Origin of the sequence: Haematobacter genomosp. 1 (genome assembly GCF_002196855.1) — a bacterium.
In the GTDB taxonomy this organism is placed as follows: domain Bacteria; phylum Pseudomonadota; class Alphaproteobacteria; order Rhodobacterales; family Rhodobacteraceae; genus Haematobacter.
Genome location: NZ_NIPW01000008.1, coordinates 1 through 56735, shown reverse-complemented (window position 1 = coordinate 56735; position 56735 = coordinate 1). Strand labels below are relative to the sequence as shown.

General features: G+C 64.3%; 49 protein-coding genes, 2 tRNA genes and 2 pseudogenes. 28 read left to right on the top strand and 25 right to left on the bottom strand.

The window, feature by feature from the left end:
• Positions 1–209 precede the first annotated feature (209 nt).
• A complete protein-coding gene (locus tag CDV49_RS20420) occupies positions 210–1034 on the top strand; it encodes a phage tail tape measure C-terminal domain-containing protein (protein ID WP_179209129.1) in 825 nt (274 codons plus the stop codon).
• Positions 1035–1266: 232 nt separating this feature from the next.
• Here CDV49_RS20420 and CDV49_RS05580 read toward each other — a convergent pair.
• Positions 1267–1342: transfer RNA gene (locus CDV49_RS05580), tRNA-Val, on the bottom strand.
• A 133-nt stretch (positions 1343–1475) separates the two neighbouring features.
• Positions 1476–2222, bottom strand: a complete 747-nt coding sequence (locus tag CDV49_RS05575) for a glucose 1-dehydrogenase (protein ID WP_088214582.1) — start codon at positions 2220–2222, stop codon at positions 1476–1478.
• Positions 2223–2379: 157 nt separating this feature from the next.
• Between CDV49_RS05575 and CDV49_RS05570 the strand changes: the two genes are divergently transcribed.
• Positions 2380–3867, top strand: coding sequence for an aldehyde dehydrogenase family protein (locus CDV49_RS05570; RefSeq protein ID WP_088214715.1), 1488 nt, complete (start codon positions 2380–2382; stop codon positions 3865–3867).
• Between the two features lie 295 nt (positions 3868–4162).
• Here the strand turns inward: CDV49_RS05570 and CDV49_RS20810 are convergent.
• Positions 4163–4624 (bottom strand): annotated as a pseudogene (locus CDV49_RS20810) (integrase core domain-containing protein); the annotation flags it as partial.
• Between the two features lie 487 nt (positions 4625–5111).
• On the opposite strand from CDV49_RS20810, the gene CDV49_RS05565 reads away from it, so the two are divergent.
• The 6 genes from CDV49_RS05565 to CDV49_RS05540 all read left to right on the top strand — a co-directional run bounded on the left by CDV49_RS05565 (position 5112) and on the right by CDV49_RS05540 (position 9952).
• Positions 5112–5543: a hypothetical protein gene (locus CDV49_RS05565; RefSeq protein WP_088214581.1), complete on the top strand. Its 432-nt coding sequence runs from the start codon at positions 5112–5114 to the stop codon at positions 5541–5543.
• 27 nt (positions 5544–5570) lie between these two features.
• The gene (locus tag CDV49_RS05560) at positions 5571–6404 is read left to right on the top strand and encodes an ABC transporter substrate-binding protein (protein ID WP_088214580.1); all 834 of its coding nucleotides are present in this window, start codon (positions 5571–5573) and stop codon (positions 6402–6404) included.
• Positions 6405–6461: 57 nt separating this feature from the next.
• Positions 6462–7160, top strand: coding sequence for an amino acid ABC transporter permease (locus CDV49_RS05555; protein ID WP_088214579.1), 699 nt, complete (start codon positions 6462–6464; stop codon positions 7158–7160).
• A gap of 9 nt (positions 7161–7169) precedes the next feature.
• Positions 7170–7898: an amino acid ABC transporter permease gene (locus CDV49_RS05550; protein WP_088214578.1), complete on the top strand. Its 729-nt coding sequence runs from the start codon at positions 7170–7172 to the stop codon at positions 7896–7898.
• A complete protein-coding gene (locus CDV49_RS05545) occupies positions 7895–8623 on the top strand; it encodes an amino acid ABC transporter ATP-binding protein (RefSeq protein WP_088214577.1) in 729 nt (242 codons plus the stop codon). Before CDV49_RS05550 ends, CDV49_RS05545 begins: the two co-directional genes overlap by 4 nt.
• A gap of 78 nt (positions 8624–8701) precedes the next feature.
• The gene (locus tag CDV49_RS05540) at positions 8702–9952 is read left to right on the top strand and encodes a Glu/Leu/Phe/Val family dehydrogenase (RefSeq protein ID WP_088214576.1); all 1251 of its coding nucleotides are present in this window, start codon (positions 8702–8704) and stop codon (positions 9950–9952) included.
• A gap of 692 nt (positions 9953–10644) precedes the next feature.
• Here CDV49_RS05540 and CDV49_RS05535 read toward each other — a convergent pair.
• The 5 genes from CDV49_RS05535 to CDV49_RS05515 are packed head-to-tail and all read right to left on the bottom strand — an operon-like array spanning position 10645 to position 16682.
• Positions 10645–11535, bottom strand: coding sequence for an alpha/beta hydrolase (locus tag CDV49_RS05535; protein WP_179209127.1), 891 nt, complete (start codon positions 11533–11535; stop codon positions 10645–10647).
• 28 nt (positions 11536–11563) lie between these two features.
• A complete protein-coding gene (locus tag CDV49_RS05530; RefSeq protein WP_088214574.1) occupies positions 11564–13102 on the bottom strand; it encodes an ABC transporter substrate-binding protein in 1539 nt (512 codons plus the stop codon).
• A 30-nt stretch (positions 13103–13132) separates the two neighbouring features.
• The gene (locus tag CDV49_RS05525) at positions 13133–13957 is read right to left on the bottom strand and encodes an ATP-binding cassette domain-containing protein (RefSeq protein WP_179209126.1); all 825 of its coding nucleotides are present in this window, start codon (positions 13955–13957) and stop codon (positions 13133–13135) included.
• Positions 13954–15744 (bottom strand): dipeptide/oligopeptide/nickel ABC transporter permease/ATP-binding protein, encoded by a 1791-nt coding sequence (locus CDV49_RS05520; protein WP_088214572.1) that lies wholly within the window; start codon positions 15742–15744, stop codon positions 13954–13956. The genes CDV49_RS05525 and CDV49_RS05520 overlap by 4 nt, the downstream gene beginning before the upstream one ends.
• Positions 15741–16682, bottom strand: coding sequence for an ABC transporter permease (locus CDV49_RS05515; protein ID WP_088214571.1), 942 nt, complete (start codon positions 16680–16682; stop codon positions 15741–15743). Before CDV49_RS05515 ends, CDV49_RS05520 begins: the two co-directional genes overlap by 4 nt.
• Positions 16683–16811: 129 nt before the next feature.
• Between CDV49_RS05515 and CDV49_RS05510 the strand changes: the two genes are divergently transcribed.
• The 7 genes from CDV49_RS05510 to CDV49_RS05475 all read left to right on the top strand — a co-directional run bounded on the left by CDV49_RS05510 (position 16812) and on the right by CDV49_RS05475 (position 26683).
• Positions 16812–17531: a TetR/AcrR family transcriptional regulator gene (locus CDV49_RS05510; RefSeq protein ID WP_143413124.1), complete on the top strand. Its 720-nt coding sequence runs from the start codon at positions 16812–16814 to the stop codon at positions 17529–17531.
• 890 nt (positions 17532–18421) lie between these two features.
• Positions 18422–18497 (top strand) — tRNA-Thr (locus CDV49_RS05505).
• A gap of 998 nt (positions 18498–19495) precedes the next feature.
• Positions 19496–21661, top strand: a complete 2166-nt coding sequence (locus CDV49_RS05500; protein WP_088214569.1) for an esterase-like activity of phytase family protein — start codon at positions 19496–19498, stop codon at positions 21659–21661.
• Between the two features lie 400 nt (positions 21662–22061).
• Entirely contained in the window at positions 22062–22457 is a 396-nt protein-coding gene (locus tag CDV49_RS05490; protein ID WP_088214567.1) for a (R)-mandelonitrile lyase, read from the top strand.
• A gap of 15 nt (positions 22458–22472) precedes the next feature.
• Positions 22473–23495, top strand: coding sequence for a zinc-dependent alcohol dehydrogenase family protein (locus CDV49_RS05485; RefSeq protein ID WP_088214566.1), 1023 nt, complete (start codon positions 22473–22475; stop codon positions 23493–23495).
• Between the two features lie 776 nt (positions 23496–24271).
• Positions 24272–25321, top strand: a complete 1050-nt coding sequence (locus CDV49_RS05480) for a lipoate--protein ligase family protein (protein WP_088214565.1) — start codon at positions 24272–24274, stop codon at positions 25319–25321.
• Between the two features lie 330 nt (positions 25322–25651).
• Positions 25652–26683 carry an HWE histidine kinase domain-containing protein gene (locus CDV49_RS05475; protein WP_256947254.1) on the top strand — a complete coding sequence of 344 codons (1032 nt, stop codon included), beginning with the start codon at positions 25652–25654 and terminating at the stop codon, positions 26681–26683.
• A 388-nt stretch (positions 26684–27071) separates the two neighbouring features.
• Here the strand turns inward: CDV49_RS05475 and CDV49_RS05465 are convergent, their stop codons facing one another.
• From CDV49_RS05465 to CDV49_RS05440, 6 genes are all read right to left on the bottom strand, one after another.
• Entirely contained in the window at positions 27072–27833 is a 762-nt protein-coding gene (locus CDV49_RS05465; RefSeq protein WP_088214562.1) for a DUF4394 domain-containing protein, read from the bottom strand.
• Between the two features lie 110 nt (positions 27834–27943).
• On the bottom strand, positions 27944–28501 hold the full coding sequence (locus CDV49_RS05460; RefSeq protein WP_088214561.1) for a fasciclin domain-containing protein: 558 nt from the start codon (positions 28499–28501) through the stop codon (positions 27944–27946).
• 120 nt (positions 28502–28621) lie between these two features.
• Positions 28622–29326 carry an anti-sigma factor gene (locus CDV49_RS05455; RefSeq protein WP_179209125.1) on the bottom strand — a complete coding sequence of 235 codons (705 nt, stop codon included), beginning with the start codon at positions 29324–29326 and terminating at the stop codon, positions 28622–28624.
• A complete protein-coding gene (locus CDV49_RS05450) occupies positions 29323–29877 on the bottom strand; it encodes a sigma-70 family RNA polymerase sigma factor (RefSeq protein WP_088214713.1) in 555 nt (184 codons plus the stop codon). The genes CDV49_RS05455 and CDV49_RS05450 overlap by 4 nt, the downstream gene beginning before the upstream one ends.
• A 507-nt stretch (positions 29878–30384) precedes the next feature.
• On the bottom strand, positions 30385–30852 hold the full coding sequence (locus CDV49_RS05445; RefSeq protein WP_088214560.1) for an SRPBCC family protein: 468 nt from the start codon (positions 30850–30852) through the stop codon (positions 30385–30387).
• A 1-nt stretch (position 30853) separates the two neighbouring features.
• Positions 30854–31168, bottom strand: coding sequence for an ArsR/SmtB family transcription factor (locus CDV49_RS05440; protein ID WP_088214559.1), 315 nt, complete (start codon positions 31166–31168; stop codon positions 30854–30856).
• A 780-nt stretch (positions 31169–31948) separates the two neighbouring features.
• On the opposite strand from CDV49_RS05440, the gene CDV49_RS05435 reads away from it, so the two are divergent.
• Positions 31949–32170, top strand: a complete 222-nt coding sequence (locus tag CDV49_RS05435; RefSeq protein ID WP_088214558.1) for a hypothetical protein — start codon at positions 31949–31951, stop codon at positions 32168–32170.
• 379 nt (positions 32171–32549) lie between these two features.
• Here CDV49_RS05435 and CDV49_RS05430 read toward each other — a convergent pair whose 3' ends face one another.
• The 4 genes from CDV49_RS05430 to CDV49_RS05415 form a co-directional block, all read right to left on the bottom strand.
• Complete coding sequence (locus tag CDV49_RS05430) at positions 32550–33191, bottom strand: methyltransferase family protein (RefSeq protein WP_256947253.1); 642 nt, start codon at positions 33189–33191, stop codon at positions 32550–32552.
• Complete coding sequence (locus tag CDV49_RS05425; RefSeq protein WP_218821903.1) at positions 33181–33738, bottom strand: phosphatase domain-containing protein; 558 nt, start codon at positions 33736–33738, stop codon at positions 33181–33183. Before CDV49_RS05425 ends, CDV49_RS05430 begins: the two co-directional genes overlap by 11 nt.
• A gap of 413 nt (positions 33739–34151) precedes the next feature.
• Positions 34152–35429 (bottom strand): ATP-binding protein, encoded by a 1278-nt coding sequence (locus CDV49_RS05420; protein ID WP_088214556.1) that lies wholly within the window; start codon positions 35427–35429, stop codon positions 34152–34154.
• Entirely contained in the window at positions 35426–36085 is a 660-nt protein-coding gene (locus CDV49_RS05415; RefSeq protein WP_088214711.1) for a response regulator, read from the bottom strand. Before CDV49_RS05415 ends, CDV49_RS05420 begins: the two co-directional genes overlap by 4 nt.
• A 474-nt stretch (positions 36086–36559) precedes the next feature.
• Here CDV49_RS05415 and CDV49_RS20805 point away from each other — a divergent pair, with 474 nt between their 5' ends.
• On the top strand, positions 36560–36691 hold the full coding sequence (locus tag CDV49_RS20805) for a hypothetical protein (protein ID WP_256947252.1): 132 nt from the start codon (positions 36560–36562) through the stop codon (positions 36689–36691).
• Between the two features lie 222 nt (positions 36692–36913).
• Here CDV49_RS20805 and CDV49_RS05410 read toward each other — a convergent pair whose 3' ends face one another.
• From CDV49_RS05410 to CDV49_RS05390, 5 genes are read right to left on the bottom strand one after another with little or no spacing between them, the layout of a single operon-like run.
• On the bottom strand, positions 36914–37687 hold the full coding sequence (locus tag CDV49_RS05410) for an ABC transporter permease (protein WP_218821902.1): 774 nt from the start codon (positions 37685–37687) through the stop codon (positions 36914–36916).
• Positions 37684–38445, bottom strand: coding sequence for an ABC transporter permease (locus CDV49_RS05405; RefSeq protein WP_088214555.1), 762 nt, complete (start codon positions 38443–38445; stop codon positions 37684–37686). The genes CDV49_RS05410 and CDV49_RS05405 overlap by 4 nt, the downstream gene beginning before the upstream one ends.
• Positions 38442–39209: an ABC transporter ATP-binding protein gene (locus CDV49_RS05400; protein ID WP_218821901.1), complete on the bottom strand. Its 768-nt coding sequence runs from the start codon at positions 39207–39209 to the stop codon at positions 38442–38444. The genes CDV49_RS05405 and CDV49_RS05400 overlap by 4 nt, the downstream gene beginning before the upstream one ends.
• A gap of 16 nt (positions 39210–39225) precedes the next feature.
• Positions 39226–39903 carry a GntR family transcriptional regulator gene (locus CDV49_RS05395; protein ID WP_088214553.1) on the bottom strand — a complete coding sequence of 226 codons (678 nt, stop codon included), beginning with the start codon at positions 39901–39903 and terminating at the stop codon, positions 39226–39228.
• A 9-nt stretch (positions 39904–39912) separates the two neighbouring features.
• The gene (locus CDV49_RS05390) at positions 39913–40842 is read right to left on the bottom strand and encodes an ABC transporter substrate-binding protein (protein WP_088214552.1); all 930 of its coding nucleotides are present in this window, start codon (positions 40840–40842) and stop codon (positions 39913–39915) included.
• Positions 40843–40957: 115 nt separating this feature from the next.
• Between CDV49_RS05390 and CDV49_RS05385 the strand changes: the two genes are divergently transcribed.
• The 8 genes from CDV49_RS05385 to CDV49_RS05350 all read left to right on the top strand — a co-directional run bounded on the left by CDV49_RS05385 (position 40958) and on the right by CDV49_RS05350 (position 51655).
• The gene (locus tag CDV49_RS05385; protein WP_088214551.1) at positions 40958–41959 is read left to right on the top strand and encodes a fumarylacetoacetate hydrolase family protein; all 1002 of its coding nucleotides are present in this window, start codon (positions 40958–40960) and stop codon (positions 41957–41959) included.
• Positions 41956–42729, top strand: coding sequence for a cyclase family protein (locus CDV49_RS05380; protein WP_088214550.1), 774 nt, complete (start codon positions 41956–41958; stop codon positions 42727–42729). The genes CDV49_RS05385 and CDV49_RS05380 overlap by 4 nt, the downstream gene beginning before the upstream one ends.
• Positions 42730–44363: 1634 nt before the next feature.
• Positions 44364–45476: a CobW family GTP-binding protein gene (locus CDV49_RS05375; protein ID WP_088214549.1), complete on the top strand. Its 1113-nt coding sequence runs from the start codon at positions 44364–44366 to the stop codon at positions 45474–45476.
• Entirely contained in the window at positions 45466–46938 is a 1473-nt protein-coding gene (locus CDV49_RS05370; protein WP_218821900.1) for an amidohydrolase, read from the top strand. Before CDV49_RS05375 ends, CDV49_RS05370 begins: the two co-directional genes overlap by 11 nt.
• A 997-nt stretch (positions 46939–47935) precedes the next feature.
• On the top strand, positions 47936–48841 hold the full coding sequence (osmF, locus tag CDV49_RS05365) for a glycine betaine ABC transporter substrate-binding protein OsmF (protein ID WP_256947251.1): 906 nt from the start codon (positions 47936–47938) through the stop codon (positions 48839–48841).
• 8 nt (positions 48842–48849) lie between these two features.
• Positions 48850–49986 (top strand): ABC transporter permease, encoded by a 1137-nt coding sequence (locus tag CDV49_RS05360; protein WP_256947250.1) that lies wholly within the window; start codon positions 48850–48852, stop codon positions 49984–49986.
• Positions 49983–50930, top strand: a complete 948-nt coding sequence (locus CDV49_RS05355) for an ABC transporter ATP-binding protein (protein ID WP_088214546.1) — start codon at positions 49983–49985, stop codon at positions 50928–50930. The genes CDV49_RS05360 and CDV49_RS05355 overlap by 4 nt, the downstream gene beginning before the upstream one ends.
• Entirely contained in the window at positions 50927–51655 is a 729-nt protein-coding gene (locus CDV49_RS05350) for an ABC transporter permease (protein ID WP_088214545.1), read from the top strand. Before CDV49_RS05355 ends, CDV49_RS05350 begins: the two co-directional genes overlap by 4 nt.
• Before the next feature lie 151 nt (positions 51656–51806).
• Here the strand turns inward: CDV49_RS05350 and CDV49_RS05345 are convergent, their stop codons facing one another.
• Entirely contained in the window at positions 51807–52943 is a 1137-nt protein-coding gene (locus CDV49_RS05345) for an acyl-CoA dehydrogenase family protein (protein ID WP_088214544.1), read from the bottom strand.
• A gap of 92 nt (positions 52944–53035) precedes the next feature.
• Here CDV49_RS05345 and CDV49_RS05340 point away from each other — a divergent pair, with 92 nt between their 5' ends.
• Complete coding sequence (locus CDV49_RS05340) at positions 53036–53956, top strand: LysR family transcriptional regulator (RefSeq protein WP_088214543.1); 921 nt, start codon at positions 53036–53038, stop codon at positions 53954–53956.
• Between the two features lie 163 nt (positions 53957–54119).
• Positions 54120–55313 (top strand): CaiB/BaiF CoA transferase family protein, encoded by a 1194-nt coding sequence (locus tag CDV49_RS05335; protein ID WP_088214708.1) that lies wholly within the window; start codon positions 54120–54122, stop codon positions 55311–55313.
• Positions 55314–55809: 496 nt separating this feature from the next.
• Here CDV49_RS05335 and CDV49_RS05330 read toward each other — a convergent pair.
• A pseudogene (locus CDV49_RS05330) lies at positions 55810–56236 on the bottom strand (transposase); the annotation flags it as partial.
• A 249-nt stretch (positions 56237–56485) separates the two neighbouring features.
• On the opposite strand from CDV49_RS05330, the gene CDV49_RS20665 reads away from it, so the two are divergent.
• Positions 56486–56735: hypothetical protein (locus CDV49_RS20665; RefSeq protein ID WP_218821899.1), on the top strand; the 250-nt coding region annotated here is incomplete at its 3' end.

Genomic DNA, 56735 nt, shown 5'->3' with positions numbered 1-56735 from the left:
TATCGAGACGGCGAAGTCTCGCGCCGAGACCCACAAGTTCCGGTTCGGCGATGTGCTTCTCCACAAATACCCGCCTCTTGCGCCGATCAAATCGGCCTCTCAGCCACACTTGTTCATTGGATATCTCGACGACCCGGTTCGCGGCACGGAAGCTGCTAGCCAGCGGACAGTACGCGACGATGGAGGGGGCGCAACTCGCGGCGGACATGATGAGCGCCTATGGCGGGCGTCTGGACTCGGCCAGCGCATCCGCCTTGCGGCTATTCGAGACCCAGCAGCAACTATACGAAGTCCTCCAACGCCTGACTGAAGATCCTGTAAAGGACTATTTCAAGGGAATTCCCACAGAGGGGGAATCGTTCAAGAACCTACAAGCCGAAGCGCTGACCTCCGTCCGCGACGGGCTAAAAGACGTCTTCATGACCGGCGATATCGACGTATCGAACATAGTTGAGACCATCCGGTCATCGCTGGCCACGATGATGGCCGATCAGGTCATGACCATGCTGGGGGACGCGCTGGGATACCAAACCGGCGCGACCATCCTTGCGCAAGGCATCGTCGCAGGCGCTGCACAGGGCGGGGCTATCATCGCCAGTGCGATGACCACCGGAAGCGTGGCGGGCGCAGGAGCAGGGGCCGCGAGCGCTGGAGCTACCGCTGCAGCAAGCGGAGGGTTCTGGAACTCGGTCGGATCCATGATCGGGCTATTCAAAGAAGGCGGATACTCGGATCAGAAGGCGGTGAGCTACGCCCCGGCTCCCGCCGCGCTGTTCAAGAACGCTCCTCAGTTCAAGAATGGTACTGCTAACACTTTCGGGATCCCTGCGATCCTCCACGACGATGAAGCAGTGGTACCGCTGACGCGGGGGAGGAAGATCCCGGTCGACGCGTCTAGGTTGGAGACCGGCGGGGGTGGCTCGTCTGTGTCGAACAGCTTTGGCGGGATTGTGGTGAACCTTCAGACCTCTAACAGCATCGAAGACCCGATTCAGGCGCAACGGGCCGCGAACCAGCTAGCCGAACTGATTTAACTCAAGGTCGATGAGCGTATGGCGCAGGCTACGCTGTACGGCGGGGTGCTGAACCCGCGTGGCAGGTGAGATAATGAGACGGATGGGGGCGGCGTTAGCCGTCCCTTTTTGATTCAGCCCGAATGTACCCCAAAAAATTTTAGGGTACATTTAGGGTACATTTTTGCGGCGTTTAGGGTACATTGCCGTTCTGGAGCGTGTTCTAAGTGATTGATTTTATTGAAAATAAGAATGGTGGGTCGTGACGGGTTCGAACCGCCGACATTCTCGGTGTAAGCGAGACGCTCTACCAACTGAGCTAACGACCCTAGCACCGACCGTTTAGCGATGACGGAACAGCCGCGCAAGCCTTCGTTACGGGTTCTCGAAATCATGCCACGGCCCCTCCGACCAGTGCTCCCAAGGATCGGCTCATTCCTCTCTTCCGGCCCCGACACCCGCTCAGATGCAGCGTCCGCCATCGACCTCCATCGCAATACCGGTGATCATCGAGGCTTCCTCCGAGCACAGGAAGGCCGCCGCATTGCCCATGTCCTGTGGTGTGGAAAATCTGCCAAGCGGAATGGTGGAGAGGAATTTCGCACGCATCTCCGGGGTGTCTGCACCCATGAATGTGGCGAGCAGCGGTGTGTCGCCAGCCACGGGATTGATCGCGTTCACACGGATGCCGAAGGGTGCGAGTTCGACCGCCATCGCGCGCGTGGCAGTGATGACCCAGCCCTTGGAGGCGTTGTACCAGGTAAGGTTCGGACGGGGCGAGACGCCTCCGGTGGAAGCGACGTTCAGGATCGCGCCGGACCTCTGGGCTTTGAAATGCGGCACCATCGCGCGGGCGCCGTTATAGACGGAGCGCATGTTCACGTCCGCAATGCGCTCGAAGGTTGCTTCGTCAACGTCCTCCAGCGCAGTCGGCACATGCCCCACACCCGCGTTGTTCACAAGGATGTCCAGCCGCCCGAAGGCCGAAATTGCTGCTTCTCGGGCGCCCTCCATACCCGCGGGCAGCGATACGTCGCCCACAAAGGCACGGCACGCATCTCCGGCACTTTCCGCCACGCGCACTGCGCCCGCTTCATCGCGATCCATCACGATCACCTGCGCTCCTTCTGCGGCGAATTTCCGCACAATACCCTCGCCAAAGCCCGATCCACCGCCGGTGACGATCGCCACCTTTCCGTCAAGTCGCATCAGAAATCTCCTCCAGGCGCCCTCCCCGGCCGCCATGCCGCACAGGATGACCAAACAATGCGACAAGAGCCAGCCGCTTTGTTGTCCCGCGCAGGCTTTCCCGACTTGAGCCTTCTTCGCACCCTGACGCATGATCCCCCAGGTGGAGGAGATGATGATGACAGATTGGCAAAGCCGCGCCGCCGCACTTTATGACGGCGGCTTCCGTCCGATGCACATCGGGGGGCGGTGGCTGTCCGCACATTCCGGCGCGGTGATGGAGGCGCGAAACCCGGCAACCGGCGCGCTGCTCGCAACGGTCCCCCGCGGGGACGCCGCCGACATCGACGATGCCGTTACCGCCGCGCGGCGTGCTTTCGAGGGCCCATGGGCGCGGTTCACCCCTTTCGAGCGTCAGGCGCTGCTGCTCAGGATCGCGGAACGCTTCGAGGCAGAATGGGAAACGCTGTGCCTGTCCGACACGCTCGACATGGGAATGCCTATCGCCCGGACGCTGGCAAACCGACGCCGGGTGATTGGCATGCTGCGCTTCTATGCCGGGCAGGCGGTGGCCTTTCATGGTGCCACCATCCCCAACTCCTTTCCCGGCGAGATCCTGTCCCAGACGGTGAAAGAGCCGGTCGGCGTCGTTGGGGCGATCATTCCATGGAACGCGCCGATTGCCGGGTCTGTCTGGAAGATCGCGCCTGCTCTCGCCACGGGGTGCACGGTCGTCCTGAAGCCTTCGGAAGAGGCGTCCCTGACGGTGCTGATGATCGCCCGCCTCATGCAGGACGCGGGCTTGCCGGATGGAGTTCTGAATGTCGTCACCGGAACGGGGCCGGAGGCGGGCGCGGCACTCGCTGCCCATCCGGGCGTGGACAAGATCGTCTTTACCGGCTCCACCGCGACGGGACAGGCAATCGCCCGTGCCGCGACCGGCAATCTGAAGCGCGTGTCGCTGGAGCTCGGGGGCAAGTCGCCTGTGATCGTGTGCAGGGATGCCGATATCGACAAGGCGGTGCCCGTCGCCGCGATGGCGGTCTTTGCGAACTCGGGTCAGATCTGCATCGCCGGTTCGCGGCTGTTCGTTGCCCGCGAGATACACGCGGAATTCGTCAGACGGGTTGCCGATTTCGCAAAGGCGCTGCACGTTGGAAACGGGATCAGCGAAACCGCCGAGATCGGTCCGATCATCTCCGCCCGGCAGGTCAGCCGGATCGAGGGCTATCTGGCCGCGGGCAGGGCGGAGGGTGCCAGCCTGCTGACCGGTGGTGAACGGCTGACGGGCGGAGATTTCGCCCGGGGGAACTACATTGCCCCCACCGTCTTCGGCGATGTGACGGATGCAATGACCATCGCGCGCGAGGAGATCTTTGGCCCGGTCGTCTCCGCCCTTCCCTTTGATACGCTGGAGGAAGTGGTGGAACGGGCCAATGCGACGCCCTACGGTCTCGCGGCGGGAATATTCACGACCCATCTCGGCACCGCGCACAAGCTTGCCAGACGTATCCGGGCCGGGTCGGTCTGGGTGAACATGTATCACGCGATCGACCCCGCCGTTCCCTTTGGCGGGGTGAAGATGTCAGGCTACGGGCGCGAGGGCGGGATAGAGCATCTGGAGGAATATCTCGACACGAAAGCCGTGTGGATCAATACCGACTGAAGTCCCACGACGCATCTACTCTGGACGGAGGCATCCCAGCGACCACGCTCGAAAGACATCAACAACCGGGAAAGTCCGTCACTGCTGCCGAGCCGGAGAGATTGAGCAGCGTGTCTTGCGAAGCCACAGCCCCCGCCGCCATGGGTGCAGCTGCCCCTGCGATGGCCCAACCCATTGGCGCGAGACCGACCTTGAAGGGCGGACCCAGGGAAATACGAAGATCCGGCGTTGCCTGTAGCTTCGGGGCGTGGGTATCGCACTGCAAATCCACCCCTGCCTTGGCATTGGGTTTTACTCCAGCGCCGACAGGACTCTGGTTGGTGTTTTATGCCGATCGACGACGGGGGAGCGATCGCCGACGCGCAAAGCTTTCGTCTTGTGCAGCGGTGTCCGGGTCCGCGCGGGATCGGCCGGGGTCTGGTAGGTCACGGCAGAATGCGGGCGTTCAGTGTCTATTCGGCGGTCCACGCGGCGGTCACGACCAGGGCATGAGCCAAGGTGCGGAACGTGGTTTCGTTGAGCAGTTCAACGCGCATGCGTCCGTTGAGGCTTTCCGCACAGTCTCGCTCGGCTTGCCCGGCTCGATGTAATGCCATTCGATCTTTTTCTCCGAGAACCACGGCAGAATAACATCCGAGGTCAGTTCCGTGCCCCTATCCGAGATAATCATTACCGGCTTTCCTCGACGCTCGATCAGCACTGCCAGCTCCCGTGCGACGCCCCGACCCGATATCGAGATGCCCGGGATCGCTGATATGCTCCCCGACCTTGGACCACCGGAAGCTGGATTTTTCCGGCCATCTCACGATGACGGGCCGGTGGCGCCGTCGGGATAATGTATGGCGATCAGGACGTTATTTCCGATATCGACTGTTCGAGGAATAGAAGAACAAAAGGTTCGTTACCCCATTGGCCGTGGTGGGTCGACCGTTTGAGCACCCTCGCGGGAACATCGACAAGGCCGGCTTGGCTGTCTTCTGCCGAACCGGACCAGCCCTTCAGATTGTCGGAGGAAATTTCCGGTACGCTCGGTCCAACCTTCAACCATTGCTGGCGGCGTAGCTCCGTCCCGATACGCTCTCGGCGTCTCTCAACGACATGGCACGCCGATCTGCAACGACGCGAGGTCCCTTGCGTCCAAAATCATCTAAAAAAGAGATTGGATTTCATAAAATAATATCGCTGTTTTTTATGTGCCTTCCTCCATTACCTTATCTTAATTCGACACATCGCAGGACCGCACCATGACCACGACCTCTGCCGCCGTGCTGCAAGCGGACCTGCTTGAAAGCTTCCGCATCGTCGCCACATGCCTGCCCGGAGGCGTCGGGATATCCAGTGCCGCCAGAATTCACCACGCGGCGGATTTCGTCATCGACCCTGCAATCAACGACAATGGCGCAATCGGTCGGCGCGAGTTGCCGATATCCGCACATGCCGTCATCCATCGCGCGTCCTGCGAGAATGATCCCGGAGCCATCGAGGTGCCGGCTTCTATCCGCAGCCCTGTCGTAAACCGCAGCGATATCAAGGCGGCGGACGATATGAGCGCCTCTGCGCGGGCCGACGGGCCGGCGCTTCTTTATCCCGTCCGCACGAAGGAGGCCCCGGAAGCCGAGATCAAGCGGCAGATCGCCGAAGACCGCTACATCGGCGCCTATGGCAAACCCGCCTGAGCGCACAAAAACCAACAGGAGACCAAGATGACCATTCTGAAATCCCTCGCCATTCTGGCGGGCCTGTCGCTTGCTGCCGCTCCGGCGCTGGCCGACCAGCTTTCCGACATCAAGGCGAAGGGTGGGCTGATCTGCGGCACCATGGGCAACTACGAACCCTTCAGCTTTCCCGATCCCGCGACACGGGAGATCATCGGCTATGAGGTCGATCTGTGCCGAGCCGTGGCCGACGATCTGGGCGTCAAGCTGGAGCTGAAGCTCATCGCGGTCGAGGCGCGGATCCCCGAGCTGACCGAGGGCCGGGTGGATCTGGTCGCCGCCGCACTGGGCTATACTGCCGAACGCGCGCAGCAGATCGACTATTCCAACGCCTCCTTCGTCAGCCTGCAACGGCTGCTGGTCAAGGAAGGCTCCGACATCAAGGCGATGGAGGACCTCTCCGGCAAGAAGGTCAGCGCGCCGAAAGGCTCCAGCTCCGAACGCTTCCTGCGGGAGATCGTGCCGCAGGCCACCATCCTGACCTTCCAGGATCCGCCCGCCGCCTTCCTGGCGCTGCAACAGTCCAAGGTGAAGGCGCTGGCGCTCTCCGAGGTCGCCTCGGTGAAGTTCGTCAATACCGCAGGCGGCGGTTTCGCCTTCCTGCCCGGTGCGATGGCCAAGGAATACTGGGGGCTCGGCCTGCGCAGGAACGAACCCGCATTCAAGGAGGCCGTCAATGCCACGCTGACCCGGCTGGAAGAGACGGGCGAGGCGCAGAAGATCTTCGACAAATGGTTCGGCCCCGAAACCCAGTTCAAACTCACCCGCGCCTTCCGCATGAACGAGCCTGTCTCCGACCCGGTGCTGAAACCCGCGCTCTGATCCTGGCAACCCGCCGCCTGGCGTGATGCCGGGCGGCCCGAACGGAAGGGGAAGACCATGGGCGGATCGCTCGATTTCTCTGCCGTCCTGACCGGCGAATACCTGCGCTGGCTTGCGGACGGGTTGTGGGTGACGTTGCAACTGACGCTGGGGGCCTGGTGCCTCGCCTTCGGGCTGGCGGTGGTTCTGGCCGTGCTGCGCGCCACCGAATTTCCGCCCGCGGTCTGGTTCGTTTCCGCCTGGGTGGAGGTTCACCAGAACATCCCCCTGCTGGTGCAGGTGCTGTTTTGGTATTTTGCCGTGCCCGAACTGCTGCCCGAGGCCGCCCGCGAATGGCTTTACGAGCGTAACAGCGAATTCATCCTCGCGCTGCTTGCCATCGGCTTCTGCTTTTCCGCCTATATGTCGGAGGCGCTGCGCTCGGGCCTGCGCGCCGTGCCGCGCACCCAGTATGAGGCGGGGCGTACCTTCGGCTTCGGCTATCTCCAGACCATGCGCTACGTGATCGTGCCACAGGCGCTGCGGCTTTCCATACCGCCGCTGGTCAACTATTCGCTGCTGCTGTTCAAGAACACCTCGATCGCCATGGCCATCGGCGTGCATGAACTGACCTACCAGTCACGGCAGATCGAGGCCGACACGTTCCGCACCTTCGAGATCTTCTTCGTGGTGACGGCCATCTACCTGTTCTTTTCGTTCCTCATCATGGCGGTTGGCGGGCTTTACGAACGCCGCAACGCCAGCGCCGCGCGATAGGGGGCAGCCATGATCGACATCATCCACGACTACTGGCTGCTCTTTCTCGTGGGGCAGTATCCCAACGGCCCGCTGGGCGGTCTGGCGGCCACGCTGCTCCTGGCGCTGACGGGTCTGGCACTGGCCTTTCCCTGCGCCATGGCGCTGGCCGTGGCCCGGATCAGCCCGTTCCGCTGGATCAGCCTTCCCGCCGCGGCCATCGTGCATACGGTGCGGGGCATGCCGTTCCTGATGGTCATCTTCTGGAGCTATTTCGCGCTGCCGCATCTGATCGGCTGGCCGATCAGCGGCTTCTGGACGCTGGTGGGGGCGCTGGTGCTTTATGAGAGCGCCTATCTGGCCGAAGCGATCCGCGCCGGCATTCAGTCGCTGCCCAAGGGCCAGACGGAGGCCGCGCGGTCGCTGGGGTTTGGCTATTTTCGCACGCTGGGCTTCGTCGTTCTGCCGCAGGCACTCTACAATTCGCTGCCGAGCCTGATCAGCCAGTTCGTATCGCTCATCAAGGAAACCTCGCTGGGCTATGTGATTTCGGTGAACGAATTCACCTTTGCCGCCGCGCAGGTGAACAGCCAGCTTCTGACCCGTCCGGTCGAGGTGTTCTCGATCCTCGCGCTGACCTACTTCGTGCTCTGCTTCTCCCTGACCCAGACCGCCCGCTGGCTGGAGGGCCGCATCGCCCGCCGCCGGCAGGGCCGCCCCGCCGTCACCCCAATCCTCGCCACGGAGCCTGCACCATGATCCGCTTCGATGCCGTCAACAAGTGGTACACGCCACACCACCAATGCCTGACCGACATAACCGCAGAGGTGAACAAGGGCGAGGTCGTCGTGCTCTGCGGCCCCTCCGGCTCCGGTAAGACGACGCTGATCCGCACCATCAACCGGCTGGAGCCGATCCAGGGCGGGAGGATCACCGTGAACGGGCAGGATACGCAGGCAAAGGGCGCCGACCTGAACCGGATGCGGCGCGACATCGGCTTCGTCTTCCAGCAGTTCAACCTCTTCCCGCATATGTCGGTGCTGGACAACATCACCCTCGCCCCCCGCAAGCTCCGCGGCCTGAGCCGCGCGGCGGCAGAGGAAAAGGCCCACGCGCTTCTGGATCGTGTCGGGCTGGCGGACAAGGCGGGGGCTTTTCCCGGGCAGCTTTCGGGCGGGCAGGCCCAGCGGGTGGCCATCGCGCGGTCGCTGGCCATGGACCCGCCGGTCATCCTCTTCGATGAACCCACATCGGCGCTCGACCCCGAGATGGTGGGGGAGGTGTTGCAGGTGATGAAGGGCCTCGCCCATACCGGCATGACGATGATGTGCGTCACCCATGAGATGGGCTTCGCGCGCGAGGTCGCCGACCGCGTCTGGTTTCTCGACAAGGGCGTGCTGCTGGAGGACGCCTCTCCCGAGACCTTCTTCACCAACCCCCAGCACCCCCGCGCGCAGAAGTTCCTGTCCGACCTGCGACACTGAACGGACCGACACATCCTGCGGTTGCCGCGCGATCCCGTCGCGCGGCCCGATCCCCTGCACCCCTTGAAAGGACGCCCCATGTATTCCGGGCCCGTGTTCGACATGGCGAAGACGCAGTTCCAGCGCATCGCCGACCACCTCGACATCCCGCAAGATCAGCGCGAGCGGTTGCTGATGCCCAAGCGTCTGGTCGCGGTTTCCTGCCCGATCCACCGCGACGACGGATCGACCGCCGTGTTCCAGGGCTACCGCGTGCAGCACCACCTGACGCTGGGCCCGACAAAGGGCGGCACCCGCTTTGCCCCTTCGGTCGATGTGGGCGAGGTCGCGGCGCTGGCGGTCTGGATGAGCTGGAAATGCGCGCTGGCCGGGCTGCCCTATGGCGGGGCCAAGGGCGGCATCACCGTCGATCCGCGTGCGCTGTCCCCCCACGAACTGGAGGCACTGTCGCGCCGCTACATGCAGGAACTGATCCCCTTCGTCAGCCCGCATACCGATGTGATGGCCCCTGACATGGGCACCAACGAACAGGTCATGGCATGGTTCATGGACACCTATTCCATGTATGCGGGCCACACCGTCAATGAAATCGTTACCGGCAAGCCGGTCTGGTGCGGCGGCACGCTGGGCCGGCGCGAGGCGACGGGCCGTGGCGTCGCCCACTGCACGCTGCGCGCGATGGATCTGATCGGAATGGTGCCGCAAGGCGCCACTGCCATCGTCCAGGGCTTCGGCAATGTCGGGGCGATCTCGGCGCTGTCGCTGGCGGAGCATGGCGTGAAGATCGTCGGCGCTTCCGACCACACGGGGGCCTATTATGATCCCCGCGGCCTCGACGTTCAGGCGATGTCGGCCCATGCCCAGGCGCATGGCTCGCTTGCGGGCTTTTCGACCGAGCTGGCCTTCGACCCGGAAGAGCTGCTGACCCAGCCCTGCGATGTGCTGATCCCCGCGGCGCTGGAACGGGCGATCACCGCCGGCAATGCGGCGGACCTGAAATGCCGCATTCTCGCCGAAGGCGCGAACGGTCCGACCACCCCCGGCGCGGATGAGATCATCGACGACCGGGGGGACATCTTCGTCATCCCCGACATCCTGTGCAACTCCGGCGGGGTGATCGTCAGCTACTTCGAATGGGTGCAGGATCTGCAACGCTATTTCTGGACGGAGGACGAGGTGATGCGCAAGCTCTACGAAGCACTGGATCGCTCCCTCGGCCAGGTGCTGGACATGGCGAAAGCGCGCGGCCTCTCGCATCGCAACGCCGCGCTCGCGATCGGGGTGGAGACGGTGCGCCGCGCCAAAGAGACCCGCGGCCTGTTCCCGTGACCGCGGTTCGGCGATAGCCCGTGATCGGCAAAAGGCGGGACGACCACAATTGCAGCAACAGACAAGTCGTCCCCCAGCCCCAGCCGTTCATCAGCGCGCCGCCAGACCTCTGAAAACCGCCGAAAGCAAGGCGAGCCGGGTTTGATGATTACCACGGGCCGGGATAATTCTGCACCCGACATGTACTCATCACCCGGCACTCCGTCCTCGCCTGCGGGTGAGGCCGTCTCCCGCATAGCCATCCTTCCCAAATGGCATCGAGACCGGAATGGATATGCGCGCAGGGATGCCGACGAGGATGGATGGCCCCCCTTGTCAGGATTGACGAGCGATATGCCAAAAGCTCACGGCGAAGGCAGTGGCGCGTTGGAAATAGCCAGCAGCCGACGGGATATTGCGTATCATCTGCCGCACGACCCCGGTGGTCATTTGATGGACAGAACCAGAAACCGCCGAGCAGATTCCCCGACGGATCCGATATCCTGCGTCGGACCCTCGTCTATAGATCGGCGAAGTCCCACCAACACGATCCGCTTGCTAACCACGCGATGGACGGGGAGAACCCGTTCCCCGGCAATCGTAACCTTGCGGGTGGGCTCGACGGGCCTTACACGGGACAGGCTGCCAGTAGCGTGAATTGTGGAATTGCGCGCCTTCGCCCCTGTGTGATCGAGACGATGGAGCGAACCGGATCAGCGCATCTGCAGGGACAGCCGCTCATAAAGCTCGACAGTGGCATTCAACGCGGCCGGAACCACACCGGTGAAGCTGGCGAAGCCGTGGTTGAGGCTGTCGTAAATGCGCAGGTCCAGCGGCACGCCCGCCGTGCAGAGCGCGGCGGCGAAGGCCAGATTGTCCGCATGCAGATAGTCATGCCGTCCCGTCCCGAGGATCACCGGCGCGACGCCCCGCAAATCCGCAGTGATGGGCGAGGCGCGCCAGTCTGCGGCGGTCTTCACGTAATCCGGGCCGAGATATTTGGGCTCCACCGGCGTCGGCTTGCCCGTGCGCCGGCGGAAATCGGTCAGCGGATAGCACAGCAACTGGGCCCTGAGCGGTAGCCCCGCGTCGCGGGCGTGAAGCGCGGCCACCGCCGCCAGATTGCCCCCCGCGCTGTCCCCGGCGACGGCAAGGCGGGCGGGATCGCCGCCCAGCTCGCCGATATGCGCGGCCACCCATTCCAGCGCCGCGATCGCGTCGAGCGGCGCCGCCGGAAACGGATGTTCCGGCGCCAGACGATAATCGACGTTCACCACCACCGCGCCGGAGACATCGGCCAGCCGGCAGGCATGCGCATGATGGCTCTCCAGATCGCCGATGATCCAGCCGCCGCCATGCAGATAAAGCACGGTGGCGCCCGACGGCTCCAGCGGGCGGATGACGCGCACCGGAATGGCGCCGCCGGGCCCGGGAACCAAGCGCGGCTCGGACCCGGCCACGGGAATGTCCGGGCTGGGGTAGAACGCATTCCGGATCGCCCAGCCGTGCGCGCGCGCCTCTCCGCCGGTCGCGGCCGAGAACGGCTCCGGATAGCCTTCGGCGACGCGGCGGCGATCCATATCCGCAATGATCGGGTCCAGCATGGACATGTTCCTTTGATGTGGGGGCCGGTCAGCTGCGTGGACGGATCTTCGTGATGTCGATCACGATGCTCTGCCCGATCTCCGGCACTTCGACATTGCTCGTGGCGAGATAGGCTGCATCGACACCGATGACCGGCAGGAACCAGGCCAGTTCGACAACCTTGGCATAGACCGCGTCCCACGCCTGCCGGGCCTCCTCCCCCGTGAGACGGGAGGCCGCGGCGATCAGCGCGCTGAGCTCCGGGTCGCTGGAGGCATAGGGGTTGAGCGAGCCGTTCGGGCTCAGCGTCTGCACCATGGCAAGGTTCGGCACCCCGGAGTTGGTGTTGAACAGCAACGTCTCGATCTTGCGCTCCTTGCGGGCCTGAAGCGAGGCGCCGATGCCCTGATAGATCTCCGGCTCCAGCGTCACGCCGATCTGGCTGAGCTGGTCGGCATAGGCCTGAAACAGCGCATTGTTCAGCGTGTTGCTGACGTACCCCGCCTTCACCGTCAGGCCGTCTGCAAAGCCCGCCTCCGCCAGCAGCGCCTTGGCGGCATCCACATCGAAGGGATACACGGCCTCATTGCCCTCCTGATAGCCGTCGAAACCCTTCACCTGCAGCTGTGCCGTACCATAGGCCAGATCACCGAACATGGCCTGCGCGACCAGGTTGCGGTCGATGCCCATGTTGAGCGCGCGGCGCACGCGGACATCGCCCAGGGCGGGGTTGATGTCGCCCGCGCGATCCATCAGCACGAGACCGGCCCATTGCACCGGTGAATGGATCAGCCTGATCCTGTCGCCGAGGATGCTGCGGTTCATATGCGCGGTCATCGGGTCGGAGATCAGCACGTTCAACTGATTGGCCCGCAGCGCCTGGACACCCGAATTCTGGTCGAGGAAGACCGAGACCTTGATCCTGTCCCAGTGCCGCGCCTCCGCGTTGTAGTAGGAGGGATTGGGCAGGTAGGTGTAGCTCTTGCCTGAAACGGAAGCGTCGGCGTCCAGCACATAGGGCCCGGCGCCGCAGCTTTTCGTCAGCAGGGTTTCGGGATTGTCCACACCGGCGGGGCAGATGATCCAGCCCGCGTTCCAATTGTGGTCGAACAGCTTCATCGCAACCGGGGTCGGTTCAGAGAAGGTCATGGTCAGCCCATGGTCCGACACCACCTCCACCCCGGTCAACTTGGCGAGGTTCGCGGCGAAGGGGCCGCTGCGGCCGACGAAGTAGTCGATGGATTTCTTGACGGCGGCGGCATCGACCGCCTCGCCGTTTGAAAAGGTGACCCCTTCGCGCAGGGTCACCGTCAACACCTGGAGATCGTCCGACATCTCCCAGCTGGTGGCCAGCGCGGGTTCCAGCGACCCGTCGGCGAGCGTGCGCACCAGCGGTTCATAGGTTGGGAACAGCCAGGTCCCGGCCCGGCCATTGCCAGACAGAGCGGGGTCAAGGCTGAGCGGGGCAAAGGGGTTGCCGACAGTCAGCACATTCTCCTTCGCTACCGCCGGGGCAGCGGCCAGCGCGGCGGCGAGCCCGCCTGCCGCAAGAAGCCTGCTTAGCAGGCGGGGTTTGGCATTCGTCATCAGAGCGTCCTCCCTGGAATTTTTCTGGCGTCAGGCCGCAGCGCTGATCCGGCGCATCTCCCGCCAAGCCTGACGGCGCTGGCGCTGCGCCACGGGATCCGGCACCGGGGCGGCGGCCAGAAGCGTGCGGGTATAGGGGTGCTGCGGGTTCTCCAGGATCCGCCCGGCATCGCCCTCCTCCACGATCTCGCCGCGGAAGATGACCATCGCGCGGCGCGACACATGGCGCACCACGGTCAGGTCGTGCGAGATGAACAGCAGCGTGAGCTTCATCTCCTTTTGCAGGTCGTTCAGCAGGTTAAGCACCTGCGCCTGCACGGAGAGGTCGAGCGCGGAGACGGGTTCATCGCAGACCACCAGCTTGGGCCGCGCGATCACGGCGCGGGCCACCGCAATGCGCTGGCGCTGGCCGCCGGAGAATTCGGACGGAAACCGTTCCACCGTATCGGCGGGCATGCCGACGATATCGAGGATGGCGCGGATCCGGCGGGAGATCTCCGCCGAATTCCGTTCGCCCGCCGCCATCAGCGGCTCCGCCAGCGTCTGGCCGATGGTGCGCACCGGGTTGAGGGAGCTGTAGGGGTCCTGAAAGATCACCTGGATCTCGCGCCCGAGCGCCCGCCGGCGGCTGCGCGGCAGGTAGGTGATGTCCTCTCCGGCATAGGTGACGGTTCCGCTGGCCGCTGTGACGCGGCCGAGGATGACATTGCCGATGGTGGATTTGCCGGAGCCGGATTCGCCCACCAGGCCCAGCGTCTCCCCCTCCGCCAGATCGAAGCTGACGGAATTCAGCGCCTGAAAGCCGCCGAAGTTCACACTGATGTCGCGCAGCGACAGAAGCGGGGCGTCGGTCACGGCGCGGCTCCTTCCATGGCGTTGAACGTGTCGCGGATGGTCGGCAGGCGGCTGCCCACCGCAGCGCCGTGCGGATTGGCGGCCAGCAGCGCACGGGTGTAGCGGTGCGACGGCCGGGCAAAGAGGTCCTCGATATCGGCATCCTCCAGCTTCCGGCCGCGGAACATCACCAGCGCGCGGTCGCAGATGTCGGCCACCACGCCCCAGTCATGCGTCACCAGCAGCGTGGCCATCCCGCGCTGTTCCGTGGCGTGGCGGATCAGGTCGAGGATCTCCGCCTGCACCGTGACGTCGAGCGCGGTGGTCGGCTCATCCGCAAGCAGGATCTTTGGCTGCGGCAGCAGGGTGCGGGCGATGCCCACGCGCTGCGCCATGCCGCCGGACACCTGATGCGGATATTTGCGCATCACCGCCTCCGCATCCGGGATCTGCACCTGTTCCAGCGCCTCCAGCGCCCGACGGCGCGCCTCGGCCCCGGAACCGGCGCCATGCATCCGCGCGACCTCCGCCAACTGGCTGCCGATGGTGAAGCACGGGTCCAGCGCCGCCATCGGTTCCTGAAAGATCATGCCGATCTGTCGCCCGCGGAGCGGGGTGAGCGAGGCCGTATCACGCAGATCATATTCGCGCCCGTCGAACAGCATCCGCCCGGAGACCACCCGCGTTCCCGCTGGCAGCAGCCCGATCAGCGCAAGGCTGCCCAGCGTCTTGCCGGAGCCGGACTCGCCCACCAGCCCCAGCGTCTGCCCCGGCTGAATGTCATAGCCGAGATCGTCAACCAGCGCGGTTTCCACCCCGTTCTTGCGGGTGACAATAGTCAGCCCACGCAGCGAGAGCACCGCGTTGCGGTCAAAGGGTTCGCTGTCCCGGCCGGGGGCCACTGTCGCCCCCACCGCCCGCCCCTTCGCCACCGGCGCGGACCAGCGGTCGGCCAGTACGTCGCGGAGCGTATCGCCCAGAAGGCCGAAGGCGAGGATCGTCAGCGCCACCGCAGCGCCCGACGGCACCAGCAGCCACTGGAAATCGTTTATTGCCAGCGAGGCCTCATAGATCATGCCGCCCCAGCTTGGCTGCGGTGGCGGGGCGCCGAGGCCCAGAAAGCTGATGCCGGTCTGGATCAGCACCGCCAGCGCGGCAAAGATCGACAGCTGCACGATGATCGGCCCGATGATCCGCGGCAGGACATGGCGCAGGATGATCTGCGCGTCGCCCAGCCCGGTGATGCGCGCCGCCTCGATATAAAGCTCGCCGCGGATCGACAGCACCGCCGCCCGGACCACCCGCGCGATATTGGCGGACCCGATCACCCCCACCGTCGCCATCGCCACCGTCATGTTGCGGTTAAAGATGGTGATGATGACCAGCAGGATGATGATGTTCGGCAGCGTCATGATGATCTCAAGGATCATGCCGATCACCCGGTCGGTCTTGCGGCCGAAATACCCCGCCAGAACGCCCATCCCCACGCCGAGGACGCCCGCCACGGCAAGCGCCTGAACAACGCCTGTCAGAGTGGCCGCGCCGCCGTGCAGAAGCCGACTGAGGATGTCGCGCCCGAAGGCGTCGGTGCCGAGCGGATGCTGCATGCTGGGCAGTTGCTTGATGGCCAGCAGGTTCTGGCGCACCGGGTCATAGGCGCTGAGCTGATCTGCAAAGATCGATGCCAGCACGATCAGGACCAGCCAGCCGATGGCGATGAACCCAAGCGGCCGGAGCAGTACCGAAAGAATGACCGGCTGGCGCCGGTGCCGCACCTCGGGCTCGAAAACGGAAGCGACAGACGTCATTGCAAGCGCACCTTCGGGTTGAGCCAGCCATAGCTGAGGTCGACCAGCAGATTGACGGTGATGGTCAGCAAAGTGAAATAGAGCGTCGCGCCCTGCAGCAGCGCGACGTCGCTGTTCAGCGCCGCCTCCACGGCAAGGCTGCCCATGCCCGGCAGGACGAAGACATGCTCGACGAAGACCGTCCCGCTGATCGCGCTGACCGTGACCAGCCCGATCACCGTCACCACCGGCAGCGAGGCATTGCGCAGCGCATGGCGGAGGATGATCCGCCGCTCCGGCAGGCCGCTGGCGCGCAGGGCGCGGATGAAGTCGCGACGCATCACCTCGCCCATCGAATCGCGGGTCTGTTTGGCGATGGTGGTGATCGAATGCAGGGCAACCGAAATCACCGGCAGTACGAGGCCCACGAACCAGGCCCAGGGGTTCTGGGAGAACGGCGTATAACCGACGGCGGGGAACCATTGCAGCCAGACTGCGAACACGGAGATCAGCACCAGAGCCACCCAGAAGCTTGGGAAGATCAGCGCCACGATCGAGATGACATCGACCGCCCTCCCGATGAAGCCTCCGCGCAGCGCGGAAATCAGGCCGAGAGACACCCCGATCGCGACACAGACCAGCAGCGAGCCGAGAATGATCGACAGCGACACGAAGAAGCGGTCATTGAGCATCTGCACCACGCTTTCGCCGGTGAAATGCGATTTGCCCAGATCGCCCTGCACGGCGTTGATCAGCCAGTGCCCGTATTGTTCCAGCACCGGTTTGTCGAGGCCGAGTTCGGCGCGCAATTCGTCATAGCGGGCGATGGAGGTTTCACCCTGCAGAATCGTCGCGGCAAGGTCTCCAGGCGCAAAGCTGTTCAGAACGAAAGTGAGCAGCGTGACGATCAGGATCAGCGGTGCCGAGACGGCAATCCGGTTCAGGACGAGCCTAAACACGGCAGAACTCCGCCTGGATGGCGTGAATGGTCATGACAGCAATCCCCCCGTTGGTTTTTTGAACCGAATAGAACAATAAATCCGGCGCGACCATTGTCAAGCGGGGATCGGCATGCCACAGTGATCTCCATGACAGAGACGCCAACAGAATGTAAAAAAACGGAAAATGCCGCTCACTCCGGCCGAGGACGGCGTCGTTTCGAAGACGGAATGGATGCGGCTACCCTGGCGGAGGCTACCCGCGCAGACATTCTTGCCAATGCAAAGCTGGCCTTCATGTCGAATGGATTCGATGGCACCAGCGTCAACGAGATCGCGCGCAACACGCAGACCAGCAAGCGCATGATCTACTATTATTTCGGCAGCAAGGACGGCCTCTACCGCGCTGTTCTGGAGGACGCCTACTCACAGGCGAGTCAGGCGCGGAGCCTCGACAGGCTCGACCTGCTGGAGCCGGTGGAGGCCCTGAAAGCCTATGCCGCGCGGGCCTTCGACAACCACTACCAGAACCCCGATTTCGTCCGGCTGGTCATGGCTGAAAACCTCAATCAAGCCAGAACTCTGCGCGATTCCCCGGCGATCAGCGAGCGGACGCAGCGAAGCCTCGGCTATCTGGATGATGTTCTAACGCGCGGCAAGCAAAGCGGCGTTTTTCGCCAGGATTGTGATCTGGTCGATCTGTATCTGGTCATCATCTCGCTCAGCTTCTACTCGATCTCCAACCAGTCGACCGTGGCGATTTCGCTCGGCATAGACATGGCGGATCCGGCGCAGCTCGACCGCCGCCGGGCATTGATCGTAGAAAACGCCCTGCGTTTCGCACTCCGCGCGCCGTTGGAGCCAGCCTGAGATAACTGATTTAATTAGGTTTTCTCGTTTCTGCCTTGAGGGTCGAGACGAGTAATGGCACGGCATTCGCCGGAATCATGATCAGATAGCAGGATTCCGTCGGCCACTGAGCGGAGGTTCACTGCTCTTGGCTTACCGATGCGCAATGGGCTTGGATCTAGCCGTTGTCGCGCACTGATATGCACTGCAAACCGCGTCTAGAATGATCGCTGGATGCCGAGCGGTATCGTTCATGCTAGTTTGCAGCGGCAGCCCGTGGGCTCATTGCGCTGACGTCCAAAGCGCTGAAAAGACGCGCTTCGTCCGCGGGTCGTTTCAATGTTAGGGGGAGATGCGCCGTGCCAGTCGTTGCAGCCCTTCCGAAGCGGCGGCAGGAACAGTCTTTGCGTTCTCCCCGGGTCGCGCTTGGGAGACAAACATGCACGCATCCAGAGGCGCCGGCACGGCTTGCAGGTCTTCCTGCGAGATAGGCGGATCGAGTTCCACTCCAGCAGCGTCGAAAACCGATCAGATAATCACTGTGAACAAGAGAGCCACCCTATTCGCCGGCATTATGAAGGCGGGCAGGTCTGGGGCTAAAATCCCTTATCAACACCGCAGACACCAACGGCATCGCACCCAGCCTACCTCAAGGCCACACTCGAAGTCATCGCCACCGGTGATCAAAACCGGATCAGCAGCGCGGGCACGGCGGCCCTTCCTCCCTCTTAAGAGGGAAACCCTTCTTCAATCTCGCCGGAAAACTCTACGGCCTCACTTCATTGTCCCTAGTCAAACTGTCCAAATCAACTGCGTACAATCTGCAAAGAGAGAGTCACACTCTGGACAAGAACGGATTGAACCTGAGGAAGCGGAGTGCTACGAGGAAGCGCTTAAACCGGAGACGGTACGCCGCGTTAGCTCAGTTGGTAGAGCAACCGCCTTGTAAGCGGTAGGTCGTCCGTTCAAGTCGGACACGCGGCACCAGTCGCCGGCTCCTCGTCAATGCGGCATAACCCTGCACTTTTTGGCGTTTTTGCTATCTCTTTCACCCGATTCCCCGCAATCGTCTGGAACAATGCTAGATCTTTGGTCGTCATGCATTCTTGCCGGACTTTACCGCCGTTAGCGGTTGACTATTTCCAGAACGCACATGGCATTCGCCCCGGCTTCAGGAGCAGCCCTGGGCCGGCGCAAAGTCAGATCATGCCGCATTCCTCCAGGGAAAAAATGACCGGTCCCTCACCGAAGGTAGGCGGAGAGCAATCCCTTCCTGCGCAGTCCAAATCGAATCCAGGTTTGGTATAGCTATTTGCTTTTTCTACTAAATTCTTGGTACTCACTGGGCTCACGCGCCGTCGTATTCGATGAGTTCGGGGGGTGGACTACTCGGATCGCTGGCCATGTCCCGAGCAGAGCAAGAAATTTCTCGAAGTCTCGCCTACCAGCGGATCGACGAACTCCGCGGGTGACATTTTGCTGGAGCGGGGCGCAAGGGGCATCGTATCTCGCGGCTCCTGCTGCGCAAAAAGCTCGAGGGATTCATCATTTGAATCCCTAATAAGAACCGGCGGCGGGTCACATGGAGCACCCCTCACACACGTCAAGTTAAACCTGCTTCGGCAAGGGACAGCCCAGCCGTCGAGCGATGTGCATAAGGGACCGGTAGAGATTCCGGTCCCTACTATAATGATCTGCCTTCCGTGACGTAAACGCACCGCCACTCTTGCAGTCGACCGGCTCGCACCCCAATTCATGCAAACGGGCGCTAGAACCGCCCGATGTGTTTCCCAGGACTCATCCTCCTCCCCGAGTCCAGGAAAAGCGCGGCGACCCTCTCCTCCTCCCTGGGGTCGCCGCCACCTCCCCCTCCAGAGACGATCCGTAGCCGCCCGGCCTTCGCGCGACATGGAATATTCATCTGACCGTTACGGAACTGCGACGAAACTCCGCCACTGCTCGCGCCGATCAATCACGGAGTTCCCATGTCCGCCCGTCTGCTCTCCGCCGCCTCGGTGCTGGCGCTCATATCGGCTCCGGCGCTCGCCGACAGCTTCAACCGCATCTCGACATTCCCGGTCATCGCCAACATGGCCGACGGGGAAGATGTGTCGCGCGCCTCCTCGGCGGAGATCATCTCTGTATCGGAGGATGGCAACCGGCTGATCTATACGGACAGCCCGCTCGGCGTGCTGGGTCTCATCGATATCACCGACCCGCGCGCGCCGAGGCCGCTTGGAAATGTCGCGCTGAACGGGGAGCCGACGACCGCGCACATTATCGGTGACCGCGCGGTCGTCGCGGTCAATACCTCCGAAAGCTACACGCGGCCTTCCGGGCGGCTCGTGACAGTGGATATCGCCTCTGCGAAGGAGATCGCTTCCTGCGATATCGGCGGCCAGCCGGATTCCGTCGCCGTCGCGCCCGACGGCAATTTCGTCGCCATCGCGGTGGAGAATGAGCGGGATGAAGATGCCGGCGATGGCGCTCTTCCCCAGATGCCGGCGGGGTTCGTGTTGAAACTGCCGCTCAACGGCGGCGCGGTCGATTGCGCGCGGTTGCAGCGCATCGAACTCACCGGCCTCGCCGCGATCGGACGCGAAGACCCGGAGCCGGAGTTTGTCGATATCAACGCGGCGGGCGAGATCGTCGTGACGCTGCAGGAAAACAACCATATCGTCGTGATCGGGGCAGATGGCAGGGTCGCCTCCCATTTCTCCGCGGGCGAGGTGGTGCTCAACGGGGTCGATACGAAAACGGACGGGCGCCTCTCCTTCACCGAGACGACTGCGCCGCTCCGGCGGGAGCCCGACGGGGTGAAGTGGATCGACGCGGATCACTTCGCCATCGCGAACGAAGGCGACTGGAAAGGCGGCAGCCGCGGCTTCAGCATCTTCCGCAAGGACGGTACCCTGATCCATGATTCAGGCACTTCGCTGGAGCGGGCCATCGCGGAGATCGGCCACTATCCAGAGAAGCGTTCGCGCGCCAAGGGGGTGGAGATCGAGAGCGTGGATTTTGCCCGCTACGGCGACACGCCCTATCTTTTCGTGGTATCGGAACGCGCCTCCATCGTCGCGGTCTATGAGCTGAGGGATCTGGCACAGCCGAAACTCGTGCAGCTTCTGCCCTCCGGCATCAGCCCGGAGGGCGTGGTCGCCATTCCCGCCCGCAATCTGCTGGTCACCGCGAACGAGGCCGATCTGGGCGAGGACGGCGGCGCCCGCGCCCATGTGATGCTCTATGAACTCTCCGATGCAGCGCCGGCCTATCCGATGCTCACCTCCGCCGGGGCGGATGACCTGATCGGCTGGGGTGCTCTGGGTGCGCTCGCCGGGGTGGACGGGAAGCCCGGCCATCTGGTTGCGGCATCCGACAGCGTCTATTTCGCCGCACCTGCGCTTTATGAGATCGACGCGACCGTCACGCCCGCGCGGATCACCAACCGCATCACCGTCACCCGCAATGGCGATCCGGCACAGAAGCTGGATATCGAAGGGATTACCCCGGACGGCAACGGCGGCTACTGGCTGGCCAACGAGGGTGACCCGGCGAAACTCGTGCCCCACGCCATCCTGAACGTGAATGCAAAGGGGGAGATCAAGAAGGAAATATCCCTGCCCCTGAACCTTCTGCCGCATCAGACGCGGTTCGGCGCGGAAGGGATCGCGCGCATCGGCAACACGCTGTGGCTCGCCATGCAGCGGGAATGGGGCGACGACGCGAAGGGCGAGGTCAAGCTTCTCGCCTATGATCTCGACAACGGCGAATGGGGCGCGGTGCGCTATCCGCTGGAGAAGAAGGGCGCAGGCTGGGTCGGGCTGTCGGAGATTGCCGTGCACGGCGACCACGCCTACGTGATCGAGCGCGACAACCTGATCGGCGACAAGGCGAAGCTGAAGAAGATCTTCCGCATCCCGCTGACGGATCTGAAACCCGCCAAGATCGGTGACGCTCTGCCGCTCGTGACCAAGGAGGAAGTGCGCGACCTGATCCCGGAACTGCGGAAGCTGACCAACGGCTATGTGGTGGACAAGGTGGAAGGTCTGGCCTTCGACGCGGCGGGGGATGCCTATATCGTCACCGACAACGATGGAGTGGACGACAGCTCGGGCGAGACGCTGTTCTGGAAGATCGGCGAGCTGCGCTGACATGACCCTACGGCCAGGGAGGCGGATTATCCGCCTTCCGATACGGTCCGCGGCGGGGATACGCCCCACCCCATTCCCGTGAAGATATCGACGAACCGGGCTTCGATCGGGATCGCGACATGCACGGCGGGACACGTAGTCATCAGCCGGTTGGCGACCGGCATTTCGTAAGGGCCGGTTCTGATGCGGATGACCGAGGGTGTCATCGGACCCCGCCGGTTTCTCCTCGCTACCGTCAGTGGCGGGACGCAGGTATCGACCAGCCCTGCCACTTCGGTTGTCCCGCTTGGATCGGGGACGGAACAGGTGGTTCGCGTCAGGTGGCGTATGTCGCAAAACTCCTAAAACCCTGCCCAACAGTATTTCGCATCGCATCGCATCGCATCGCATCGATACCGCCATGGAAATCTTTCGAGCGGGGGCGAGGCCCTCCGCCGTGGGGCCGGCAGACTGGTTTACCGGCAAGGTCCGTATCGACCCGCTGTTCAACCCCACTGCCCCGGAGCGTGTTCAGGGCGCGCATGTGACCTTTGATCCGGGTGCCCGCACCGCCTGGCATACCCATCCGCTCGGACAGACGCTCATCGTCACCTTCGGGCGAGGGCGGGTGCAGCGGGAGGGAGAACCGGTCGAGGAGATCCGCCCGGGCGATGTCGTCTGGTTCGCGCCGGGGGAGCGCCACTGGCACGGGGCCTCCCCCGATACCGGCATGAGCCATATCGCCGTTCAGGAGGTAAAGAACGGCGAGGTGGTCACCTGGATGGAACAGGTCACCGACGCCCAATACAATACCTGACGAAAGGATAGCGTCATGTATGCCACCGTTATGCACGGGCCCGGCGACGTTCGCTACGAACATGTCGAGGATCCGGAGATCGTCAAACCCACGGATGCGATCATCAAGCTGTCGGCCACCTGCATCTGCGGCTCCGACCTCTGGCCTTATCGCGGGTTGCAGCCGCAGGCCGCGCCAGTCCACATGGGACACGAATATTGCGGCATCGTCGTCGAGGTGGGGTCCGAAGTCCGCACGATCAGACCGGGCCAGTTCGTCGTCGGCAGCTTCTGCCTGTCGGACAATACCTGCCCGCACTGCCGCTTCGGCTTCCAGTCATCGTGCCAGCAACGGGAGTTCATGACCGGAGCACAAGCGCCCTACGCCCGTGTGCCGCTTGCGGACGGATCGCTCGTCGCAACCACCGAGATCCCCGACACGGGAATGATCCCGGACATGCTGGCAGCATCAGACGTGCTGGGAACCGGTTGGTATGGCGCAGTAGCCGCCAATGTGCGCGAGGGTAGCACGGTCGTCGTCGTGGGCGACGGGGCGGTCGGCCTGATGGGGGTCATGGCGGCGCACCAGCTTGGCGCTGAACGGATCATCGCCATGAGCCGACACGAGGGCCGCGCGAAACTTGCCCGGGAGTTCGGGGCGACCGACATCGTGGCAGCGCGCGGAGAGGATGGCATCCAGCGCATCATGGAGCTGACCGATGGCATCGGCGCCGAGTCGGTGATCGAAGCCGTTGGAACGCAGCAATCCATGCAGCAGGCCATGGGTGTATGCCGCCCCGGCGGCTCCATCGGATATGTCGGCGTGCCGCATGGCGTGAGTTTCGATGGCCAACAGCTGTTCTTGTGGCAGCAGCGCATGCTGGGCGGCCCCGCCCCCGTCAGGCGGTTCCTTCCTGACCTGATGGAACGTGTGCTCCAGAGCAGGATCCAGCCCGGCAAGGTCTTTGACCTGATCCTTCCCATCGCGGAGATCGCCGAAGGCTACAGGACTATGGATGAACGCCGCGCAATCAAGACAATGCTGCAGCTTGCGGAGTAGTCTCTCCCCCTGCTCCGGGGACCTCGCGGCCTAAGACAGCGGGCAGCCGGAACCGGCGCCGTACCGGTCCCGGACGATCGAAATCAAGGATTGATGACTTCCCGCATATCTCCCGCAAGGGTCTCAAGGAAGACCAACGCCCACAGGTCTATGCCACGACGGCGTGGCGGAGCGCTGGATCAGCGCACGGACGGACTGAGTTGTCCCTGCATTGTGCATGACCTGCGAGCGTCGCATCCGCGCGCTCGAGGATACAACATACCAAGCGCATCCCGCCGTCTGGGAAGCTGCTGCCGCGCGCGCAGAACTCGGGGGAGGTCGATCGCTCGGTGTCAGCCGTGGCCGCATCCACGCGTGCGAGCACAGAACTTTCCGCTTCGCCGCTCAGCATGCCGTAGCCCAGCGGCTTCCGCGCGCGCGGACACAATGCAGGATGCTTTGGGGCTGGGCGAAGTGACGTCTGAACTCACCCGCTTCCGTGCGTTCGAGGACAAAACGGAGGATTGCCGTCCTGCCGTGGCAGCCTTTGACGCCGCTTTCCCGCGCGCGCGCAGCATGCGCCATCTCGCGTACAGATTCCCTGAGGAAGCGTCAGGGGTCGCACCGCCACGGAGGCGGTTGATCCCAGGTAGTATGCCTCCACCGCTCGCATTGCCGGCGCACGGACAGGCAGCGCCCGGCAGCGGCCAACTTTGACGCTGTACCCTCCGTCCTGACGGACATAACACGTGCCATCACCGTTCCCGTTGGGCGCGGCGCAAGGAAAGGGCTTCTGCATGCATGGCGAATACAAGGTTCCCGGCGGGAAACTGGTGGTTGCGGATCTTGAAGTGCGCGAGGGTCGCTTGGCCGATCTGCGGATATCGGGCGATTTCTTTCTCGAGCCGACTGAAGCGCTTGATGACATCACAAGGTCGCTGACCGGTCTTGCTGCGGATACTCCACCGGAGCACCTGGCCATGGCCATAAGGGACAATCTCCGTCCGGGGGCGGCTCTTGTCGGGTTTACCGCCGAGTCCGTTGCAATCGCCGTCCGCCGGGCGTTGGGACTTGCCAAGTCCTGGCACGACTTCGAATGGGAAATTCTCGATACCGGCCCGACCGCACCAGCGCTGCATCTGGCGCTGGACGATGTGCTCGCGCGGGAGGTGGCGGCAGGGCGCAGGCGACCGGCGCTGCGGATCTGGCACTGGGACCGGCCCGCGATCATCATCGGCAATTTCCAGTCGCTCTCCAACGAGGTGGACATGGCAGCGGCGGACCGGCTTGGGGTCACGGTGGTGCGCCGCGTCACCGGGGGCGGCGCGATGTTCGTTGAGCCGGGGGCGGCGCTGACCTACTCGCTCTATGCTCCGGGCGAACTGGTGGACGGCATGGATTTCGCCGCCTCCTACGCGTTTCTTGACCAATGGGTGCTGAAAACACTGAATGCCCTGGGGATCGAAGCGAGCTACAAGCCGCTGAACGACATCACCTCGCCGAAGGGCAAGATCGGCGGCGCGGCGCAGAAGCGCTATGCCGGGGGTTCTGTGCTGCACCATGTCACGATGGCCTACGATATGGACGCGGACAAGATGATGGCGCTGCTGCGGATCGGCCGGGAGAAAATCTCCGACAAGGGCATCGCTTCGGCCGGCAAACGGGTCGATCCGGTGCGCAGCCAGACCGGTTTGAGCCAGGAGGCCGTGCTGGCGCGGATGCTGGAGACCTTCTCCAGCCTTTACGGGGCCCGTTCCGGCACCGTCAGCCCTGATGAAATGGCCGAAGCGCAGAAACTTGCCCGCGAGAAGTTCGAAGACCCGGCCTGGACGGCACATCTGCCGTAAGCCCTCGTGATGGGTCATGGACAGAGGACATGCCTTCGCCGCGCTGCACAGTGAGGCTCGGGCCCGTGGCGAGCAGTGTTCTCGACCGCGCTCAGGAAGGGTTCGGACCGCAACGGCGGCGGATGAGCTTCCTTGCGCCGAAGTCTTTACACAAGCCGAAGGCATCATGCGCTGTTCACGTCGCCGCTTGTGAAAGTGTCGGCATGAGACTACTTCTCGGAAATTCCGTAAGATCCGGTCGCCATCCTCGACAGCTTTGAAAGCGCTCCCAGAATGCCTGATCGGTATCCATTTCTCGATCTCTCCACTGCTATGGGACGCAAGGTCGCCATGCACGACTGGAGCAGCACCCCGCTCGGACCGATCGAAACGTGGCCGGCGGTCCTTCGAACGACGGTCAGCCTCGTTATACGTTCCGGCTTTGCAAAGTGCCTGTGCTGGGGACCGGAGCACATCGCGATCTACAACGACGCTTTCGTTCCGATCCTCGGCGAAAAGGGGGACTGCATCGGCCTCCCCTTCTCAGTGATCTGGGCGGAAGCATGGGCAAATATCGGCCCGATTGCGGAAAAAGCGATGTCCGGCCAATCCACCTTTATCGTGGATTATCCGCTCGAAGTATCCCGTCACGCCGGGCGCATGGAGGAAGCGTTCTTCACCTTCTCCTACAGCCCCGTGGTTGATGAGACCGGCAAGGTCTGCGGATTCATGGACACCGTGGTAGAGACCACCGACAAGGTCCGGTTCGAGAGAGGCGCGGACTTGCGCAATCGTGAACTGATCCATCGCATGAAGAATTCCTATGCGCTGGTGCGCGCCGTAGTGAACCAGACCGCCCGCACCTCGCTCACCAAGGAGGATCTGCATAAGAAGCTGATCGAACGTCTGGATGCGATGGGACAAGCGCAGGACATCCTGTCCCTGCGCAAAAACAGTCAGGCGTCGGTTCGCGATATCGTCAGGCATGCGGTCGCCCGTTTCAATCAGGACGCGGAAGCGCGCGTCTCGGCCTCCGGCCCGGAGGTGCTTCTGAATGACGAAAGAACCTTCGCCCTTACGCTGGCCCTGCATGAGCTCGGCACCAATGCGACCAAATACGGGGCCTTGTCGGTGGACGCGGGAAAGATCGTCGTGGAGTGGACCTTTGGGCCCGATGATCAATCGTTTCATTTCGTCTGGAAGGAGATCGATGGACCACCCGTTGCCTCCCCTGCGACGAAAGGTTTTGGCACCTTCCTGATCCGCCAGGTCCTAGCCGCGGAGTTTGAGGGAGACGTGGAGCTCGACTATGGGGAAAAGGGTCTGATCTGCACCATGCGCTCCCCAAATTTCGGCCTGCTCCAGTCCAGCAGCGATAGCTGACCCATGCGGGTGACAGTGATCGTCGGAGCGCGTGCCATAACCAGACCCCTATATCTGACGCGCGTGGCGGACGCGAGGAGCGGTTGACGCGGCGCCGATCTCACGTCCGTCAGGATGAATGCCCGCGCCCGCCGACGCCGCGCCCAACAGGCTGCTGAAAGGCTTTTTGGCCTATGTTGGAGCGGAAATCGTTCGCCATCTGACGACACCGGAAATCCATATATATCCGGGCGTTTCCGGGCCGATTTCCGTTTTCCGGCACATAGGCATGACACTTCAGGACTTTTCAGCAGCCTGCTAAGCATCCCACCCTGGTTGCAGCCCGGAGGCGTCGTCCCCGGACCGCAGCACGAACCGGACCGGCAGCACCTGCCACAGTGCGGGCGAGCTACGTTGCGGGAAGGATCGCGATGTCGCGGAGGCTAATCCCGTCGATCTTGCCCATCTCGGTTGTCCTGCCGCTTTCCAGATCGACCGAATGGAAGCCGTCCTTCACCACCAGCCAGGCTGCGTTGCCGCCCTTGCCGTCCGATGCGATGTCGAACCCCGCTTCGGCCGGTTTCACGCCGATCTCGCCCAACGCATTCAGCTTGCCGTCATTCGGCGGATCCTGCAGGACAAGCCAGCCGGCCGCACCGTCTATGTTGAAAAGCTGGGTCTTCTCTGTCCCGGCGTGGGAATTGGTGTAGGCGCCCGCGATGATGTTCGGAGCCGTGCCGTCTTCATAAGCGTGACTGCCATCTGCCACCACCTCGCCGGTTTCCACAGTGACGCGCAGGTTCGTGCCATCGCTGCCCATGACGCGCAGCTTGTCTGCGACCGGATTGAAATCAACCGTGGCCGTGGCACCTCGGGGGAGCATGACCGCCAGCGTGCTGACCTTGGTGGCAAGACCGGTCATGGGGTCGATGGTGGCGAGGGTGCCATCGGCAAAGACGCCATAGAGCCTGCCGTCCGCCGGGCGCACATCGATGCCCAACACCCGCCCCTCGACACCGGTGACGGTCACGCCGCCGGTGCGGACCCAGCTGTCGGTATCGAGCCGGTGCAGCTCATTTTCACCCGACAGGCCGACTACCGTGCCCGCCATGACAGGGGCTGCGAGAGATGACAGCAGCAGTGCAGCCGTCACCGATTTGATCGCGCTCATGAGAAAATTCCTTCTTTGGTTGGATTTTGCCAGAAGACCCGGCGACAACGGGCCATGCCCGTGCGGGAGGGAAAGACCGCGCGGGACATGGCCCGGGCTGCACCGGAGGATCAGCTCTTCGGCAACAGAACCTTGTCGATGACGTGAATGACGCCGTTCGACTGCACGACATCGGCGATGGTGACATGGGCCACGCCGCCGTTTTCATCGGTCAGGGTAACCATGCCATCCTTGACCGCGGCCGTGATCTTGCAGCCGCCCAGCGTTTCGATCACATGCTTGCCGCCGTCGTCAGCCACCATCTTCTGTACATCGGCTGCCATGGCGTTGGCGCCGACGACGTGGCACGTCAGGACCTGGACCAGCATTTCCTTGTTTTCGGGCTTCATCAGCGTCTCGACGGTGCCGGCGGGCAGGGCCTCGAATGCGGCATTGGTCGGGGCGAAAACGGTGAATGGCCCTTTGCCCTGCAGCGTCTCGACCAGCCCTGCTGCCTTCACGGCGGCCACCAGCGTGGTGTGATCGGCCGAGTTCATCGCGTTCTGGACGATGTTCTTGTCGGCAAACATGGCGGCGCCGCCGACCATGGGATTGTTCGCCGCCAGCGCGGCCCCGGCAGTTGCCAGCGCGAAACAGCCTGCGACGAGCACTTTGGTAGAGGTCTTCATCTGACTTCCTCCCAGAAATGTCAGCCCGGTGATCGGGGGACGGAAGAAGTCACGAAGGCGGGCGTGGGAAAGTTTCAGCCACCCGTGATTTTTTGGTGCGCGGCCGGAATTTCTGGGGGGTCAGATGTCGAGCAGATCGCCTACGGCAACAACCGGCCCCGTCGGCTGACCGGTGGGCGAACCACCCGGCGGCTCCAGGCTGATCGCCATATGAGCAGCACTGGTCATCAGCGCCCGGTTCCGGCCGGTGACCTCCACCCTCGTGGATACGCCTGCCGGGATCACGCCAAGTGAAACCGGGGCTTCCGCACCGCGCGCGATCCACAACTGGAAGTCGCGCCCCTCGACCGGCTCACCCGCCATATGCGCAAGGCTAACGCTGCCGGTGGCGGAATCGTAAAGCACAAGATACGTGACGCCGCTTCCCTCGGCCGTCAGCGAGGCGGCGAGGCGGTCCGTGGGTGGCGCCGTGCGGATCAGGGGTAGCGCCGAAGCGAGGAGGAAGGCGACCGTCGCTGCCCCGGCCAGACCGCGCCATAAGCCAAGACTGCCCCACAAACCCGGTTTCGCCGGGAGGGTGCCGAACAGCCGCACATCCAGCGCGCGTTTGACCGCAGGCGAAAGGTCCACAGGGACAAAGCCCTCGGATATGGGGGACAGTCGCTCCTCCCAGTCCGCGACGAGCCGGGCGAAGGCCGCATCGGTTTCAACCCGGCGCGCAAGCATGTCCTGCTCGGCATCCGGCAGCACCCTCAGCACGAATTCCGCGGCAAGGATATCGTCGCCGCCTTCGGAGAGGTCATGATCCGGTCCGGTGTCGCTCATCTTTGCAGACACTCCTTCAGCCGCATCAGGCTGCGCCTGAGCCAGGTCCGCATCGTGTTCAGCGGCACATCGTGGTGGGCCGCCAGATCGGCGTAGCTGCGCCCCTCCAGATAGGCAGCACACACAGCTTCGGCATGGCCCGCCTCAAGCTCGTCAAGGCAACCATCAAGCTGTCGGCGCTGCCCGGAGGCAACCGCCCGAGCTTCCGGCCCGGGCGCAGGGTCGCTGATTTCGAGTGCGGCGTCTTCAAGATCGGAGGCCGCCTCGCGCCGCTTCCGTAGCCGATCAATGGCCTGGTTCCGGGCGACGGCGATCAGCCATGTCATCGGGCTTTGCCCGGTTACGGCAAACCTGTCCGCCTTCAGCCATATCTTGATGAACACCTCCTGCAAGACTTCTTCGGCCTCTGCCCTGTCCTTCAACACACGCAGGCAGGTGCCGAAAAGTTTCGCAGAGGTGGCGCCATAGAGGCCATCGAACGCCAGCCGGTCTCGGAGCGCTACCCTGAGGATCAGTTCCCCGATCTCACTGCGGGTGCTGTCAGAAGTCATCCGTGCTCCAACCTATGCGCTGACCCAGAATGCGATGCAGCCGTGGCCCACGCAAGGGACTGGAACGCGCGGAACCGAAATCCCGACCCGAGCGGTGCCGAAGCTCGGTTCCCCCACCGGCTACGGAAATGTATCTTCATGCCGTTCGGATGATTCGTGGCTGAATTTCCCATGGAGCGCTTTGGTGAACTCGCCTCCATCGACGGTGCGGGCAGCTTCGCGCGATGAAAGCATACCGCTTGGCGACCCAAATAACAGATGATCGGACAAGCGTTTCCGCCGAACTGGAACGCTGCCCTTTCGGGGTGCCGATGCCGCTTGGACCATGCGCATGGCCGGAACTGCGGGAGGACGGGCGCGGAGAATCACCGCTGATTGTCAGGGCCGCATCTGGTCTTTCCTGCGTCATGACCCGCGATGCGTATCTGCGGGGAGCGGCCCGAGCTGTTTGACCTGCCTGAGCACTCGTCCGCAGATTGCCCCACCGTCGTCCTCCACCGTCGCGGATCAGGCCGTCGTGACTGGCTCGGCGAAGACATCCATAGCCTGACCCGTCTCCAGGAAGGACTTCAAGCTCGACAGGACGATGGGCCAGCCCTTGCTGATGCCGTTCAGCATGCCGCTGCCGGGGATCAGACCATCATGCGTGACGGTCAGCCGCACCATGTCGTCATATGGCTGCAGCTCGAAGGTCACGCGGCTGTAGGCGGCCGGATCCTCTGCCTGCGAGGCATTCGCCCAGGTGATCACCAGGCGCCGGGGAGGCGCGTGCTCCACCACCTTGCCCACCAGGTCAACCGTTCGTCCGGCATCCGTACGGACATGTTGCCAGCGGGCGCCGGGCGTCCAGTCGGAGATGTTCTCATGCCCCCAGTAGACCCGCGCCATCTCGGGCCGGGTGATCGCCTCGAACACCGTCTCGGGTGTCGCGCGGATGTAGGTGACATATTGGAATGTCGCGTTTTGGCCGGTCATGTCAGTCTCCTTCGAGTTCCTGTTTCAGGTCATGAAGCAGCCGCAGCCGTTCATGTTCGAACTTGCGGACCCAGCGTTCGTAGATGTCGTGCAGAGGCACGGGGTTGAGGAAATGCAGCTTCTCCCGGCCCCGCCGAACCGTGCCGATTAGGTTGGCGGCCTCGAGGATTTCCAGATGCTGCGTTGCCGATTGGCGGGTCATATCCAGCCCCTCGCAGAGCTGGCCAAGGCTTTGGCCGTTCTTCTCATACAGCAGATCAAGCAGCTTCCTGCGGCTCGGATCGGCCAGCGCCTTGAAGACCCTGTCGGCATCCATCCGGTTCCCTCGCTCAGTTCGCTCTTTGGCGGGCTGCTGAAAAGTTCTGAAGTCTCATGCCTATGCTCTGGAAATCGAAACCTGCCCCGGAATGTTTCGAATGTGCAGCTTCCGGCGAACGATTTCCGCTCCCGTGCAGACTCGAAAGCCCTTTTGGCAGTCTGTTGGTCGAACTCTCGCCCGCACTCTTGTTCCGGGGTCGCGCTTTTCCCGCGACGGCTAACTTCATCATGAAGCCTGCCGCCCCTCGTCACCCGCCCTGATGCTCCCTGCAGGAGCAGCCTCGGGCGACTGTCAGCAATCGTGCCCGCGCTGGGTCGTCACCTTGTCGCATGGTCAGCACATGGGAGACAGCGTCAGCCGTGGGGGGCGTCAGTCCGGTCGGATGATCGCTTCCCCGACCATGCAGGAACATATATGCAGGTATTTACCTGCATGTCAACTGAAAATGGAAGGAAGTGCAGCCGGAAACCGTTCTGCTGGAGGAAGCGCTGCCGCGGCACGATACGGCAATTCCACAAGCATTGCCGCAGACACCGCACGCCTCGCCTGTCCGGCGCAATGGATGTTCGTTCCCCGCGCGGCCATCGCCGGATTCTTTCCCCCCGCAAAGCTATATCGTGGCAAGCCCCACCCTGACCCCGCAGGAGCGAGCCATGGCAGGCCGACCGAATTGCGATGACACGCACCACGAACCCATGATCTTGGCGTCGCTGTCGCTGGCCGGAGCACCTGCGGGCTGGTGGAGGCGCGGAGCGGGCGGAGTTTCACCCATATCGCATGCGCCATGACCTGGCGCCGGTCGCGGCTCTATCCCCGACTGGAGAGTTGAGCCGGGATTTCATGTGGCACGGCACGGTCAGCATGGCATTGGACCAGCCCCCGTCCATCCGGCGGCTGAACGACGGGCTGTGGGTGCTGTCCAGTGATCGCGACCACAGCCGCACTCTCCGTCGCCTTGCGCGCAAGATGGAATCGGCGTCGCAGGGCATGTGCTACTAGCCGCAGGGCAACCCGTCCACGGTCATCGCCCGGAGGGAACCCCGGGGCGATGGTCAGACATTCCATGGCCCCGTCAACAGGATGCATGATCGCTTTGAGCGCCTGTGACCCGCTTTCGGGGCGCGTTGTGACGCTCAGAACCGGCGACCCGCTTTCCGGTGACGACCGACCTTGGCAGAAGGCCAGTCAAACCGAGCATCACGTGCTTTGCCGCCGGCTAAGCCACTTGGCAGGCTGCTGAAAAAGTCGGGCATCACCGCGCATGCGTCGCCGGTAAATCGGTCCGCTCCTGATCCGGAACTTGCGGCGTCCGGGCCCAGCAATGCGGGGAAAACCTCTGCCTCAGCGCGACCCCCGGACTGCCCCGTTCAGCAACCTGCTAGGGAAACGCAAGGCCCGCGAGCCAGCCTTGCGCATGTAGAAGCCCGATGATCTCCGCCAGCGGGATGAACCCGAGGAAGACCAGCGCATCGGCGAAGTTGACCCGTAGTTGCGCCGGGCGGAAGGTCACCTCGGGCGGAGTGCGAAAGAGGCGCGGATCGGGAAGCAGGCGTGGCGTGACGCGGGAATAGTCGTCATAGGCTGTGCCGAAGATGCCGCGGAGATTGCACTCCTCCTGCCGTGCCGTGGCGAGCAGCACGGCGAAGGTGACGCCCCCGATCAGGATCGCCAGCGTGACGCTCTGCAACAGCAGGCCAAGGCCGGTCGCCCCGATGGTGGAGGCGAGGTAGAGCGGGTGGCGGCAGATCGAATAGGGCCCGTCCTGCATGACGCCGAGGTTCTTTCGCCCGCCGATGTAGAGGATGGCCCAGAACCGGCCCAAAACGGCGGCGAAGACGAGAAACACCCCCGCGATCCGCAGCAGCAACGCCATCGCGGGCATATCCGTCCAGGCGGAGCGGATGAACAGGATCGGCACCAGCAGGAGCACGAACAGCGCCCGCAACAGGGGGATGCGCAGCCGCTGGAGGAGGGAACCGGCATGACGGTCGGACAGGGTGGTCATCGGGTCAGCTCGCATAGCCCAGCCATCCTTCAAGCGTCTCCCAGCTGCGGTCCATCGCCCAGGCCGCGGTGAAGGGCAGCGAGACATGGCCGTAGCGGAACGAGATCTGGCGCTCCGCCTGCGCCTCCCCCTGCCCCCGCATGGCGAGGTAGAGCGCGGCGGCCAGCCCGGTGCGGTCGGCGCCGGACCGGCAGTGGATCAGCACCGGCTTCGGCATCCTGTCCAGCAGGGCGACCAGTGCCTCGGCCTTGGTCTGCGACAGATCCTGCGACGCAGACATGGCGAAATCCGCATGGGAAAGGCCCAGAGTCCGCGCGGCGGCGATCTCCTCGCGATACCAGTCCGCATCGGGATTGGCGCCGCGCAGGTTGACCACGCTGCGGATGCCCTCCTCAGCCTTCCAGCGGGCAAGGTCATCGGCATCCGGCTGAGCGGAGCGATAGGCCTCACCGGCAATGATCGGGTGGAAATTATGCTGATGCTGCAGGGCAGCGGCATAGCCGCCCGGCAGGACCAGCGTGAGAAACAGCGCCGCGAGGGCATGGGGGGATCGGGGGAACATCGCTTCTCCGAATGGATGGTCCCCGCCATGAGCATCAGAAAACTTACGGCAACCTGACGATGCCGGGCCGCTCCACCTGACGCTTCCGTGATCGACCGCGGCGGAGCGGGCGCCATTGCTGGCAGGCTGCCGAAAAGGCTTTTGGGCTGCGTCAGAGCGGTATCCTTCGCTCTCTGATGAAATCCGGGCGGAATCTGTATATTCGGGGCGCTCCCGGGCCGATTTCCCGATTTCGGGAGGATAGGCGTCAGGGCTTTTCGACAGCCTCACAGGGGTTCGCCCGTGTCATGATGGTCGTGCTGGGAAGCGGGGAGCTTGCCGAGGGGTCTGGCGAAAACGATGTTCCCCTTTCCCCGCAGACGGAAACCCGCGGGATCCCGGGGTGGTTGATCGACCCGCCCTCCCCTTCCTGCTCAGCGCGGCAGAATGGCGCGTGCCTCGAAACCTTCCATTCGCCCCGGCACGGGAGAGGCAAGCTCCAGCCGCCCGCCCGCCTGCCGCAGGATCTGGTCCGCGATATGCAAACCGAGGCCGAAGCCCGCCCCACCACCGCGCCGGAACCGGGTGGTGAGCGTCATGAGCGCCTCTGCCGGGATCACCGCGCAGGCATTGCGGATGCGCAGCTGGCCATCCTCCGACAGATTGGCCTCCACCCCGCCGCCACTGCCGTGCTGGAGCGCATTGTCAATGAGGTTGCCCGCCACGATGGCCAGCGCATCGGCATCCATTCGCACCGGCACCGGCCCACCCGGCAGGGTCAGGCGAGCCTCCTCCGGCGCAATGAGAGAGAGGATGCGCGCGGCATCCACAGGCGCCGCCGCCGCTCCGATCCCGGCATCGGCGCGTGCCAGCTGGAGAAGCCGCGTCACCAGTCGCGACATCCGCTTCAATGCCGTTTCCACCGCCGCGATTCGGGCGGCGGCGGCGGGGTCGGCATTCTCCTGGCGCAAACGCTGGACCTGGGCCAGCGCCACCGCGACCGGGTTGCGCAACTCATGCGCGGCGTTGGTGGCAAAGGCGCGCTCCCCTTCCAGCGCCTGATCGAGCCGGGCGATGAACCCGTTCAACGTGGCGACGATGGCCGTCAGTTCCGCCGGGGCGCCCGCTGGGTCGATCGGGTCGAGGCTTCGGCTGTCGCGCGCCGCGATGGCGCGGCGCAGCGTCTCCAGCGGGCGGAGGCCCACCCGCGCCGCCCAGCCCGCGAGCAGAAATCCCGCCGGCAGCACCGCCAGCATCGGCAGCAGGAAGCTTGTGAGGCTCTCGCGATAGGCTTCCCGTCTTTCGGCCAGCGGGTCGGCGAACTGCATGGCGAAACCGCGAGGGCTGACGGGCGTGGTATAGACCACATGAGTGGCTGTTCGTTCGATCCGGCCGGGCGCCATCGGGGGCAAGGCCTCCGCGCCGGGGGAGGCGATGAGCACCCCGCCCTGCGCATCGAGCAGCCGGTAGAGCAGCGCCTCCTCCGGTCCGGGTCCGGGGGGGGCGACACCATAGCCGGGCGCCTCCGTCATCCCCGCCTCCCACGCCCGGCTCAGCACCGGAAGAAAGGCAGTGGCGGAGACCTGAAGCTGCTGGTCGTAGAGCTCGTCGCGCTCGCCGTGCAGGATCGCGGCCATGGCCAATACCGCCAGCAGCCAGACCCCCGCCAGCGCGAGACTGACCAGCACCGCCAGCCGGCGTGCGAGGCTCATCCCCGCCCCATCCGGTAGCCGAAGCCGCGCACGGTTTCGATAGCCCCGCGGCCGAGCTTGGCGCGCAGGCGGCTCACATGCGCCTCGATGGCGTTGCTCTCCACCTCCTCGCCGAAGGCGTAGAGCGCGTCCTCAAGCTGCGCCCGGCTGACCACCGTGTCCGGCCTGCGGCTCAACCGTTCGAGGACCGCCCATTCACGCGCCGTCAGATGCACCGGCTGGCCGTCGAGCCGCACCGCCCGCCGTTCCGGCAGCAGGCAGAGCGCGCCGAAGCGCCGCTCCGGCTCCGCCCGGCCCTCGGCCCTGCGACGGATCGCGGCGACCCGGGCCAGCATTTCATCGAGATCATAGGGCTTCACCAGATAGTCGTCGGCACCCGCCTCCAGCCCCGCGATGCGCTCCACGATCCGGTCCCGCGCAGTGCCGACCAGCACCGGCGTGCGATGCCCCGCGCGGCGATGCCGCCGGAGCAGATCGAGCCCGTCGCCATCAGGCAGGTGCAGATCGAGGATGACAAGATCGTAATCCGTCACGCCGAGCGCGGTTTCCGCCGCGCCGAGGTCATCGGCCCAGTCCACCGCATGGCCCTGCGCGCGCAGGTGGTCCACGACCGCCCCCGCCAGATCCCGCTCATCCTCAACCACCAAAAGCCGCATGGTGCGAAGTGTAGCCGGTTCGACGGGACGCGGCAAACGGCTCTCCGCTTCGGAAGGGAGACGGAATGGCGCCGCTAATCACCCCATCAGCGCCATGAAGCGCGGCGCCGGCGGGAAACCGGGCTCCGGCAGGGAGCTGTCATACGGGCAGAAAGATAGCCTCCCCGCAGAGGCAGGGACGAAGATTATCGGCACCGCCCGCCGTCACTGGTGGGTCGCAAGTCGTGAAAGACAGGACTGCACGAGCCATGGCGGGCACCTGAATGCTGGCGCAACCTCCAGCCCCCGTCGTGTAGCTGGAGATGACGTCCTTGCATCACGGGATCCGGTAGCGCAGAGGAGGCGATCCGGGATCGGCTGACCGCATGCGGACCGACCCCCGTAAGGATTTCGCTTAACCCCATGATTTCTTGAACCGATGAGTAAAGATCCCTCTGAAGGGTCAACACCAAAGTGCGCGATAAAGGCAGATCGGTGAGGGGGCATCTGGCTGTTGCGCTGGACGTGGCGGTTTCCAGCCCGCCCGAAGGGATCGACGCCCTCAACCTTGCTGCGGGCCAGCCCTGTCCGGGCGCCGCTGGTCGGTATTTCTACCGGACGGGATAGGGCGAACCGGTATCACCCGGCGACAGGGCGAAGCCGCGCCGGAGTAGCGAACGTTCCGTCAGGCTTTCGCGAAGAAGGTGCGGAGATCGCCGGTTCCTTCAAGCAATGTGGACAGACAATGCGGATCAGCCCATGCGGAAGCGGACAACAAGATCACGAACTCGCACACGACGAACCTGCGTCCGGTTGTCAGTCCGACGCTGACAGCCTGCTGTCCGGCGATCAGTGCCCCCGCTCCCGCCAGCGCAGGAGGCGGGCCTCGGCAAGGCTAACGAGGGTAGAGGATACGTAGCCGATGGCCCCGAGAATGATCACCCCCGCAAAGAGATCCGGGGAGCGGTAGAGCCGGGCCGAGACCATGATGTAATGCCCCAGCCCCTCCAGCCCGCCGATCATCTCGCAGACCACGGAGAGGATCAGCGCCCCGGTCACGCTGATCCGCATCCCCGCCAGGATGTCGGGCAGCGCCGAGGGCAGCACGATCTTGCGGATCGTCTCCATGCGGGAGAGGTTCAGCACGCGCGCCACCTCGTAGAGCCGTGGCTCCACCGTCGCGAAGCCGTGGATCGTGGACAGCAGCATCGGCCAGATCGTCCCGAAGGCGATCACGAAGGTCGCCATGGAATTCGACAGACCCAGGAAGGCGATGGCAAGCGGGATGACGGCGGAGGCGGGGAGCGGACGCAGGAATTCCAGCGTCGGCATGGCGGCGGCGCGTGCCGCGCGCGACATGCCGATGGCGGAGCCGAGCACCACGCCAAGGATCGACGCCACCAGCCAGCCGAAAAACATGTGCTGGAGCGTGCCCATCGTCTGCCGCACCAGCGTACCGTTCTGGAACCCCTTGACCAGCGAGGCCCAGGCCCGCTCCGGCCCCGGCAGGAACAGCGGCGAGATGATGCCGGAGGCCGAGACGAGATACCAGATCCAGACCACGCCCGCGGCCACCGCAAAGCTCAGGATCCGGTCGCCGAACCGATGCGGCAGCGCCATCATCCCCTCGCCTCCACCAGCGCGGCGCGGCCGAACAGGTTCCGCTGGGCGAGAAGCAGCAGCCCGTTGAGAGCAAGCCCCACGAAGCCGATCCACAGGAAATAGGCCAGCATAAGTTCCGGCCGCAGCGCCTGCCGGGCGGTCATGATCCCGTAGCCCAGCCCCTGCGGATTGACCGCGATCTCGATAGTGATGGAGATGACGAGCGCAAGGCTCGCCGCCAGCCGGAAGGCCACGAAAAGCCGCGGCAGGATGGCGGGCAGAATGATCTTGCCGATGGTCGCGCTGCGCGAGAGGCGGAGCGCGCGCGCCACCTCCCGCAGGCGCGGCTCCACCCCGCGCACCGCCGCCCGCGTCAGGATCAGCATCAGGAAGAAGCAGGACTTCCCGACGATGGCGAATTCCATCCCGTAGCCAAAGCCGAAGATCATGAGCGCGATCGGCAGGAGGGCCACCGACGGTATCGGGCGGATCGCCTCGATCGTCACCTCCATCGCCCGGTCGAGCCGGGGCACGACGGCGAAGAGGATCCCCGCCAGCAGGCCCAGCGTGCCACCCACGAACAGCCCGCCAAAGGCGCCCGCCAGGGTCTCTCCGGTCGCCCGCAGGATGGAACCGTCGCCGAGCGCGCCCAGCAGGGCCGCGGCCACCGCGCTCGGCGGGGCTAATGTGTCGCTGACGATGCCGCCGCTGCGGAGCCAGAACTCCAGCCCCGCCAGCGCGGCGACGGGCAGGATCGCGCCGGTCCAGCCCGCTCTCATGCCTCCGACTCGCGGATGAAATCGAACAGTTCCCGCCGCAGCCTCAGGAACTCCGGCTCCTCCCGCGTCTCCAACTGGCTGCGCGGACGCGCCAGCCGCACCGGCACGTCGATGCCCACCCGCCCCGGATGCGGCAGGAGGCCGATGACCCGGTCGCCCAGATAGATCGCCTCCTCCAGATCATGCGTCACGAAGACCACGGTGGTGCCGGTGCGGGAGACGAGGTCCAGCACCTCGTCCTGCAAGCCCTGCCGTGTCATCGCATCCAGCGCACCGAAGGGTTCGTCCATCAGCAGCACGGAGGGGTTCTGTGCAAGACAGCGGGCAATCTGCAAGCGCTGCTGCATCCCTCCCGACATTTCGGAGGGAAATTTCTTCTCCTGCCCCGCAAGGCCGACGAGAACCAGCAATTCCTCGATCCGCGCCGCCCGGCCCGCCCGCGGCGTACCCGCGGCCTCCAGCGCCAGCGATACGTTGCCCGCCGCCGTCCGCCACGGCAGCAGCGCCCGCCCGTAATCCTGAAAGACGATGGCGACATCGGCGCGCGGGCCGCGCATCGGCGCGCCATCCAGCCGGACCTCTCCCCTTGTCGGGGTATAGAGCCCGCCAGCCAGCCGCAGGGCGGTGGTCTTGCCGCAACCGGATGCGCCGATGATGCACAGGAACTGTCCCGCCGGGACGGTGAAGGAGATATTCCGCAGGATTTCCTTTGCGCCAAAGGCGAGGGAGGCCCTGTCGAAGGCGAGTTTGACCTCTGCGCTCACTTTGCACCCATTGTTGTCAACCGCCCTCGTCGGGGTAGACGTAGCACAGCGTGGTTTCGAGATGGCGCACCAGAAGCGGCGCGGCGAAGGCATGATCGCGGGCGATCGCCGCCTGCGCCAGGGTGTCATGCACCGATCCGAAATGATCGGGATCGGTGAGCCGGCGCAGCATCAGTCGACGGTAGCGGTAAGCCTGATCGTAGAGCGCCGAGGCGCTCTCCATCAGCCGGGGCGACCCGCAGGCGGATAGCAGCGCCATATGGAACGCCTTGTGCAGCACGTCATAGTCCGGCGTGCCTTCCAGCGCCTCCATGCCCGCCCGGCGCACCAGCGCCTTCAACCGGTGCAGCGCGGAGAGGATCCCTGCCTCCCACGCGTCGTCCCCGCGCTCCATCGCAAGGCGCAGCCCCTCCACCTCCACGAGCGCGCGCAGGCGGGTGAGATCGGCCAGATCCGCGCGGCTGATCTCGCTGACGCGAAAGCCGCGCCGGCCGATGGCGACCACCAGCCCCTGCGAGACCAGCCGCGACAGGCCCTCCCTCACCGGGGTGGTGCCGACGCCGAACTGCCGGGCGATCCCCACCACGCCCAGCCTTTCGCCCGGCTGCAGGCTGCCCGACAGGATACCCGCCCGCAGGCGGAGAGCCGCGCGCTCCGCCAGGGTCTGTTCAGGGGCCGGGTCGGTGTCCTGCAAGGCTTCAACTCAGGGCGCGATGGCCGTTGCGGGGTCCACATTGCCCTGCAGCAACCCCTGCGCTTTCATCAGGTCGAGCCACCAACCCAAATCCTCCGCCGTGAGAGTGGCGTCGTATTTGGATGGCGCGGTGGCCCGGACCAGATCCGGCGCCTGCTCGGTGAATTTGGCCACCGAAGCCACCACCGCATCGCTGTCCGTCGCGGCGAGAGCCGCAGCTTCCTCGATGGCGGCGCGGAATTTTTTCACAGCCTCCGGGTTCTTCTCCGCCCAGTCGCGGGTGGAGGCATAGAAGATGATCGGCGCCGAGCCGCCCAGTTCGGCGATGAAGCGCGGCCCCTCATGCCCGTAGCCCGCCGACAGGATGCGCTGCACCGTTGGCCCTCCGGTGAGCACCGCATCCACCGCCCCGTTGCGCAGAACATCCGGCATCGAAGGAAAGGTGGTTTCCACCATGTTCACATCGGCCGGATCCACGCCGTTTTCCATCAGGTAACGGTTGAACAGGATGTGGATATAGGCGCCGAAGCCCGGCACGCCGACCTTCTTGCCGACGAAATCCTGCGCCTTTTCGATCACCACGCCTTCCCGCACGATGGCGAGGGTTCCGTTGTTCGTCGCCTCGTGCATCCGGCTGGCCCCGGCGATGGCGACGAGATCAAGTCCCCCATCCACCGCCTGCAGGAAGACCGATGACGTCGGCCCGCCAATCTCCAGCGATCCCGAAAGCAGCGCCGGCGGAATATTGGAGTTGAGCCCGATCCGCGTCATCTCCACGTCGAGCCCGTGTTTTTCGAAAATGCCCTTGTCCACGGCGATCATTGCGGTGCCGCAATCGGCTGAGGCGGTGCAGCCCACATGGATCTTCTCTGCCAGAGCGCCCGTTGCCAGCACCGCGGCCAGACCTGTCACAAGGACAAGCGAGTAACGCTGTTTCATATCCCCTCCCCCAAGGACATGCGGAGGCAACCCTCCCGTTGACTCCACCGCATTTTATCGACAATCCTGATAATTGTGCATCATGTCAAGGCGGATGCAGCAAGGGGGGATCGTAATGAAGCTTGCCACTTACCGGGCGGAGGACCGCGCGCGGATCGGTGTCGTCGATACGCAGGCGGGGACCATCCTCGACCTTGCCGCGGCGGCGGAAGGGGAGAGGGAGCAGGCGATGTTCGCCTCCATGCTCACCCTTATCGACGCGGGCGATGCGGGGCTGGACGCGGCGCGGGAGCGCGTGGCGGCACGGGGAACCGACCCGTCGGTGATACTGCCGCTGGAGGGGGCCGCGCTGCTGGCGCCGCTCCCGGAGCCGCGGCAGATGCGCGACGGCATGTCCTTTCCCGTTCACATCGCGCAATCCGGGTCCGGCAAGGGTCGGGCACTGGCCGAGGCCCGCAGGGCGGGCGACGAAGCGGAGGTCGCGCGGATCATGGACCGCGTGCTGCCGGAGCTGCCCGAGATCTACAGCCGGATGCCGATCTTCTATTTTACCAACCGCCTTGCCGTGACAGGGCCTGAGACAACCGTTGTCTGGCCGCGCTACAGCCGGGTGATGGATTACGAGCTGGAATTCGGCATCGTGACGGGGCGCAAGGGGCGGAACATCCGGGCACAGGACGCGCGCGAGCATATCTTCGGCTACACGATCTTCAACGATTTCTCCGCCCGCGATCAGCAGATGCAGGAGATGCAGGGCCGTCTTGGCCCGTCGAAGGGCAAGAGCTTCGAGAATTCCAACGCGCTCGGCCCTTGGATCGTGACGCGCGACGAGATCACCGACCCCTATGCGCTGCGTATGACCGCCCGGATCAACGGGCGCACCGTCTGCGACAGCGTGAGCAAGGGGATGCTGTTCAGCTTCGAGGAAATCCTCGCCCATGTGAGCCAGGACGAATGGGTGCATCCCGGCGAATTCCTCGGCTCCGGCACGGTGGGTAACGGCTGCGGTCTGGAAAACGGCTGGTTCCTCTCCGACGGCGACGTGATCGAACTGGAGGTGGAGGGGATCGGCGTGCTGCGCAACCGCATCGCCGTGCAACAGGAGGAACGCGCATGAGCACGATCATCGACCTTTCGGTGCCGATCGCCAATGACATCCCCGCCGATCCGCCCGGCAACGACCCGCGCGTGGAGTATATCGACCACCGGGCGAGCCTGCCCTCCATCCTCGGCCATTTCCCCGGCCTGACGGCGGACCAGCTGCCCGATGGCGAGGGCTGGGCCGTGGAACGTGTCACGCTTTCCACCCACAACGGCACGCATCTCGACGCGCCCTGGCACTACCACCCCACCCAGGACCGTGGAAAGCCGTCGCTGCGCATCGACGACATCCCGCTTGACTGGTGTTTCCGGCCGGGGGTGAAGCTCGACTTCCGCCATCTGCCCGACGGCCATGTCGTCACCGCCGCGGAGGTGGAGGCGGAGCTGGCCCGCATCGGCCATGACGTGCAGCCCTTCGACATCGTGGTGATCAACACCGCGGCGGGGGCGAAATTCGGCGCGCCGGACTATGTCAGCAGCGGATGCGGCATGGGGTATGAGGCGACGATGTATCTGCTCGACCGCGGCGTCCGGGTCACGGGGACGGACGGATGGAGCTGGGACGCGCCCTTCGTCCACACCGCCCGGAAATTCGCCCGGACGGGGGATGCCTCGCTCATCTGGGAAGGGCACAAGGCGGGGCGGCACACCGGATATTGCCACATCGAAAAGCTCCACAACCTCGAAGCCCTGCCGCCGACCGGTTTCACCATAAGCTGCTTTCCGGTGAAGATCGAGAAAGCCTCTGCCGGGTGGTGCCGCGCGGTGGCGATCATGGACCGCTGATCGCAGGCGCGCCCGCCGCGCCGGAAGTCAATTCCCCGCGCGCGGCGGCCGCCATCACCGGTTTTGGGGCCATGAAGCGGCGCAACGCAGGGGGTCGGCAGGATTCCCGGGTCGTGACTGATCGCCCTAGCACCGTTCCCGAGGCGGGAAGTTGGCACGATCTTTTCCGCCCTTCAGAGGCTGCCGTTCCACTCAGCAGCATCTTGGCCGCCGGTATTCAACACCTGCAAGGTTGGCATCGGGTTCCGGAAAGGCCCTCCGGTGCGCTATTCGCCTCTCCGGCGGGAATGGAAACCCGGCCGAAGGAAGGCGTCCGCTCCTGCCGCGCAACGCACCGATGTCCTGCAACGAAACGCTTGAGGTCTGCCGCTCACTGCTGATCGGTTCGCGCAGGGCCCGGACGCCGCTCCCCCGGAATTCGCTGCAACGCCCCCGTCGCCCTCGACGCTCGCGATCTGCTTCTGCCGGAATCGCTTCTTTTAGAATTCCGACGATATGCATCCTCCTTTCGCGGTAAGGATAAAGGCGTTCTTCATGGCCGCTCCATGCCGCCGAAGGGCGAAACCCCTTGCGGACGCCGCGCAGGCCCCTGCCTGCATCGCCCCTCATGTCTATGTCGGCGGACCGTGCCTTGCGATGGCACACACGTTATGGGCCGTTCATCATAGGCTTGCGCCGTGCCCGCTCCCTCTCGCACGGCCCTTATCCTCCAAGCGGCGCGAGATCTCAGGCAATGAGGGCGCCGGTTATCCCGACAGGCGCCTTCCCTCGATGCCCTGTAGGCTTCCGCCCAAGTGCGCATTCGCTGCGATAGTCAGAGGACGGACAAACGCAGAATATCGAGCACGGCCACCCTGCTTCTACGTTAACATCTTGGCTACGTACCGATGACCACCGTGGGCGCGGCACCTAACAGACTGCTGAAAAAGTCCTGAAGTGTCATGCCTATGTGCCGGAAATCGGAAAATCGGCCCGGAAACGCCCGTATAGATTCCCGGCTGGAATTGGTCAGATGGCGAACGATTTCCACTCCGACACAGGCCAAAGAGCCTTTCAGCAGCCTGCTAATCGAGCGCCTGGTGCGATGGGGCAGCCGATTGAGCTGCCGGAGGGCTGTCAGGGGAAACAAGGATCCTTTGTGTCGCGCTTGCCGATACTCCGTCAAGCTGCTCGCGCCCGAGACAGACTGGCGCGGTGACCGTCACGCCTCCAGCGTTCGGCCTTCACTGCGCGCGCGATACGCGGCATGGCCATCCATCCCGGGCGACGGCCCCGGACGGGGATTTACACCGGCCGAGCGGCCAGAATGACCGTGTTTCCGCTCACGACGAATGAAAGCGGAAGCACTCTCCGCCAAACGCGAGCGGGTGGCAGATGCGATCGGCTATCGCCGGACCATCCACCGCTTGCAAAGCGGGTTGGAAGGGATGAAGAATGACCCTGTCGGCGGCACCGGGAGGCCCATGGGGAGGCCCAGGCGCTTCACTGGTCCTGCGGCGGGAGTGTGTGGAGATTTGGTTTGGAAAGCCCCCCTCTGCCGACATGGACCGTCCGCGCGCCGCGATGGAGCGGAAGCCCTCCGGGACTATGGCCGAGGGACCTCGTGCAGTGGTGATCCTGCTGGCGAAGACACCATGACCGATACCCGGCCCCATCCGCCCGAAGGCGACCTGCTGCAATCCGGCCCATCGGATAAGCGCATCCCCGTGATCCTGCTGACCGGCTTTCTGGGCGCGGGCAAGACGACATTTCTCAACCGCATTCTGTCGGCCCGGACGGGGCGGCGTTTCGCGGTGATCGTCAATGAAATTGGAGAGATCGGCATCGACGGGGATTTGATCGTTCACGGCGATGAAGAACTGCGGCAGCTGGCCAATGGCTGCATCTGCTGCACCGTGCGGGGCGATCTGCGCGATACGGTGGGCGAGCTGGCCGCGCTGCAGCCGCCTCCCGACGCGATCCTGGTTGAGAGCACCGGGCTGGCCGATCCGGGGCCGGTGGCGCAGAGCTTCATGATCGACCCGGCCCTCGTGCGGCTGGCGCGGCTCGACAGGATCGTGACCCTTGCCGATGCGGTCCACCTGACGCGCCAGATCGTCCGCAGCCCGGAGGCGTCGCGTCAGATCGCCTTTGCCGATGCGATCCTGCTGACCCGCGCCGACCAGTGCGGCAGCGGGACGCGGGCCGATGCCATCGCAGCCATCGCGGCGATCAACCCGGAGGCGCCCTTGCGCTTGGCGCAAGGAAATGCGGCGGATCTGGATATCGTGCTGGCGCCGCTGCATCGGCTGGGCGTGCACCGGGCCCCGCAGACGCCGCATGTTCACGGCCCGGAGTGCGGGCATGATTGCGGCCACGACTGCGGCGGGGATCATCACCATCACCGGTCGGATGTCTCCACGCTGGCCCTGCGCGGCGGGGAGCTCGACCATCGCAGGTTCCTGACGTGGATTCAGGCGATGACTGCGACCGACAGCGAACGGCTCTGGCGCATCAAGGGCATCCTGGCCTTTGCCGGCGACCCGCACCGCTATCAGCTGCAAGGGGTGCATATGCTGCTCGACGGCGCCTCGGGCACGGCATGGGGCCACGATGCGCCGCGCGAAAGTCGGCTGGTCGTGATAGGCAGAGACCTTGACGCGGGCCGTTTGCGGCTTGGCTGGGAAAGCTGTGCCGCAGAGTTCCAGTTGCTGGAGACCAAAAGAATTCCGCTCAGCGAAGAGGAGAGCATTCGCCATGGCACATGATCTGGGGCGAAAATACCGCGCGCAGAAATTCACCAATGGTTGCGTCTGCCCGGAGGATGATGCCAGCGGTCTGGCCCTGTCACGGCGCGAGGTGCTGATGGCCGGAACGGCGGTTGCGGCGGCACCGATGGTGCTGGCATCGCTGACAGGAGAGGCGGCGGCGCAACAGGCCCCCGTCCCGGCCACAAAAGTGACGCCGGAACTGGCGGACAGGATCAAGACGGCGATCGACGGCGACGGACCACGTCTTGTCGGCATCTTCAAGGACATCCACCAGAACCCGGAACTGGGCTTCATGGAGATGCGCACCGCGAAGATCGTCGCGGATGAGCTTGGCACGCTCGGCTATGAGGTCACGACCGGGATCGGCGTCACCGGCGTCACCGGGATCCTGCGCAACGGCGATGGTCCGGTAGTGATGTACCGCGCCGACATGGACGCCAATGCGGTCGAGGAAAACTCCGGTTTCGACTATGCCTCGAAGGTGCGGGTGAAGCGCGAGGACGGGGTCGAGGTGCCGGTGGCCCACATGTGCGGCCATGATGCGCATGTGACCTGGATGCTGGGCGCGGCAAAGGCGATGGCGGAGGCGAAAGACACCTGGCGCGGCACGCTGATCTTCGTCGGCCAGCCCGCCGAGGAGCCGATCATGGGGGCGCAGGCGATGGTCGATGACGGGCTTTATTCCAGGCACAACATGCCCAAACCCGACTATCTGCTGGCGCTCCACACCGCGCCGGTGCCGACGGGTATCGCGGGCGCGCGGGGCGGGCCGGTCATGGCGGGCACCGATCAGATCGACGTGACCTTCTTCGGCATCGGCGGCCATGGCTCGACCCCGCAACTGGCCAAGGATCCGGTGGTCATGGCGGCGATGGCGGTCGCCGAATACCAGATCATCATCTCGCGCGTGGTGCCGCCGCTGGCAACCGCCGTGCTGACGGTAGGCTCGATCCAGGCGGGGACGGACAACAACGTCATCCCGGAATCGGCGCTGCTGAAGCTGAACCTGCGTTTCTTTTCCGAGGATACGCGCAACCTGATGATCCGCGGGATCAAGTCGATCAACGAAGGGTTGGCGCGCACCTATGGCATGTCGGACGACAAGATGCCGACCATGGTGATGACGGGCTATTCGCCGCAGCTGGTGAACGACGATGCACTGGCAGACCGGATGCTGCCGACGCTTAAGGCACTTCTGGGGGACAAGGCCGTGGTGTCGGAATTCCCGCCCGCGACGGGGTCCGAGGATGCCCATCTGCTGCGCGGCCCCCATACCGAAGTGCCGGTGTCCTTCACGGCGGTGGGCGTCGCCGATCCGGCGCTCTTTGCAGAAGCCATCGCGCAGGGAAAGCAGGTGCCCTTCGCGGCCCATAACCCGGAATTCAAGGTCGATCTGAACGCGATCCCGCTGGGGGCAAAGATCGGCGCACTGAAGATCCTGACCCTGATGGCGGTTTGAAAGCGGAGGTATTCCACTCCGGGGCTGCGTAGCAGGCTGCTGAAAAAGGCTTTTTGGCCTGTGTTGGAGCGGAAATCGTTCCTCATCTGACGAAATACAGCCGGAAATCCATATACTTCCGGGCGTTTCCGGGCTGATTTTCCGATTTCCGACAGATAGGCATGACACTTCAGGGCTTTTTCAGCAGCCTGCCAGGGGAGCGGCATGGCACCTCACCCGGTTTCGGCAGGGCGCTGGTCGGGGAGAGCATTCCGCCAGCCCGGCCCTTTGTCCCGACCGGAAGGAGCCTGCTGATCGGCGCATCGGCAACGGGTGCGGCGGCAATTGCGCCATCGCTCCGCCGCCCGGTGAGGTAAGCCGCGGCGCTGCCCGGACCGATGTCGATGGCGCGGAGCCGGGGGGAGAGTGCGGCTGACTGGCGAGAGAAGGTCCTCCCGAAGATTGCACACCAGGCCGTCGGCCAGCAGCACCCGCATCGGCGGGCCTGTTCCCATCAGGGACAGTGCGACAAGGAGGATCGGCGCGATCAATGGAGGCGGCGAGATACCCGCACTTCACCACGCCAATAAGGAGCGGCACCCGTAAAGCAGCGTCATCAGATCCAAGGGCTGAAAGTCTGGCACATGGCCGGACAGGCCCTCCACCATGGGCATAGCATACCCGTCCCAGTGCGCTTGCGACGGGTTCCCGAAGTAACGGTTTCGCCACGCGGGCAGTCACATGCGGTTCGGGCAGCGGCCGACCCTACTTGCGAACCCTTGCTCCCACTCGGTCACCAAGGCACCGGGGTTCGGCATGGCGGCCCGTTGTGTCGGCATGGCAACGGGCCAGTTGCAGCCGGACTGGCACTACGGGCCTTGCGCCCGAGGCAAGACCTGTGGTGCCATGCGGATACGTTCCGGGGGCAAAGTCCTGCGGCGCTGAACCGAACCGCCAATTCCGCCGTTCCTAGAAAGAGGCGTCACGGGGGCGCCGATCCGTCATGAAGGGAACCGACATGTCGAAACTCGCATTGTTTTCGGTCGCGGCTGTGATCGGCTGCCTTGGGGCCGCAAATGCTCAGGTTGTGGTGTCATCCAAGATCGACACCGAAGGAGGTGTGCTGGGGCAGATCATTCTACAGGTGCTGGATCATGCCGGCATCCCTACGCAAGACCGCATCCAGCTCGGCGCGACGCCCATTGTGCGTGAGGCGATCATCGCCGGAGAGATCGATATCTATCCCGAATATACCGGGAACGGCGCGTTCTTCTTCAACCTCGCCGACAAACCGATCTGGCAGGATGCCGCCGCTGCCTATGAAACGGTGCGGAAGCTGGACCTGGAAGCCAATGACATCGTCTGGTTGACGCCCGCACCCGCCAACAACACCTGGGGCGTTGCGCTGCGCACCGATGTGGCAGAGCCAGCAGGCATCGCCACTCTATCCGACTTCGGTTCATGGGTATCGGGGGGCGGTGCGGTCAAGCTTGCCGCTTCGGCTGAATTCGTCAACTCGGCCCCGGCACTGCCCGCATTTCAGACCAGCTATGGCTTCAGGCTTGGGCAGGATCAGCTGATCGTTCTCTCGGGCGGCGATACGGCGGCCACCATTCAGGCGGCAGCCAACCAGACCAGCGGTGCCAATGCCGCGATGGTCTATGGCACCGATGGCGCCATCGCCTTTTCGGGCCTTACGGTGCTTGAGGATGACAAGAATGTTCAGCCGGTCTATCAGCCGTCACCCAATATACGGGCCAGCGTCCTTGCCGAATATCCGCAGATCGCCGACCTCCTGAAACCGGCGTTTGCCGGGCTGGATCTGAAGACGCTGCAGCACCTGAACGGGCAGGTGCAGGTCGAGGGCATCCCAGCCGCCGATGTCGCGCGCACCTATCTGACGGATGCCGGACTACTCGACTGATGTCGCGGATGGACCGGCTGACTGTCGTGCTGGCCGTGCCGCTGCTGGCGGCGCTGGCTCTGCCCGTGCTCAGCTTCCGCGCCAATCGGATCGCCGCGCAGGAAGGGCAAACTTTGGTTGAGCTGTTCGGGCCGCTATGGGCCGGTGGGATCGCGGCGATGACGCTGCTGCTGGCGGTCATATTGCTGGTGGAGCGGCGGCCCTGGCTTCGGGGCCTGCTACTGGCTCTTGCGCTGGCCGGGCTCTTCGTTCTGCTGGGCCATGCCGCCTCTGGTCTGTTGAGCCAGGCGCCACCCGCCGCGCGCGCCTCACCCGGGCTGGGCTTCTGGCTGGCGTTCGGCGCACTGGTCCTGCTGATGGTCGAAACCGTCTCGCGCGCGCGTATAACCAATGGGACAAAGGCGCTGCTGCTGATCGGCACCGTTGCCGCGATTGCAGTTCTGCTGCGCTCGGGAGTGCTTGCCGATCTGTCGATTGCAGCGGAATATCGTGGCAGGGCGAGCGCGTTCCACAGGGCACTCATCGATCACCTGACGCTGGCGTTCGGCTCTTTCGCTGCCGCGCTTGTCGCGGGCGTGCCGACGGGCATGCTCATCCAGCGGCGGCCCGCCCTTCGGGACGCCGTGATGAACCTCTTGACGATGATCCAGACCATCCCCTCCATCGCGCTCTTTGGAATGCTCATCCTGCCTTTGGCCTGGATCGCGGCAAACCTGCCCGGTGCTGCCGGATTGGGGATCCGGGGGATCGGGATGGCACCCGCGCTGATCGCGCTGTTTCTGTATGCGCTGCTGCCCATCGTCGCCAACACCGTCGCTGGTCTGGACGGGGTTCCCCGCGCTGTCACGGAAGCCGCGACGGGCATGGGCATGACCCGGGCCGAACGCCGCCGCCTTGTGGACATACCCCTGGCATTGCCAGTGATCCTGGCCGGGGCGCGGATCGTGCTGGTTCAGAACATCGGCCTCGCAACGGTCGGCGCGCTGATCGGTTCGGGAGGTTTCGGGACTTTCATATTTCAGGGCATCGGCCAGACGGCGACGGACCTGATCCTTTTGGGCGTGCTGCCCACGGTGGCGCTGGCCTTTCTGACATCCGCAATCATGGATCTGATGATCGCCTTTTTCCGGGTGCAGTCCCGATGATCGTGATCGACGCCCTCACCAAGGCCTATGACGGCCACAACGTGGTGACCGAGGTAACCGCCAGCTTTGCCTCCGACACGATCACGGCGATTGTCGGAACCTCCGGCTCGGGCAAGACGACGCTGTTGCGGATGATCAACCGGCTGATCGAACCTACGTCGGGCACCGTTCGGATCAACGGCACGGATGTGCAGGATCTGCCGGCCGTGGAGCTGCGGCGGAGCATCGGCTACGTCATTCAGGGCAACGGCCTGTTCCCGCATTGGACCGCGGCGCGCAATATCGCCACTGTCCCCGCGCTGCTCGGCTGGCCGGAGGCCAGGATCACCGCGCGGGTCGCGGAGCTGCTGGAGCTGCTGCAACTCGACCCACGGGAGATCGGCCCCCGCTATCCGCACCAGCTTTCGGGCGGGCAGGCTCAGCGGATCGGCGTGGCGCGGGCGCTTGCCGCGCGTCCGCATGTGCTGCTCATGGACGAGCCTTTCGGCGCGCTCGATCCGGTGATCCGCCGTCAGGCACAGCGCGATCTTGCGGAGATTCAGCGCAGGCTGGGCACCACGATCGTCCTCGTGACGCATGACATGAACGAGGCTCTTCGTCTGGGAGACTCCATCGCGGTGATGCACAATGGCCGTTTCGAGCAATGCGCCCCGCCGGGAGAAATCGTCCGCAATCCCGCCACGCCCTTCGTGGCCGAGCTTGTCGGCGACGAGGGCCGCGCCCTGCAAATGCTGGCGCTCAGCCCCGTCGGGCCGCATGTCCGGCCCGCCGGGGAAGCGGTGGAGGGAAATCCGGTCCTCGATACCGCCTCGCTTTCCGATGCGCTCTCGGAAATGATCTGGACCGGACGCGACCGTCTCATGGTGGTGAGCGCGGAGGGTCGGCGCCTTGGCATCATCGAGCGGGCCGATATTCTGGCGGCCGGCAGACAGGCCCCGGGATGACAGCGCTGCGCTGGCTTCTGCCGCTCGGGATCGTTGCCGTTCTCCTTCTGGCCCCAACCCTGTTGGAGCCGGTGTTGCGCCCGCTCGCCCCGACCGGCGCGCCGGTCATCTACGACCGTGCGACCTTGTCCAGCCTGACGGGATGGCATCTGCTCATGGTGGGCATGGCGATTGTCCCCTCCGCCATTATCGGTGTGGTGCTGGCGGTTCTGGTCTCACGGCCTTCGGGGGCGGAATTCCTGCCGCTGTCGCGCACCCTCGCAAATCTTGGCCAGACCTTTCCGCCGGTCGCGGTTTTGGCGCTGTCGGTGCCGCTCCTCGGGTTCGGCAGCTGGCCCACGGTCCTTGCGCTGTTTCTCTACGGGTTGCTCCCGATCTTCGAGAACGCCCTGGCCGGGCTGCGCGGTATTCCCGAAGACGTGGAACTCTCCGCCAAAGCGGTCGGCATGACTGCGGCGCAGACAATCCGCCGGGTGGAACTCCCGCTTGCCCTGCCGCTGATCTTGGAGGGCATCCGGATCTCCACCGTCATCGCTCTTTCGACCGCCACCATCGGATCGACCGTCGCAGCGCGCAGTCTGGGGGAAGTGATCATCGCGGGGCTGACCTCGAACAACCTTGCCTTCGTGGTGCAGGGCGGAGTGCTGACAAGCTGCCTTGCCATCCTGATCTACGACGTCTTCGGGCTGCTGATCGCGGCATCAAGGCGTCAGCGAGGGAGCTGAACCGGAGGCTGCTCATCGGGGACGAGTTCGAAATCCGCCCCCTGCACCGCTCCCAGACCGCAGCCTGCCTTCACCCGAAAATCTTGCTTCCGCGCCAAGTGCCCGCGGGGCAGAGCATCTGACGAATGCCCCTTGCTCTGCCCCGTTCCTCTCACGCGAGGAGATTGCGGGCGATGATGTTCCGCTGGATTTCCGAGGAGCCCTCATAGATCCGCATGATGCGCGCGTCGCGGGCATAACGCTCCAGCGGCATGTGCCGCGAATAGCCGTATCCACCATGGATCTGCAGCGCCTTGTCGGTCACGCGGCCAGCCATTTCGGATGCATGCAGCTTGGCGCGGGCCGCCTCCGCCGAGAAGCGCTGGCCTTGCGCCCGCAGCTGTGCGGCCCGCAGGCCGAGAAGGCGCGACGCGTCCAGGTCAACCGCCATGTCGGCCAGCATCCATTGCAGGCCCTGGAAGCGGGCGATCGGCGCACCGTCGATCTCCCGCTGCTTGGCCCAGGAAACGGCTGCCTCCACGGCCGCGCGGGCGATACCGGTGCAGGTCGCGGTGACCTCGATACGCCCGTTGTCCAGCACCTTCATGGCCGTGCGGAAACCGCTCCCTTCCTCGCCCAGCCGGTTCTCCTCCGGCACGAGACAGCCATCGAACGAGACCTCGAAGACATGGCCGCCGCGCAGCCCCATGGTCGGCTCCGCGGGACCGACCGACAGCCCGGATATGCCGCGCTCGACGACAAAGGCGGAGATGCCGCGTGCGCCCGCAGCCTGATCGGTGATCGCATAGACCACGATGAAATCGGCATGCCCGGCATTCGAGATGAAATGCTTCGTGCCGTTGAGGCGATAGGCGCTTCCCTCCCGGGTGGCCCGGGTCGTCATGTCGGTGGGGTTCGAGCCGGCTTTCGGCTCGGTCAGGCCGAAGGCACCCAGCTTCGTGCCGGCCGCCGCATCCACAAGGAAACGTGCCCGCTGCTCCTCACTGCCTCCGATCAGGATAGAATCGGTCGCGAGATAGTGAGCGGTCAGCATCGAGGTCGTCGAGGCGCAGGCCGAGGCCAGAGCCTCCACCGCCAGATAAAGCGCCACCGGGGAGGCCCCGGCGCCGCCGTGCCGCTCGGGCAGGTTCAACCCGGTCAGCCCGATTTCCGCGAGGGCGGGAAGATGCTCGCCCGCAAAGCGCTGCTGCTCGTCGATCCCTTGCGCGGCCGGCGCGAGCCGTTCGCGTGCGAAGCGCTCGACCATCGCGCCGAGAGCCATGTCGTCATCGGTACAAAAGGCGTCCATCTCGTCCTCAAAGCCTCTACGAATGCCGAGATTGACTCATTAAGGTAATTAATAAAAATACTGGTTTCTCATTGCCTGTATAGGACTGGATTATGCGCTTCACCTTCAGCCAGCTCGCCTATTTCGTCGCGACGGCAGAGACGGGCAGCACCTCGCGTGCGTCCGAGAAGCTGCGCATCTCTCAGCCGGCGATCTCGGTCGCGATCAAGCAGCTTGAGGAGACCTTCGGCCAGAAGCTCTTTGTCCGGCGTCATGCGCGCGGCGTGGACCTGACCCCGTTCGGCCAGCGGAAACTGGCCGAGGTCCGGCAGTTGCTCGCCCATGCCCATGCCGTCGAGGATGCTGGCGGCGACACGCTCTCCGGCGATCTGGAGATCGGCGTGTTCTCGACGATGGCGCCGGTCTATGCGCCGGGGATCCTGCGGGCCTTTGCCGAAGCGCATCCCAACGTGCATGTTCGGATGCGGGAATTGCATCTCGACCGGCTCAACCGCGATCTGGAGGATGGCCTCATCGAACTCGCCCTTCTCTACGACCTCGATATCGCAGGCGAGCTGACACGTGTGCCGCTGGTCTCGCTGCGTCCCTATGCGCTGCTTCCTGTTGGCCACAAGCTGGCGCAGGCGGAAACGGTATCGCTGAAGGATCTCGCTCGTGAGCCCTTCGTGCTGATCGACCTGCCGCACAGCCGCGATTATTTCCTGTCGCTCTTCCGCGTCGCCGACACGATGCCCGAGAACCTGCTGCGCTGCGTGTCTTTCGAGACCCTGCGCGGCATGGTGGCAAACGGGCTCGGCGTCAGCATTCTCGTCACGCGCCCCTATGGCGACCACTCCTACGATGGCCAGCCGCTGGTCTGCAGGCCGATTGAGGAAAAGCTGCCTCCCCAGCGCCTGATCATAGGAACCTCACCCCGCATGCCGGCGACGCCAGCGGCAAAGGCCTTCCACACTGTCGCGCAACGCTATTTCGAAATGTTCGTCTCCGAGGACGGTACCATCGTTTCGGTATAGTCCACCCTTATGCAGCCTATGAAAATTCAATAGTTTCGCGGGGCATGCACTCCTTTTATCCCTGCCGGTCGATACTCACCGGTTCCGTCCGCCGTGGAAGGAGCTGAATCGTGAACGCGTGTCAGCGGCGGACCTGTTTCCGACCCTGATCAGGATCGAGCCAATGAATAAGTTACCGCTGCCCCTGTCCGGCGTCCGCATCCTCGATTTCTCGCGCATGCTGGCCGGTCCTTTCTGCACGGCGATCCTTGCCGATGCCGGAGCCGACGTGATCAAGGTCGAAGGGCCGGAGGGGGATGATGCCCGCCACTTCGCCCCGAAAGTGGGTGGGGAGAGCGCCTATTTCATGCTCATCAACCGCAACAAGCGGTCCCTGACCCTCGACCTCAAGAGCGAGGATGATCGACGCGTCGCCCATGAACTTGCGCGGAACAGCGACATCGTGGTCGAAAACTTCCGCCCCGGCGTAACCCGGCGGCTGGGGATCGACTACGAGACGCTGAGCGGCCTCAATCCGCGTCTGGTCTATGCGAGCATTTCCGGTTTCGGCCAGGAAGGCCCGCTGGCGCACCGTGCCGCTTACGACATTATCGCCCAGGCTATGAGCGGCATGATGAGCGTCAATGGCTCCGCAGGGGCCGAGCCAACGCGTGTCGGCGAGTCGCTTGGGGATCTGGTCGCGGGCTTGCAGGCCGTGTGGTCCATCCTCGCAGCCCTGCACGGGCGCGACCGCGATGGCCGTGGACAGCACCTCGACATCGCGATGATGGATTCCATGTTCTCGCTGATGATCACTGCCCTGTCGCAATATCTCTTTGCCGGGACGGTGCCGGGCCGGATCGGCAATGCCCATCCGATCAGCGCTCCGCTCGACACCTTCGCCGCGGAGGATGGACACCTTATCATCGCAGTCGCCAACGACAATCTCTTCGGCCGGCTTGCTGCGACGATCGGGCAGCCGGGTCTTGCTCAAGACAGCCGTTTCGCGACAGACGGCGCAAGAAAGGCGAACGAGGCAGAACTCAAGGCCATCATCGAAAGCTGGACCCGTGAACGGTCCGTCGAAAGCGCCGTCGCGATTCTGGAGGCGGCAACCGTTCCGGCATCCCCGATACTGTCGATCGATCAGGTCGTTGCGAGCGACCATGCGAAAGCGCGGGGGCTGGTGACCACCGCTGAGCATGTCACGGTGGGAAGCATCCCCGTTGTCACCCAGCCGGTCCGGTTCCTCGGCTCCGTCGCGCCCGTGGTCAGAGCGGCTCCGGCTCTCGGCCAGCACAACGCCGAGATCCTCAAGGAATTGGGACGGTCGATCATCGCCGACAGGGTTCAAACTCCGGCAATCGCGAAGCGGTGAAGACCCGGCCAGTTTCCGGTTGACCACTCCCGCCTTCAGGCGGCTTCCGGGAACTTTGATCCAGCCCCGGCAGGACCATGCCAGCAGGACCATGAAAGACTATATCGGGGGCCGCACGGCGGATTGGAATCGCTGGTCAGAGCGTGCGAACGTCGGCGGGAACGGTCGTCACGGCACATGCAGCAGCGCCAAGGCTGTCGCCGATACTGAGCCGGTTGCGCCAAGACCACCAGACGGCATCACGGCTGCGAACATCTTGTCAGCTGCGCCCGCGGCACGCCTGGGTCGCTGCAACACCTACGGCACGGTCGCGGGTGGGCAGGACCGGCTCCCCTGCGTGGCCCGGGAATAATCGCGCGGAGACTTCGGTTTCATTCGGTAACGCCGGGCGGCAGCGTTCACCGTTGCCCCCGGGCGTCTTCGCCAGCACCTGCCTTCACGGCCCACCGCCGATGCTCGCCTGGGACATCTCTACCCGAGCCTCCGTGGCGAGACAGCTATTCTTGAGCTTGTTGAAGCACCGCTCGACCCTGTTGCGCAAAGTGTGGATGGTCGCGCACCTTGCGGTTCTTGCGCATGGGTATCATCGGCAGAGCGTTGCGGCTTTCGATATCGTCCCGAATTCATCAGAGTCATAACCCTGTCGGCGACGTCATAGCCCTGTCCGCGACCAGAACGGCTGGCTGCGGCAGGTTGTCTGCCATCACCATATCATAGCGGGTGTAGTCGGGATCCTGCCCCGGCGTTATCTCGGTTCTCTTCGGTAGGCCTGCACCGTTGACGCGGAGGTGGGTCTTGTTCGTGAACCGACCGCTCGAACGGCCAGGAGCCTCTTTCGGAGCTCCCCTTTTGCGCCCCCCATGATGAGGGGCGCGGATCACGGTGCTGTCGACCATCTGGAGTTTGTCCGGCGCAATCAGGTTGCGCGGCAAGCTCTCTCCCACGTCGAGATGACCTTGGATCACAGAGCGTCGATAACCGGAATCCATTTGCCCACACGACCAAGCAGGCTGCTGAATAAGTTGGGCACCTACCTAATCTTGCTTTGAAAGCCAGAAAGTCCGGTCACGCGCCAAAGCTTGCTGTTTCCGGGGCGGCCATCCAAGAATGTGGAGAAGCTCTCCGCGCCAGCATAACGGCGGAATGCTTTGTCAGCAGCCAGTTAAGCGTTCATGATTCCGCGCGGCGAGCATGGGGTCAACGACCATGGTATCGCTCGTCGGCGGGCGGATCAGTGCGGCTGGGACATAAGGCCCGAACGCCGTCTGGATAAGATCGAGGAGTTCTCAACGATGCCGGTCGGGCCGAAGACCGCCATCGCCGCTGTCGCGGCGATCGGCGCGGGCCAGACAACGGTCGCCCTATGGCAGCGTAGCAGTCTGAACTGCCGCCGGGTTTGGCGGAGGCTGATTTTGGTTAGTT

What these genes read in the sequence shown, in the direction of transcription:
- CDV49_RS20420 (WP_179209129.1), top strand. Translation starts at nt 210, where the DNA reads ATGAGCGCCTATGGCGGGCGTCTGGACTCGGCCAGCGCATCCGCCTTG.
- CDV49_RS05575 (WP_088214582.1), bottom strand. Translation starts at nt 2,222, where the DNA reads ATGCGACTTGACGGAAAGGTGGCGATCGTCACCGGCGGTGGATCGGGC.
- CDV49_RS05570 (WP_088214715.1), top strand. Translation starts at nt 2,380, where the DNA reads ATGACAGATTGGCAAAGCCGCGCCGCCGCACTTTATGACGGCGGCTTC.
- CDV49_RS05565 (WP_088214581.1), top strand. Translation starts at nt 5,112, where the DNA reads ATGACCACGACCTCTGCCGCCGTGCTGCAAGCGGACCTGCTTGAAAGC.
- CDV49_RS05560 (WP_088214580.1), top strand. Translation starts at nt 5,571, where the DNA reads ATGACCATTCTGAAATCCCTCGCCATTCTGGCGGGCCTGTCGCTTGCT.
- CDV49_RS05555 (WP_088214579.1), top strand. Translation starts at nt 6,462, where the DNA reads ATGGGCGGATCGCTCGATTTCTCTGCCGTCCTGACCGGCGAATACCTG.
- CDV49_RS05550 (WP_088214578.1), top strand. Translation starts at nt 7,170, where the DNA reads ATGATCGACATCATCCACGACTACTGGCTGCTCTTTCTCGTGGGGCAG.
- CDV49_RS05545 (WP_088214577.1), top strand. Translation starts at nt 7,895, where the DNA reads ATGATCCGCTTCGATGCCGTCAACAAGTGGTACACGCCACACCACCAA.
- CDV49_RS05540 (WP_088214576.1), top strand. Translation starts at nt 8,702, where the DNA reads ATGTATTCCGGGCCCGTGTTCGACATGGCGAAGACGCAGTTCCAGCGC.
- CDV49_RS05535 (WP_179209127.1), bottom strand. Translation starts at nt 11,535, where the DNA reads ATGCTGGACCCGATCATTGCGGATATGGATCGCCGCCGCGTCGCCGAA.
- CDV49_RS05530 (WP_088214574.1), bottom strand. Translation starts at nt 13,102, where the DNA reads ATGACGAATGCCAAACCCCGCCTGCTAAGCAGGCTTCTTGCGGCAGGC.
- CDV49_RS05520 (WP_088214572.1), bottom strand. Translation starts at nt 15,744, where the DNA reads ATGACGTCTGTCGCTTCCGTTTTCGAGCCCGAGGTGCGGCACCGGCGC.
- CDV49_RS05510 (WP_143413124.1), top strand. Translation starts at nt 16,812, where the DNA reads ATGACAGAGACGCCAACAGAATGTAAAAAAACGGAAAATGCCGCTCAC.
- CDV49_RS05500 (WP_088214569.1), top strand. Translation starts at nt 19,496, where the DNA reads ATGTCCGCCCGTCTGCTCTCCGCCGCCTCGGTGCTGGCGCTCATATCG.
- CDV49_RS05490 (WP_088214567.1), top strand. Translation starts at nt 22,062, where the DNA reads ATGGAAATCTTTCGAGCGGGGGCGAGGCCCTCCGCCGTGGGGCCGGCA.
- CDV49_RS05485 (WP_088214566.1), top strand. Translation starts at nt 22,473, where the DNA reads ATGTATGCCACCGTTATGCACGGGCCCGGCGACGTTCGCTACGAACAT.
- CDV49_RS05480 (WP_088214565.1), top strand. Translation starts at nt 24,272, where the DNA reads ATGCATGGCGAATACAAGGTTCCCGGCGGGAAACTGGTGGTTGCGGAT.
- CDV49_RS05475 (WP_256947254.1), top strand. Translation starts at nt 25,652, where the DNA reads ATGCACGACTGGAGCAGCACCCCGCTCGGACCGATCGAAACGTGGCCG.
- CDV49_RS05465 (WP_088214562.1), bottom strand. Translation starts at nt 27,833, where the DNA reads ATGAGCGCGATCAAATCGGTGACGGCTGCACTGCTGCTGTCATCTCTC.
- CDV49_RS05460 (WP_088214561.1), bottom strand. Translation starts at nt 28,501, where the DNA reads ATGAAGACCTCTACCAAAGTGCTCGTCGCAGGCTGTTTCGCGCTGGCA.
- CDV49_RS05455 (WP_179209125.1), bottom strand. Translation starts at nt 29,326, where the DNA reads ATGAGCGACACCGGACCGGATCATGACCTCTCCGAAGGCGGCGACGAT.
- CDV49_RS05450 (WP_088214713.1), bottom strand. Translation starts at nt 29,877, where the DNA reads ATGACTTCTGACAGCACCCGCAGTGAGATCGGGGAACTGATCCTCAGG.
- CDV49_RS05445 (WP_088214560.1), bottom strand. Translation starts at nt 30,852, where the DNA reads ATGACCGGCCAAAACGCGACATTCCAATATGTCACCTACATCCGCGCG.
- CDV49_RS05440 (WP_088214559.1), bottom strand. Translation starts at nt 31,168, where the DNA reads ATGGATGCCGACAGGGTCTTCAAGGCGCTGGCCGATCCGAGCCGCAGG.
- CDV49_RS05435 (WP_088214558.1), top strand. Translation starts at nt 31,949, where the DNA reads ATGCGCCATGACCTGGCGCCGGTCGCGGCTCTATCCCCGACTGGAGAG.
- CDV49_RS05430 (WP_256947253.1), bottom strand. Translation starts at nt 33,191, where the DNA reads ATGCGAGCTGACCCGATGACCACCCTGTCCGACCGTCATGCCGGTTCC.
- CDV49_RS05425 (WP_218821903.1), bottom strand. Translation starts at nt 33,738, where the DNA reads ATGTTCCCCCGATCCCCCCATGCCCTCGCGGCGCTGTTTCTCACGCTG.
- CDV49_RS05420 (WP_088214556.1), bottom strand. Translation starts at nt 35,429, where the DNA reads ATGAGCCTCGCACGCCGGCTGGCGGTGCTGGTCAGTCTCGCGCTGGCG.
- CDV49_RS05415 (WP_088214711.1), bottom strand. Translation starts at nt 36,085, where the DNA reads ATGCGGCTTTTGGTGGTTGAGGATGAGCGGGATCTGGCGGGGGCGGTC.
- CDV49_RS05410 (WP_218821902.1), bottom strand. Translation starts at nt 37,687, where the DNA reads ATGATGGCGCTGCCGCATCGGTTCGGCGACCGGATCCTGAGCTTTGCG.
- CDV49_RS05405 (WP_088214555.1), bottom strand. Translation starts at nt 38,445, where the DNA reads ATGAGAGCGGGCTGGACCGGCGCGATCCTGCCCGTCGCCGCGCTGGCG.
- CDV49_RS05390 (WP_088214552.1), bottom strand. Translation starts at nt 40,842, where the DNA reads ATGAAACAGCGTTACTCGCTTGTCCTTGTGACAGGTCTGGCCGCGGTG.
- CDV49_RS05385 (WP_088214551.1), top strand. Translation starts at nt 40,958, where the DNA reads ATGAAGCTTGCCACTTACCGGGCGGAGGACCGCGCGCGGATCGGTGTC.
- CDV49_RS05380 (WP_088214550.1), top strand. Translation starts at nt 41,956, where the DNA reads ATGAGCACGATCATCGACCTTTCGGTGCCGATCGCCAATGACATCCCC.
- CDV49_RS05375 (WP_088214549.1), top strand. Translation starts at nt 44,364, where the DNA reads ATGACCGATACCCGGCCCCATCCGCCCGAAGGCGACCTGCTGCAATCC.
- CDV49_RS05370 (WP_218821900.1), top strand. Translation starts at nt 45,466, where the DNA reads ATGGCACATGATCTGGGGCGAAAATACCGCGCGCAGAAATTCACCAAT.
- osmF (WP_256947251.1), top strand. Translation starts at nt 47,936, where the DNA reads ATGTCGAAACTCGCATTGTTTTCGGTCGCGGCTGTGATCGGCTGCCTT.
- CDV49_RS05360 (WP_256947250.1), top strand. Translation starts at nt 48,850, where the DNA reads ATGGACCGGCTGACTGTCGTGCTGGCCGTGCCGCTGCTGGCGGCGCTG.
- CDV49_RS05355 (WP_088214546.1), top strand. Translation starts at nt 49,983, where the DNA reads ATGATCGTGATCGACGCCCTCACCAAGGCCTATGACGGCCACAACGTG.
- CDV49_RS05350 (WP_088214545.1), top strand. Translation starts at nt 50,927, where the DNA reads ATGACAGCGCTGCGCTGGCTTCTGCCGCTCGGGATCGTTGCCGTTCTC.
- CDV49_RS05345 (WP_088214544.1), bottom strand. Translation starts at nt 52,943, where the DNA reads ATGGACGCCTTTTGTACCGATGACGACATGGCTCTCGGCGCGATGGTC.
- CDV49_RS05340 (WP_088214543.1), top strand. Translation starts at nt 53,036, where the DNA reads ATGCGCTTCACCTTCAGCCAGCTCGCCTATTTCGTCGCGACGGCAGAG.
- CDV49_RS05335 (WP_088214708.1), top strand. Translation starts at nt 54,120, where the DNA reads ATGAATAAGTTACCGCTGCCCCTGTCCGGCGTCCGCATCCTCGATTTC.